General features: G+C 50.3%; 37 protein-coding genes, 2 tRNA genes and 1 riboswitch (1 of these 40 running past the window's edge). Of the genes, 19 read left to right on the forward strand and 20 right to left on the reverse strand.

The window, feature by feature from the left end; translation table 11 throughout:
- Positions 1-583 precede the first annotated feature (583 nt).
- The 5 genes from A3GK_RS0100790 to A3GK_RS0100810 form a co-directional block, all read right to left on the reverse strand.
- Positions 584-1,480 (reverse strand): O-fucosyltransferase family protein, encoded by an 897-nt coding sequence (locus A3GK_RS0100790; RefSeq protein WP_018027626.1) that lies wholly within the window; start codon positions 1,478-1,480, stop codon positions 584-586.
- Positions 1,473-2,993 (reverse strand): lipopolysaccharide biosynthesis protein, encoded by a 1,521-nt coding sequence (locus A3GK_RS0100795; RefSeq protein WP_018027627.1) that lies wholly within the window; start codon positions 2,991-2,993, stop codon positions 1,473-1,475. The genes A3GK_RS0100790 and A3GK_RS0100795 overlap by 8 nt, the downstream gene beginning before the upstream one ends.
- Before the next feature lie 32 nt (positions 2,994-3,025).
- Complete coding sequence (locus A3GK_RS0100800; protein ID WP_018027628.1) at positions 3,026-3,514, reverse strand: gliding motility lipoprotein GldH family protein; 489 nt, start codon at positions 3,512-3,514, stop codon at positions 3,026-3,028.
- Between the two features lie 28 nt (positions 3,515-3,542).
- The gene (locus tag A3GK_RS0100805; protein ID WP_018027629.1) at positions 3,543-4,871 is read right to left on the reverse strand and encodes a PSP1 domain-containing protein; all 1,329 of its coding nucleotides are present in this window, start codon (positions 4,869-4,871) and stop codon (positions 3,543-3,545) included.
- Between the two features lie 124 nt (positions 4,872-4,995).
- Positions 4,996-7,374 (reverse strand): TonB-dependent receptor, encoded by a 2,379-nt coding sequence (locus A3GK_RS0100810; protein WP_018027630.1) that lies wholly within the window; start codon positions 7,372-7,374, stop codon positions 4,996-4,998.
- A gap of 193 nt (positions 7,375-7,567) precedes the next feature.
- Here A3GK_RS0100810 and A3GK_RS0100815 point away from each other — a divergent pair, with 193 nt between their 5' ends.
- Complete coding sequence (locus A3GK_RS0100815) at positions 7,568-9,766, forward strand: heavy metal translocating P-type ATPase (protein WP_018027631.1); 2,199 nt, start codon at positions 7,568-7,570, stop codon at positions 9,764-9,766.
- On the opposite strand, the gene A3GK_RS0100820 is transcribed toward A3GK_RS0100815, so the two are convergent.
- Positions 9,763-12,123: a 4-alpha-glucanotransferase gene (locus A3GK_RS0100820; protein WP_018027632.1), complete on the reverse strand. Its 2,361-nt coding sequence runs from the start codon at positions 12,121-12,123 to the stop codon at positions 9,763-9,765. The genes A3GK_RS0100815 and A3GK_RS0100820 overlap by 4 nt on opposite strands.
- A 28-nt stretch (positions 12,124-12,151) precedes the next feature.
- A complete protein-coding gene (locus tag A3GK_RS0100825; RefSeq protein ID WP_018027633.1) occupies positions 12,152-13,231 on the reverse strand; it encodes a 6-phosphofructokinase in 1,080 nt (359 codons plus the stop codon).
- 501 nt (positions 13,232-13,732) lie between these two features.
- Here A3GK_RS0100825 and A3GK_RS0100830 point away from each other — a divergent pair.
- From A3GK_RS0100830 to A3GK_RS0100855, 6 genes are all read left to right on the forward strand, one after another.
- A complete protein-coding gene (locus A3GK_RS0100830) occupies positions 13,733-14,338 on the forward strand; it encodes an autotransporter outer membrane beta-barrel domain-containing protein (protein WP_018027634.1) in 606 nt (201 codons plus the stop codon).
- Between the two features lie 6 nt (positions 14,339-14,344).
- Complete coding sequence (gene lgt, locus A3GK_RS0100835) at positions 14,345-15,205, forward strand: prolipoprotein diacylglyceryl transferase (RefSeq protein ID WP_018027635.1); 861 nt, start codon at positions 14,345-14,347, stop codon at positions 15,203-15,205.
- A 40-nt stretch (positions 15,206-15,245) separates the two neighbouring features.
- Complete coding sequence (locus A3GK_RS0100840; protein ID WP_018027636.1) at positions 15,246-16,436, forward strand: FprA family A-type flavoprotein; 1,191 nt, start codon at positions 15,246-15,248, stop codon at positions 16,434-16,436.
- Between the two features lie 96 nt (positions 16,437-16,532).
- The gene (gene nagB, locus A3GK_RS0100845; protein WP_018027637.1) at positions 16,533-17,330 is read left to right on the forward strand and encodes a glucosamine-6-phosphate deaminase; all 798 of its coding nucleotides are present in this window, start codon (positions 16,533-16,535) and stop codon (positions 17,328-17,330) included.
- Between the two features lie 4 nt (positions 17,331-17,334).
- Entirely contained in the window at positions 17,335-18,888 is a 1,554-nt protein-coding gene (locus tag A3GK_RS0100850; RefSeq protein WP_244860708.1) for a sialidase family protein, read from the forward strand.
- A gap of 66 nt (positions 18,889-18,954) precedes the next feature.
- The gene (locus A3GK_RS0100855; protein ID WP_018027639.1) at positions 18,955-20,073 is read left to right on the forward strand and encodes a porin; all 1,119 of its coding nucleotides are present in this window, start codon (positions 18,955-18,957) and stop codon (positions 20,071-20,073) included.
- Here A3GK_RS0100855 and purN read toward each other — a convergent pair.
- Positions 20,057-20,635 carry a phosphoribosylglycinamide formyltransferase gene (gene purN / locus A3GK_RS0100860; protein ID WP_018027640.1) on the reverse strand — a complete coding sequence of 193 codons (579 nt, stop codon included), beginning with the start codon at positions 20,633-20,635 and terminating at the stop codon, positions 20,057-20,059. The genes A3GK_RS0100855 and purN overlap by 17 nt on opposite strands.
- Positions 20,636-20,795: 160 nt before the next feature.
- Between purN and A3GK_RS0100865 the strand changes: the two genes are divergently transcribed.
- The 5 genes from A3GK_RS0100865 (at position 20,796) to A3GK_RS0100885 (ending at position 27,843) form a co-directional block, all read left to right on the forward strand.
- A complete protein-coding gene (locus A3GK_RS0100865; protein ID WP_018027641.1) occupies positions 20,796-21,044 on the forward strand; it encodes an acyl carrier protein in 249 nt (82 codons plus the stop codon).
- Between the two features lie 277 nt (positions 21,045-21,321).
- The gene (gene fabF / locus A3GK_RS0100870; protein ID WP_018027642.1) at positions 21,322-22,578 is read left to right on the forward strand and encodes a beta-ketoacyl-ACP synthase II; all 1,257 of its coding nucleotides are present in this window, start codon (positions 21,322-21,324) and stop codon (positions 22,576-22,578) included.
- 37 nt (positions 22,579-22,615) lie between these two features.
- Positions 22,616-23,389 (forward strand): ribonuclease III, encoded by a 774-nt coding sequence (rnc, locus tag A3GK_RS0100875; RefSeq protein WP_018027643.1) that lies wholly within the window; start codon positions 22,616-22,618, stop codon positions 23,387-23,389.
- Positions 23,390-23,834: 445 nt separating this feature from the next.
- Positions 23,835-26,615: a TonB-dependent receptor gene (locus tag A3GK_RS0100880; protein ID WP_018027644.1), complete on the forward strand. Its 2,781-nt coding sequence runs from the start codon at positions 23,835-23,837 to the stop codon at positions 26,613-26,615.
- A gap of 46 nt (positions 26,616-26,661) precedes the next feature.
- Positions 26,662-27,843, forward strand: coding sequence for a hypothetical protein (locus A3GK_RS0100885; RefSeq protein WP_018027645.1), 1,182 nt, complete (start codon positions 26,662-26,664; stop codon positions 27,841-27,843).
- A gap of 252 nt (positions 27,844-28,095) precedes the next feature.
- On the opposite strand, the gene A3GK_RS10920 is transcribed toward A3GK_RS0100885, so the two are convergent.
- The 5 genes from A3GK_RS10920 to A3GK_RS0100910 are packed head-to-tail and all read right to left on the reverse strand — an operon-like array spanning position 28,096 to position 36,006.
- Positions 28,096-29,136 carry an Ig-like domain-containing protein gene (locus tag A3GK_RS10920; protein WP_018027646.1) on the reverse strand — a complete coding sequence of 347 codons (1,041 nt, stop codon included), beginning with the start codon at positions 29,134-29,136 and terminating at the stop codon, positions 28,096-28,098.
- Between the two features lie 37 nt (positions 29,137-29,173).
- Positions 29,174-30,565: a DUF4876 domain-containing protein gene (locus A3GK_RS0100895; protein WP_018027647.1), complete on the reverse strand. Its 1,392-nt coding sequence runs from the start codon at positions 30,563-30,565 to the stop codon at positions 29,174-29,176.
- A gap of 50 nt (positions 30,566-30,615) precedes the next feature.
- Positions 30,616-32,184, reverse strand: coding sequence for a hypothetical protein (locus A3GK_RS0100900; protein WP_018027648.1), 1,569 nt, complete (start codon positions 32,182-32,184; stop codon positions 30,616-30,618).
- Between the two features lie 27 nt (positions 32,185-32,211).
- Positions 32,212-33,624: a hypothetical protein gene (locus tag A3GK_RS10215; RefSeq protein WP_018027649.1), complete on the reverse strand. Its 1,413-nt coding sequence runs from the start codon at positions 33,622-33,624 to the stop codon at positions 32,212-32,214.
- A gap of 12 nt (positions 33,625-33,636) precedes the next feature.
- The gene (locus A3GK_RS0100910; RefSeq protein WP_018027650.1) at positions 33,637-36,006 is read right to left on the reverse strand and encodes a TonB-dependent receptor; all 2,370 of its coding nucleotides are present in this window, start codon (positions 36,004-36,006) and stop codon (positions 33,637-33,639) included.
- Positions 36,007-36,419: 413 nt separating this feature from the next.
- Here A3GK_RS0100910 and A3GK_RS0100915 point away from each other — a divergent pair.
- Both A3GK_RS0100915 and htpG read left to right on the forward strand, forming a co-directional pair.
- A tRNA-Met gene (locus A3GK_RS0100915) sits at positions 36,420-36,493 on the forward strand.
- A gap of 158 nt (positions 36,494-36,651) precedes the next feature.
- A complete protein-coding gene (gene htpG / locus A3GK_RS0100920) occupies positions 36,652-38,727 on the forward strand; it encodes a molecular chaperone HtpG (RefSeq protein WP_018027651.1) in 2,076 nt (691 codons plus the stop codon).
- A gap of 298 nt (positions 38,728-39,025) precedes the next feature.
- Here htpG and A3GK_RS0100925 read toward each other — a convergent pair whose 3' ends face one another.
- Positions 39,026-39,319, reverse strand: coding sequence for a hypothetical protein (locus A3GK_RS0100925; RefSeq protein WP_018027652.1), 294 nt, complete (start codon positions 39,317-39,319; stop codon positions 39,026-39,028).
- A 242-nt stretch (positions 39,320-39,561) separates the two neighbouring features.
- Between A3GK_RS0100925 and A3GK_RS0100930 the strand changes: the two genes are divergently transcribed.
- Together A3GK_RS0100930 and ppdK are read left to right on the forward strand one after the other, a co-directional pair.
- Complete coding sequence (locus A3GK_RS0100930) at positions 39,562-41,949, forward strand: transglycosylase domain-containing protein (RefSeq protein ID WP_018027653.1); 2,388 nt, start codon at positions 39,562-39,564, stop codon at positions 41,947-41,949.
- A gap of 63 nt (positions 41,950-42,012) precedes the next feature.
- Positions 42,013-44,742 (forward strand): pyruvate, phosphate dikinase, encoded by a 2,730-nt coding sequence (gene ppdK / locus A3GK_RS0100935; protein ID WP_018027654.1) that lies wholly within the window; start codon positions 42,013-42,015, stop codon positions 44,740-44,742.
- A 401-nt stretch (positions 44,743-45,143) separates the two neighbouring features.
- On the opposite strand, the gene A3GK_RS0100940 is transcribed toward ppdK, so the two are convergent.
- Positions 45,144-47,789, reverse strand: a complete 2,646-nt coding sequence (locus A3GK_RS0100940; RefSeq protein ID WP_026161621.1) for a carboxypeptidase-like regulatory domain-containing protein — start codon at positions 47,787-47,789, stop codon at positions 45,144-45,146.
- 260 nt (positions 47,790-48,049) lie between these two features.
- On the opposite strand from A3GK_RS0100940, the gene folP reads away from it, so the two are divergent.
- Genes folP through A3GK_RS0100955 form a run of 3 tightly spaced genes read left to right on the forward strand, consistent with a single transcriptional unit; the run spans position 48,050 to position 52,076 of the window.
- Positions 48,050-48,904: a dihydropteroate synthase gene (folP, locus tag A3GK_RS0100945; protein ID WP_018027656.1), complete on the forward strand. Its 855-nt coding sequence runs from the start codon at positions 48,050-48,052 to the stop codon at positions 48,902-48,904.
- 11 nt (positions 48,905-48,915) lie between these two features.
- Complete coding sequence (gene cdaA, locus A3GK_RS0100950) at positions 48,916-49,734, forward strand: diadenylate cyclase CdaA (protein ID WP_018027657.1); 819 nt, start codon at positions 48,916-48,918, stop codon at positions 49,732-49,734.
- Between the two features lie 14 nt (positions 49,735-49,748).
- Positions 49,749-52,076, forward strand: coding sequence for a DUF5686 family protein (locus A3GK_RS0100955; RefSeq protein WP_018027658.1), 2,328 nt, complete (start codon positions 49,749-49,751; stop codon positions 52,074-52,076).
- 106 nt (positions 52,077-52,182) lie between these two features.
- On the opposite strand, the gene nrdG is transcribed toward A3GK_RS0100955, so the two are convergent.
- The 5 genes from nrdG to A3GK_RS0100980 all read right to left on the reverse strand — a co-directional run.
- On the reverse strand, positions 52,183-52,707 hold the full coding sequence (gene nrdG / locus A3GK_RS10220) for an anaerobic ribonucleoside-triphosphate reductase activating protein (RefSeq protein ID WP_051052294.1): 525 nt from the start codon (positions 52,705-52,707) through the stop codon (positions 52,183-52,185).
- Positions 52,708-52,712: 5 nt separating this feature from the next.
- The gene (locus A3GK_RS0100965; protein WP_018027660.1) at positions 52,713-54,389 is read right to left on the reverse strand and encodes a putative transporter; all 1,677 of its coding nucleotides are present in this window, start codon (positions 54,387-54,389) and stop codon (positions 52,713-52,715) included.
- A gap of 15 nt (positions 54,390-54,404) precedes the next feature.
- A complete protein-coding gene (locus A3GK_RS0100970) occupies positions 54,405-56,804 on the reverse strand; it encodes an anaerobic ribonucleoside triphosphate reductase (protein ID WP_018027661.1) in 2,400 nt (799 codons plus the stop codon).
- A 40-nt stretch (positions 56,805-56,844) separates the two neighbouring features.
- Positions 56,845-57,048: riboswitch (cobalamin riboswitch) on the reverse strand.
- A gap of 75 nt (positions 57,049-57,123) precedes the next feature.
- Positions 57,124-57,197 (reverse strand) — tRNA-Ala (locus A3GK_RS0100975).
- A gap of 117 nt (positions 57,198-57,314) precedes the next feature.
- Positions 57,315-57,671, reverse strand: partial view of a BT_3987 domain-containing protein gene (locus A3GK_RS0100980; protein ID WP_018027662.1) — the final stretch only. It continues 837 nt past the right edge of the window; only the last 357 of its 1,194 coding nucleotides appear in the window; its start codon lies off the right edge, out of view; the stop codon is at positions 57,315-57,317.

Raw genomic sequence — 57,671 nt, forward strand, 5'->3', positions numbered from 1 at the left:
GGGATCACCTTACAATCCCCTGGCCATTGGCCTAAGAGCCGTGACTAGGGGTAGGGGTTAGTCTGTCCTCTCCGGTTTTATTCAATCTCTTGTGAGTCGGATCATCTTATTCAGGACAAAAAAAAGGTATCTCTAAGCACCTCCTTAAACCTTCCACCTATGAGGAGACTGTTGCACGAAGGCGATCTGCTGCGTTGCTTTCGGAATTCGGGCCTCGGTCACGTACGTAAGTACGCTCCCTTCGTCCTCATCCTCAGCGCCTTGCATCTCATCCCTCGTGCAAAGTCTCAGCACATTTGAAGCAAATGTGCGAGGATGGCACTTTGTGCAACATTCTCATGAGAGCAAAAACTGAGTTGCAACTAAGCATTTGCTTTGTTGCAACTCGCCATTTGCTTAGTTGCAACTCGTCGATCGCTTAGTTGCAACTCAGTTTTCGCCCTACTATATAGCAGGTGTTTCGGGGTTGGCCAATGCTGGGTGCTTTGTCGGACAGGTCGGACAGGTCGGACGCTGTGATAGATGGATGGGTGGTGACTGTGGCTGGTCACCTATCTTTTTAATTGGGAGGGGTGGGGGGTGGCTAGATATTGGCGTAGATGCTGAGGGTCTCGAGTGGGACGTTGCCGAGCTCTGAGGCGACTTGGGAGTAGTTGCTCTCTGGGGTGGTGAGGATACGGTCGCAGTGCGAAAGGGCGAGTAGCTCGCCGAGGGATTGTATTACTCCTTTCAGTGTGTCGGGGTCGGCAACGCTGTGGGGTACATAGACGCGCTCTCTAAAGATGGTGGCGAGCCGCTCACGCTCATCTTTGGAGGTGGTGGCGATGTAGAAGTTGGTCTCTCTATCGGCCTCTATCATCTCTTGCATCCGCTTGATGAATAGTTCGATGGGGCATTCGTTGAACGTGGAGCGGGAGTTGGCTCTTCGATTGATATGCACTCCTACCACGCTATTTTTCCAGCTTGCCATAATGGAGAGTACCACGTTATTGACCTCCACGGTCGATTCTAGCACATCGTACATTCCGTAATAATTGCCGAAGCTCTGGTCTGTGGCAATCAGCAGGGACTTCTCTCCATCTTTGAGAAGAGCCTCTAGCTCATCTCGGTCGCGTGAGATCATCCGTGCGAGATGACTGCCAAAGAGTACTCTATCGTACCTCAGTGATACGATGGGGTAGGAGAAGTATAGGTTATTGATCATGGGTGGCATATTTAGTAGCGTATCCCATGTTTCAGAGGCTCTCAAAGTGATCTCCTTCGTGGCTAGTCTGGGGACAAGGGTGAAAAGTCGGTCTGTGGAGACCGGCATCTCTTCGTCGGTATGCCAAATGATCTCGAGAGGGCGGTGATACTTCTCTGCCAAGTAAATCATCGAAGCCACCGTCCGTACTCTACTTGCTACTCCTCCCATGGGCACTAGTGTAATGCCCTTTGCCTGTAGCTTGCTCTCCTCTTGCTTCTCTACTACCTCACTCATCGCTTACTCTCCTTTTTTTCTTAGTCCAAAATTCCATGATTAGCTCCTTTACCTGTGCCTCGAGACCTCTAAATGTCTCTAGCCTACGCATGAGCCACCAGCCAAATATACCAATTACCAACGACCTCCACACACTATCGAGCAACGGATGCCCTGCGTGGGGGAGTAGATAATTGACCAACATCAATAGCCCAAAGAGAGCTACAATCCGCACCAGCTCTCTACTAATCGGGGTGATTTGCAGCTTTCGCCAAAGCACCAATTGCTGAAAGGTATAGCTCACCCCAAAGGTAATCATCGTAGCCACAGCGGCTCCGACCATTCCCCAGAGCTCAATCAGGTAGAGATTGAGCAGGATGGTGACTACTACCACTATTATGGTGTAGGCGAGGGTCCAGAAGTAGTACTTGGAGTACCTCAGTATGCCATTGCCGAAGCTAAAGGCGAGGTCGATTAATTTCCCCAACCCCAAAAATAGCACCACTCCTTTGCCGAGTGCATAGGTTTCGCCATTGGGAATGAGCCAAAAGAGCAGGTCGATATTGACCCAAATCGCCAGTAGTAGCAATGCCCCTACCAATAGCTGATAGCACGATACTCGGCGATAGAGCTGATTGAGCCGAGCGGTATCGCCACTGTGAATCGCCTCTGAGGCAAAGGGCGACGACATGGCACTGAGCGAGCGTGAGGGCATCTCAATTACCGCCACCACATAAAAGGCGATGGTGTAGATACCGGCTGATGCCATCCCGAGTTCGGCAGAGACCATAAAGAGGTCGAGGCGCTGCACGATGCTGCTGCCCATAGCACTCAGGAGTGTGAAGAGGGTGTAGCGTCGGAAGTCTCTCCGCACGTCGGGAGTGATGGGTTCGATAGGTGCGCTAAGTGCCTGAGGCGATATCCGTAGGCTGTAGAAGAGGGTGACACACATCATTACTCCATAGGAGAGTACAAAGGCGATCACAAAGAGGTCGAAGTCGATCCAGCCGATCCCATAAGCGATGTATGCCACGAGTAGCAGGAGCCGGAGCAGTACTTCGCGGCTCACTTTGGGCAATACTATACGCTGCCTTAGGCTACAGTAAACCTCGAGTAGGGTTTGGTAAAGGATGAAGAGCACCAGTGGCAGGACCATATAATAGTACCGCTGGAAGAGGTCTTCTTCCCCTCCTTTAGGGGAGAAGTAGGCGACCAGGGGCTCTTTGAATAGGAGGTAGGCACCGCCAAATATCAATAATCCTAGGAGTGGAATGGTGAGTAGCAGACGAAAGAAACCCCTATCTCGTCCATCATCTGTACGAAAATAGGGGTAATAGCGAATGCTGGAGCTATTGGTTGCCAAAAGGGCATAGCCCGAAACCAAAGTGGCGGCTTCGACCAACACCCTTGTGAGACCAATCTCCTCGGGGGTTAGTAGGCGGGTGATGACAAAGAAGGTGCTTAGGAAGCCGATCCCCGCACCGATTAAATTGGTGAGGGTACCTTTGAAGCTCTGCCTAAATACCACGTTCATACCGCTTGCCTATGCCTTAAGTCGCTCGTGAATTATTCTCGAGGGGTCATTGTGAGCCCTACCTCTACCACTCCTTTGACAATGGAGTCGGTGGAGAGTTGCCGGACGCTGTAGGTGTAAACCCCTTGCTCGGGGTACTGCACGCCTTCCTCTATCCGAAGGCTCTGCTCGTAGATCGCAAAACCTCCACTCCTTAGCCGAAGGTGAGATAAGGGCACATTGACCACTCGTGTGGTGAAGTGCCGAGAGGGGGTCTCGAAAGCAACCCCTATCGGTAGCTGCTGGTATCGGATGTCGCGCTTCAGGCGTAGGACGAGGTCTACATCATACAATTGTGTACTATCGAGGTCGCTTGTGCTGAAGAATATTTCCTGATCTTGTGACCACGCCTCATTGGGAAGCTGCTCAAAATAGTGGTACCGAGGTTCGTTGGGTTTACAGCCAACGCTGACCACTATCCAAAGCACTATCCATGCCACTTGGACTACAAGTTTGGCACTCGCCATACCACCACCTTTCATATCCCCTTTGGCAGCTCTGCTTACCTACTTAGTCCGATGGATTCCCGTCACGATTGTTGCGACCTCTTCGGTCCCGCCTATTTCGTGCGGTGCCCTCAGAGGCTTGAGCTTGAGGCTGGCGGTTGTTATTCCGCCTACGGCGCCGTCTGTTGCCACCCTCCTTAGCGGGGCTGGTGCTCTGTGCGTTGGGAGCTGCTTGCTTCTCTCTATTTTTCTGCCTTCGGTTATTGCCCTTGCTCCGCCTCTGTCTGCGCTCTTTTCGCTCGTCGTCAAAGCGGTTCATGCTACTCTGCAGTAGGAGGTCGTTTTGCGTTTCCTCTACGGTCGCCTTAGGTGCTAGCTCCTCATCGCCTTGGAGGTTGTAGGGTAGCTTGCCCGCTTTATTCTGTGCGATAATCTCATGGGCTCGCTCCTTGGAGATGGTGATGGGCTCAGAGACCTCTCGATGGTCACGTGCCTTTGGCACGTAGGTGAGCTGACCTGCTAGGATGTCGGCTTTCATAAATCGATAGTCGCCAACGGAGGTTCGTAGCTCTATGGAACGGTGGGGGAGCTGCTGCTGTGCCTCGAGGTAGGTGTCGGCCTCGAAATTAAGGCAACACTTGAGCTTGGCACACTGACCTGCTAGCTTTTGGGGATTGAGGGATAGATCTTGCAGACGAGCAGCATTGGTGCCTACAGATACAAAACTAGTCATCCAGCCTGAGCAACATAGCTGTCGACCACAAGGGCCCAATCCTCCGATCCTTCCCGCCTCTTGTCGAGCTCCGATCTGCTTCATCTCCACACGGATATGAAAGGCCTCTGCCAGCTTTCGGATCAATTGACGGAAGTCTACTCGCCCCTCGGCGATGTAGTAGAAGATGGCCTTTTGCCCATCTCCCTGATACTCTACATCGCCTATCTTCATCTCTAGACCAAGGGCGTCGGCGATCTGGCGACTGCGGATCATTGTCTCTTGTTCTAGGGCTTTGACCTCGTAATACCGCTCCATATCTGAGGGCTTGGCAATACGATAGATGCGGCGTGGCTCGCCATTGGGGTGGCGGTAGTTGACCTTCGCCATCTGCTTTTGTACCAACTTTCCGGTCAGCGTTACCTCTCCAATGTCGTGGCCGGGAAACGCCTCTACCGCAACCATATCCCCCTTGTGGAGGTCTAGTGCCAGGCTATTGAGGAAGTATCCCTTGCGTGTATTCTTGAATTGCACCTCTACAAACTCCTCGCTATTGCACCCCTCTGGGAGATCGCGGAGGTAGTCGGAGACGCTAAGTTTCTTTTTGCGGTTGGCAGCAAACCCTTCGGCTCTAGGCGAGGAGTAGTGTGTACCAATATTATTGATATCTTCTTGGATCATTACTTATTCGATATTATATACAATATCTACAAAGTTACCTTTTTCCAGAGATTTCTACAAGTTGAAGAAAATGCCGATCTTGGCTCTCTCAATGTATCTAGACCTTACTAGCTACATTATAAGTCTATTTGGATGGTACTCCGAAGTTGACTCGATAAGTGATCATTGGGAAGAAGGTGAAATGGTATTGTGTAACGTACCTCTGCCTATCGACATCATACATCTTGGCAGCAACGTTTTTGCGATTGGTGATATTGACAAGATCGATTCCCCACTCTTGCGTAGCCTTTGGCCCGTAGAGACGGAGCCCAAATCGAGTATCTATGCGTAGATATGCGGAGAGCTGGTGTGCCATCCACTGGTCTCTTTGGTAGATAATTTTATGCTGTGCAATAGACTTGGCTTCGTCCACTGGCGTATACCGAAGTCCCCCTGCTAGAGCCACCTGTGGAGCAGCGAATAGCGTCCATTTCTTATTGAAGGGATGTTCAATGCCACCAGTGATATTAAGGATGTACTTTCCATCAAATGCCGTGCTGAACTCCTGTTGAAGAATGGGGTCGGTGTAGAGCGAACGGTATAGCGTCCCAGAGATGAGTAAGAAGTAATTGTGGCTAAAATACTTCTCAAGAGTCAGCTCCACACCATAGTTTCGTCCTTTGCCAATATTCTTAAGTCCAGGGATCCGCTCCATATTATTCTCCCCAGCTCCATAATTAAGTAAAGAGGTGCCATAGGCATGGTCCTCTGTAGGTATCTCAAAGTGGCTTTGATAGTAGAGCTCAGACTTCAATCTCCAATCACTATTCCACTGATAGTTATAGGATAGGTTGATGTGCCAACTTTTAGAGAAGCCTAGGTTGTGGCTAGAGGGATCAAGCTCTCCCATACTATCTTTCACGAAAAAGAATGTATGGGGTGGTAGCTGAGCATACAGCCCCCCTGATAGCCCGAGTGTGTGCTGAGAGCCTATCCGGTATTCAAGTCCTGCACGGGGCTCTACTGAGTAGCTGCCATTAAGTGGTAGGTACATATTATGTAACCCTATAGTACTTGATACTCTCTCTGAAAAAAGGTGCTGATATTGTGCATACGCTCTTATGAGACCAAAGCCTGACCGCAGGTCATTGAGGGGAAAGGGGTACTCTGAGGAGAGGTTGTAAGCATTGAGGAGATAATAGTCGAGTACTAGCCCGGCGTAGATTTGGTCACGCTGTGATCTGAAACGGTGGTGTATATCGGCTGTCACTGAAAGCTTATGCTCTCGGCTTCTATCTAGGTAAATCATTTTCCAATCACTCGTTTTAGGGAGCATTACCGTATCTACCTTCATATCAACCTTATTGTAGTTCCATGAGAGTGTTGCTTTGAGGTCGGTCTGCGGGCTAAGTTGCCCTTGGTAGGTTAGCCCGACCATTGCCAGTTGGCTCCTTAGCTTTATTAGTTGGTCAAAGCTAGTCTCCTCCACCTCTACCGTCGATCCAGAGTTAAGATTACTCAATTGAATATCTATTCCGCTTGTCCCCATCAATGCGATGAGCGATAATTGATGCTCGTCATTTAGTTGCCAATGGAGTTTTGTGGTGAGGTCTTGATACTTGGGTACCGTGGGCATCTCTTTGTTAAATAGCTTCATAGCGTAGCTCATGAGTTCTGGTATCGAATACCTATATGAGGCAATGTAAGTAAGCTTCTTCTTGTCAATAGGACCTTCGCTCATCAATTCCAGACCATTGTAACCCATTTGAAAGCGCATCTGATGCTGGCGTGGGTTCCCTTTTCGAAGATTGAGATCAAAGATGGCTGCTAGGGCATTTCCCTGTAATGCTTGCCACCCACCCATAATAAAATCGGAATTGGTCACTAAGTTCATATTGAGTGCTGTTACCTGCCCTGCCGTCATACCAATACCTGCATTGAAGTGGTTGGGATTAGGGATCTCAATACCATCCATACGATATTGTACTCCCAAAGGCGAATTACCGCGAACTACTATTTCATTTCGTGAGTCATTGATAGGCATCACACCAGCAAAGCTTCGTACCATACGTGCTGGATCTCCCAACGTCCCCGCATAGCGGTCAGCCTCCTCTACGCTAAAGCTACGAGCACCAGCATAGAGCAGTGGCTGAATGGGGCGGCTTTTATCGTGGATTCGGACAATTTCTACTCCGTCTAGTGTGTAGGAGGCAGGCTCCAGAGAGAGCTCTAGGTACTCCGATCGACCCACGGTGAGGACGATCTCTATCTCTTTTGTTTCATATCCAATGCAGCTGACTCGGAGGTTATGTCGTCCTACAGGGGCAGTGATTGAAAACTTTCCATGGGCATCTGTTGTTATTCCGATAGGAGGGTTCGTCCCCACCACGAATAGAGTGGCATCTGGAATGGTCTCTTTATTTGCCGTGCTGATAATCCTCCCAGTTATGGGAACCATTTGTGCAGATGCGTAAGTGAATAGTGCTATAAGTAGCAGACCAAGTAGAGCAATTCTTCTAAACATACACCTATTATTATTCGCTAATATCTGCCTGCAAATGTACTGTACTACTATTTCAATAGGTTAATATTGACGATACAATTCTGTTAATCTATTACTGTTATTGTGTCTGTTCAATATTACGAAGTATGAGAATGCAAATGGATTGCGGGGAATTATCAGTAACTTGCAAGCGTAATCAAAAAAATAAAGAGAGATGAATATAGAGAGACAGTTTACAGTCACCGGCATGATGTGTGCGGGGTGTGTAGCTACGGTGGAGGGGGCACTCCGCAAGGCAAGTGGGGTGCAGGAGGTATCGGTCAATCTGATGGAGGGACGGACACTTGTTACTTATAACGACCAAGTGACTTCGCCCGAGGAGCTACAACGGATTGTCCGAAGCATCGGGTATGATATGCTGATAGAGGCTGAGGCGAGCGAACGGGAAGCGATCCGTGAGGAGGGGGAGAGCCGTGCGTTGAAGGCTTTGAGACGGCGGTTGATCGTTACGGTGCTGCTTGCTATCATCGCCATGGTGGTGGGTATGTATGGGGGGCATTGGGGTATCTCCTCGGCGTGGGTGCTGAGGATCAATGCGGTGATTGCCACGGTGATTCTCCTCTGGTCGGCAGGCGACTACCATCTGCGGGCATGGAAGCAACTACGGCACGCCTCCTTCACGATGGATACGCTGATCAGTATGAGTACGCTCACCGCCTATCTATTTAGCCTGGTACGCTACTTGGCACTCGGCGAGGTGGAGAGTGGCGACCTCTTTGGCAATAGTTACTTCGACGTGGTGGGGATGATCGTCTCCTTTGTGCTACTCGGTCGCTATATAGAGGAGCGGGCGAAGCAACGCACTAATACTGCCCTCCGGCAGTTGATGGCACTGGCTCCCGACTCGGCGATGGTGGAGCGAGAAGGGGTTTGGTTGGAACTTCCCCTAAGCGAACTGGTGGTGGGGGATAGGATCCGCTTGCGTCACGGAGATAGTGTGCCGGTGGATGGCCAGCTAGAGGCGGAGGGTTCCTTTGATGAAAGTAGTATCACTGGCGAACCCTTGCCTCGTACCAAAGTGGCGGGCGAAGAGGTCTACTCTGGGAGTATTTCCGTGGGTAAAGCAACCACTTTTATCGCCACAAAGGTAGGCGAAGAGACGCTCTTGAGCCGTGTGGTAGAAGCGGTTCGCCATGCCCAAGCGACCAAAGCTCCTATCCAAAGGATTGCCGATAAGGTGGCGGGCTACTTTGTCCCTACCATCCTTTTTCTTGCCTTGGTAACGCTATTGGCGTGGGGATTGGGTGGAGGTGAAACCCCGTGGTTACACGGCATCTACTTCGCCATCAGTGTGCTGGTGATCGCCTGCCCTTGTGCCTTGGGATTGGCCACCCCCACAGCCATTACCGTAGCGATGGGCAAAGCCTCTTCCCTCGGTTTGCTGGTGAAGGATGCTACCGCCCTGGAGCAATTGGGCAAGGTGACCGACGTGGTCTACGATAAAACCGGAACGCTCACCAAAGGAACCCCCACCATCGTGGCGGCTCAATGGCTGACGAGAACGCCCGAGAATGAAGCGCTCCTCGTACGTGCCGAGCAGATGAGTAGCCACCCCCTAGGCGCCGCCATCATTGCCGCCTACAGTGCAATGGGCAGCGACGCCACCCCCGAATCACTCACCGAGGTACCTGGCAATGGGCTCTTCTTTTGCCATAATGGGGAGAATTACCGCATCGGCAGTCGTGCCTTTGTCTGGTCCGATAGCTCGATGGATTCGGTCGATATTGAGGCATTGGAGCGAGACTACCCTTTCGCCACGATGGTTTATTATGCCACCGATGATCAGCTACTGGCGGTGCTGGTGATTGAGGATGAGATACGGGAAGAGGTGCCAGAAGCGATGGCTCAGCTCGCCACCCGCCATGGGGTGACGGTGCATCTGCTCTCGGGCGACCAAACAGGTCGGGTGGAGTCTTTCGCCAAGATAGCAGGCATCGAAAAGGCCCAAGGGGAGCTCTCGCCCCTCGATAAGAAAGCATACATTGAGCAATTGCAATCGGAAGGAAAGGTGGTGGCAATGGTGGGAGATGGCATCAACGACTCTCCTGCTTTGGCAACTGCCGACCTTAGCATTGCCATTGCCAGTGGTAGTGACATCGCTACCGAGGTGGCACAGCTCACCGTTGTCTCGGGTTCGCCCTTTGCCCTTGAGCAGGCGATCGCCCTCTCCAAGCGGAGCAGTCGGATCATCCACCAAAACTTCTTCTGGGCTTTCTTCTACAACATGTTGGCGGTGCCAATAGCTGCCGGCTTGTTCTACCCCGCCCTCTTTGTTAGCCCGATGATTGCTGCTGCCGCGATGGCGTTCAGCTCCGTCACCGTGGTGCTCAATAGTCTCCGCCTCAGGCGTTAATCGGTGAGGTGACCCTTGGGGAGGCGGTAGTTCCAGACGTGGTGTGGGTCTTGTGGAATATTGATCTGCTCCGCTTCGGGTGGAACCTCTGACCCAAAGCCAGTGAGGACAAACCAGTCCTGTAGCGGAAGGACAAGTAGAATGGAGCGGGGCGACTGAAGCAACGCATTCACCAACCCACGAGGCGAGATATCCTCTTCAAAGTGGTAGCTCTCAGCCAGTGCCTTCCGCTCCTTCTTTGATAGCGTATGCCACCAACCTCGTAGCGAAGGCATATCGTGCGTTGAGGTGGTGACGAGTGAAAGCTGGGGGATATCCTCAGGCTCCACAAACGTGCGACCGAGTAGCTTCGGCATCCGCAATACCTCTAGCGAAATGATTTCAAGCCCCCTCAGCACCTCATGGATACATTGGGGCAATACCCCAAGATCCTCGGCACAAAGCAATAGGTCGCTCGCCGAAAGAATGCTCGTGAGTCGCTCCAAGGCGGTAGCGGTCCACAGGGCGTCATTCTCCTTATAATAATAGTTGTAAGAGAGCCCGAGTAGCCGTTGCTGCTCCTCCTCCGAAAGGGCTTCGAAGCTCTGGCAACCTGCCGGCTCTAGTGGCGGATGATACGCTCCCCTTTCGTCCTTATTGAAGAAAGGCTCCAAGCCACGCACCTGCTCCTCGGCATACCCCTTTGCTGGCACATACCAACCTGTAGCGGCATCGCCACTCCCTACTGGAATGCTCCAAATGCGGAAGAAGCCGAGGATATGATCAATACGAAGGGCATCAAAGTGCCGTGACATGGTCTGTAACCTTTGTCGCCACCATTGATAGCCATCACGTGCCATCGCCTCCCAATGATAGGTCGGAAAGCCCCAATCCTGCCCTGTAGCCGAAAAGGCATCTGGCGGTGAGCCCGCCTCTTTATCGAGGCAAAAGAGATGCGGTGCCACCCAAACGTCCACACTATCGCGCGACACCCCAATCGGGAGATCCCCCTTGATGATAATCCCCCGCTTATGTGCTTCATCTCGTAGAGCACTCAATTGTTGATAAAGATGGTATTGGATAAATTGATACTTCTCCACCGACTGCTCCAGCTGATACCCACGATAGATTTTGTCCTTTTGCCACTCCGCCAACACCTCGTCATAGGGCGGATACTGCGATACACCTCGCTCCGGATAAAGGTCGCGTATCGCACAAAAGAGTGCGTAGGGTAGGAGTTGCGACCGCTCCTCCTCAATAAACTTCAGGTACTCCCGACTTCGCTTCTGCAGAGCCCATCGGTCAAAGAGTAGCTCGATTACCTCCTCCTTAAATCGTGACACCGCTACATAGTCTACCGCATCAAGGGCATCCAAAAGCCTTGCCCTATGCTCCCATAGAGGTCGCTCGGGTGCGGTCCGATAACCCGGTAGCCTCCGCAAATCCATATAGATAGGGTGCAACCCATAGGTAGTGATGGCACTATAGGGATAAGAGTCTCGCTCCGAATGAGTGAATGTGGTATCGTAGATCGGCAGAAGTTGCAGCACCGATTGCCCTCGTTTCTGCATCCAATCCAGCAACTCCACCGCTGCCGAAAAGTCACCTATCCCCTGCGTTGCCTTTCCTCGTAGCGAAAAGAGGGGCACCGCTGTGCCAGTTAAGGTGCGGGGCAGTGGCTCCTCCTTTGCAACGCCTTCAAAAGTAGGCTCCGGAAGCGGGCTCAGAGTAAAATGCCCCGTTTCCGAGGGGCGGTAATATCGATTATCCCCTTTCTCCCAAAGAATCTCCCCATCGGGTCGCCTCCAGACCAACTTGTACTCCGTCTCAATAGCCTTAGGGAACTGGAGTAGATAGCCGTGCCGACAAAGGGTAAGAGGCATCCCCTCCTCCACATGCCACCCCCCGATAGAAGGGTCGGCACCCACCAAAAGGAGGTCGCCATCATAAGCTCGATGGATGGGAACCAAATAGGCCTCTCGCGACGTAGTGGAGAACGAAGGCATCCGATACTTCCTCAGATTGCACTCCCTTAAGAGATGTGCCAAAGGAGCTTCTGTATAGCGATGCCATGGAGTCGCCTCCATCCAATAATCGTGCACCGTCGCCTTGCCCTCGCCATTGATAGAAAGGCGAAGAGTATGGGGCGAACTTGGAGGTTCTACTCTCTGCAAAAGTCCCTCCCGCTCAATTCGGTAGTGGTAAATCAATTCTACTGACGTCGTCTCATCAAGGTCCAGCAGTAGTCGCCACGTAGCACGACCATTGTCGGGCGTGAGAGGCTTCTCGGTGGGCACCCCATTGATCGTCCCCACCCAGTAAATCTGCACCATCGGGTCAGCCGCATAGTAAGGCAGCACAAAGCTGATCTGTGGCATATATAATATGGTATGTAAAAAAGAGAACTTACTTCTCCTCTGTGGTCAATCGTAGTTTAGAGAAGTCGACGCCAAAGGAGATGTCCATCCGACGCCCCTCCACCACTAGAGGGTCATTGGCCTGAACAAACTTCAGCCTATCCCTAACCATAGAAAGAGGTACATGCGTCACCTTCCCTGCCCGCATGCTCACCATCACACCAAAGACGCCATCGGCAATCAATTGCGAAGCGTGTCCGCCCAACTTGGTACAAAGGTTGCGGTCAAACGAAGAGGGGGCTCCGCCTCTCTGCACATATCCCAGAACCGTCTCACGGCTATCAATATCAGCCTCCTCGCGTAGCTTACGAGATAGGTAATGGCCAGCCGACTCACGCTCCGCCTCAGGCTGCTCCTTTTGCTCATCAAAGACAACCCCCTCTGCCACCACAATGATGGCATAGTTCTTTCCCTCCTCATAGCGCTTGCGGATGGCCGCCTTCACCAACTCTAGGTCGCACCCTAGCTCAGGGAGCAAGATCACATCCGCCCCACTCGCCATCCCCGAGTGGAGAGCGATCCAACCTGCCTCGTGCCCCATCACCTCCACCACAATCACCCGATTGTGGCTCTGTGCGGTGCTATGAATGCGATCAATTAGCTCCGTAGCGATACTCACTGCTGTGTCAAAGCCAAAGGTGATATCGGTGCCATAGATATCGTTATCAATCGTCTTGGGCACTCCAATCACATTAAAACCGAGTTCCGAGACCACGGCAGCTGTCTTTTGTGTGCCATTGCCACCGATGCAGACAATAGCATCGAGCCCCAGCTCCTTCCATGCCTTCTTTAGCTCCTCTACCGCTTCATCTTGCTTTAGCAGCGCCTTACGAAAAGCCTTGTCTCTACTGGAGCCCAGAATCGTCCCTCCCATACTGAGCAGACTAGAGAGGTTCATCATGTTCAGCTCAATATAATTCTTCGTGGTGATGCCGGTAAACCCGCCCATAAATCCCAGTACCTCCATGCCGTGTGCATGAATGGCTGTTTTCGCCACCGCACGTATGGTGGCATTGATTCCAGGGGCGTCGCCACCCGAGGAGAGGATCCCGATTCTCTTTGGTTTCATGGTAGTTGTTATATCTATAGTTATTTCACTTCCTTCTCCTTACAAAGATAGATAAAATATACCTATGTCGCACTAGGCGAATACCCAAATCTGGGATTACCAACGATAGTCCAACCCTACTTCTACTCAGAGCACCCCCTCGCTGGTTACCAGTGAGGGGAAGGTTGGGGGTGGTGTAGGAGGGCAAAAACTGAGATGCAACTAAGCAATCGGTGAGTTGCAACTAAGCGATTGGCGAGATGCAACAAAGCAAATGCTTAGTTGCATCTCAGTTTTTTTGCTTTTATATAGTGTTGTTTATCAGTGGGTTACAAGGCGCCTAAAATTGCCTTGAATTTACCCGCGTTGAATGATACGTAAACCCTATAAAAGACACCTAGTATGGAGGGTGGATGCGTCAGCGTTATGAAAAACGATTCTATTGAAGTGGAATGTGGTAGGAATTTAGTAGATTTGTGGTGTAAATGTTTAGATGTTTAATATCAATCACATTCATAAGTTATGAAAAAGTGGATACTTGCCCTTGCCGTTGTGGCGCTTGCCTCATTTGGTGCTACTGCACAGACCGTTAGCCTTAGCTACGATGACGGCAATAATGGCTTTAGCCTACTCACAGAGAAGCCTCACGAGGTGAAGCTCAATCTTATCACCTCTACTGTGATGCTTCACCCTGAGGTGGCTTACGACTACACTATCAATACCGACTTATCGGTGGGCGGTAGGGTCTCTTTCAATATTAAAAACGACAACGATCAGGCAGATGAAACCTTGGGCAACTTCCAGATCTCTCCTTACGTGCGTTGGCATTTCTATAAGAATACCAGTGGTAATGCCCTCAGAGGCTTTTATGTAGAGGGTAATATGGCATACACCAATTACACCTACGTCTCTAATCGTATCCTTAATGTGAATGATCCTGAGCATATAATGACCACTGAGAAGTCGAAAGCCAATCAGTTTGGTCTCGGTGTGGGTGCTGGTTACCGCTGGATCACCAAGGGTGCGTGGAGCTTTGAGCTAGGTGCTGTTGCTGGCAGAAACCTTCTCAATAATGACGCCCCAAATGTCTATTGGAATACGATTTTCTCCATCGGTAAGCGATTCTAACGAGCGATGCTTGGCGTAGTTACTTGGACGGTTGATCCGATCATCTTCCAATCGGGGGGCTTGCGTCTCGGCTGGTATGGAGTGCTCTTTGCCGTAGGACTGATCGTCTTTGGTGGGACCATTCTCTCCAAGATGTGGAAGCACGAAAACCTCACCGAGAAGTCTTTTAATCAGTTGGTCTTTTACGTGCTGATTGCGACCATTGTAGGGGCGAGGCTAGGGCATTGCCTCTTTTACGAACCTAGCTATTACCTGGCCAATCCCGTTGAGATCCTCAAGACGTGGGAGGGGGGACTGGCGAGCCATGGCGGTGTGATTGGCATCATGATCGCCATCTGGATCTACTCCAAGAAGGTGAGCCACCAGAGTATGCTTTGGACCTTTGACCGCCTCTGCGTGCCAGTGGGCTTAGTGGCGGCGATGATTCGCCTCGGCAACCTGATGAATCACGAGATCTATGGCCATGCTACCGACCTGCCATGGGGTTTCCGCTTTATTGAGAATATCCATCAGTGGCAAGCAGGAGCAGAGCCTATCTTCTCCGCCCCTTCGCACCCTACCCAGCTCTACGAAGCAGCGATCTACCTACTGGTCTTTGCGGTCTGCATGTGGCTCTACTGGAAGCGTGATGCCCAGAAGCGGGAGGGGCTGATCTTTGGCGTAGCGATGGTGATGATCTTTGTGGGGCGCTTCCTTGTGGAGTTTGTGAAGAACGATCAAGTAGGCTTTGAAGAAGGTATGACCCTCAATATGGGCCAGTGGCTCAGCATTCCCTTTGTGATTATTGGGATAGCTTCGATTGTCTATAGCTTCAAGCAGCCGATTAAGGAGTACCGCCGAGGTGGCAACAGCATATACCAAAAGTAGTTATTTACCTGCCTAGTGTAGGCAAAGTTATTTTATCTATATGAAGTATCAACTCAAAATCAATGATTCGACCTATTACTTTGGTCAAAACGATAGAACACAGACACTCTTTGAGCATCTCTACCCCCTTCCTCACGGTATGGCGTACAATAACTATCTCATCAAAGACGAGAAGAATGTACTGCTAGATACCGTAGATGTAAAGTTTTCGGAGCGTTTCTTTTCGCAGCTAGATAGTGCCTTGGATGGGGATCCACTTCACTACCTGATTGTACAGCATATGGAGCCCGACCACTCTGGTTCGATCGGTCTTCTGCTTCGTCGGCACCCCGAGGTGACTCTAGTGGGCAATAAGAAGACCAAGACCATGCTTGAGGGGTATGGCGTATGCACCGATAAGTTTATGGAGGTAGATGAAAAGACTCCGCTCAATATCGGTAGCCGTGAGCTACAGTTTGTCTTCGCTCCTATGGTGCACTGGCCAGAGGTAATGTTTACCTACGATGCCAAGGAAAAGACCCTCTTCTCGGCCGATGCCTTTGGTGCTTTTGGGGCGATTGATGGAGGCTTTTGGGATGAGCAGCATGACCTTGCTACCTATATGCCCGAGGCACACAGATACTATACGAATATTGTAGGTAAGTACGGTAGCTTTGTGCAGCGGACGCTGGATAAGGCACTGAAGCTGGATATCGAGGTGATTGCCCCTATCCACGGGGTAGTATGGCGGAAGCATATCCCTGAGATCCTGGAGCTCTACCGCCAGATGGCTACCTACGAGGCAGAGCCTGGGGTAGTGGTGATCTACGGCTCAATGTATGGCAATACGGAAGAGCTGGCCGAGGAGATCGGTCGTTCGCTAGGGGCACACGGGGTCAATCGTGTGGTGCTGCATCACATGGGCTACTCTAGTGCTTCGCAGGTGATCTCCGATGTATTCCGCTACAAGGGCGTCATCATCGGTTCACCTACCTATAATAATGGAGTGTGGCCCAATGTGCAAGATGTGCTTTACCAATTGGCAGAGCGCAATATCCCCGACCGCCTCTATTCAGTCTTTGGTTCGGGTACATGGAACCCCAATACCATCAAGCCACTAGAGGAGTGGGCTGAGGCTCGCAAGTGGACTAAGGTGGCAGACCCTATCAAGCTCTCCCAAGCTCCCTCAGCCGAGGATAAAGCAACCGCATGGGAGCTAGGTCGGGTGATGGCCGAAGCGGTGCTGAAATAATATTTTGATACAGAAGCGATGGAGAAGGGAGCGTGCCCTAGAAGGGGGTGCCGCTACACTCCATCGCTATTTTTACCATACAATAAAGAAAAGGTTATGAGAGTAATTATCCAAGAGAACAAAGAATTGCTAGCTAAGTGGGCTGCACGCCACGTGGCTGAGCGTATCAATAATGCCCATCCTACTGCCGATAAGCCCTTTGTGCTAGGACTCCCTACCGGCTCTACTCCACTCGGTATGTATCACGAGCTGATTGAGATGAACAAGGCTGGCAAGGTGAGCTTCGAGCATGTGGTTACATTCAATATGGATGAGTACATCGGTATCCCTAAGGAGCACGAGCAGAGCTACTACACCTTTATGTGGAGCAACTTCTTTAGCCATATCAATATCAAGGAGGAGAACACCAATATCCTCAACGGCAATGCCTCTGATTTGCAGGCAGAGTGCGAGCGGTATGAGGAGAAGATCAAGTCTTACGGTGGCATCGACCTCTTCATCGGTGGCATCGGCGAGGATGGGCATATTGCTTTCAATGAGCCTGGCTCTTCACTTTCGTCACGCACCCGCATCAAGACCCTCACTTCGGATACCATCGAGGTCAACTCTCGTTTCTTCGATAATGATATCAACCTAGTGCCTAAGACCGCTCTTACCGTGGGCGTAGGCACCATTATGGATGCTAATGAGGTGATGATCCTTGCCAACGGACAGAAGAAGGCAACGGCACTAAAACAAGGGATTGAGGGCGGCATCAGCCAGATGTGGACCATCTCGGCTCTACAGCTACACCCTCACGGTATCATTGTTTGCGACGAAGCAGCTTGTGGCGAACTACGTGTGGCTACCTACCGCTACTTTAAGGATATTGAGAAGGACAATCTAGCGCTATAAGTATATGATGACGAAGAAGGGACTCCTATTCGCCACCTTACTACTCCTTTCTACCTGCCTACTCTCTGCTCAAGAGGGGGGCATCAAGGTCTATCCCTCTCGCCACGGAGTGGAGGCGGGAGCACAGCACAAGACGCTCCTAGCCATTGAGCTAGAGGAGCCTCTCAAGCGTAGCGATCAGCTACAGCTCCGTTTCGCCATTCCTACTGAGAGCCAACGACTGATAGAGAGTCTGGAGATTCTGAGCTCCGATTCTCTTGCGGTGCGTGACTTGGATGATTACAAGGGGCGAGTGAAGTATGCCACTCACCCACTCAATAGTTGGTGCGAAGCAACGCTAACAGGAAAGGCGTACGAAGGGGCCAAGGTACTCTACCTCTCCGCCAACCTAGCTACACCTGAGCACTATTCGCCACACCACATCTTACGCTGTAGGATGAAGGAGCTGTCGCTCAATGGACAGACTGTGGAGGCAAAGCAGGTGGGCGATGAGACGTTCCGCCGTTTCTTCAGATCGTACAAGCCACTATTTGTGCCTGGTGATGGAGGTAGTCGCAACTACCGTATCCCTGTGATTCACAAGACTCAGAGTGGAGTGCTTCTTGCTTTTGCCGACCGACGGAAGTTCAATCAGACCGATATCCCCGAGGACATAGACATTATTCAGCGTCGCAGCTTTGATAATGGTAAGACTTGGAGTGAGCCTGAGATCCTAATCCGTGGCACTGGCTACGGCAAAGGGTATGGCGATGTGGCAATTGTGCAGGCGAAGAGTGGTAAGCTGGTGATGCTCTTTATTGGTGGGCAAGGGCTTTGGCACGGTCGCCCCGATACCCCGATGCCTACCTATATGATGACCAGTGACGACGATGGTGCCACCTGGAGCCCCGCACGCGACATCACCCACTTTATCTACGGCTCGGAATGTACCGACCCGCAGAGGAGCCAATTCTGGAGTGCCTTCTGTGCTTCGGGTCAAGGGACCGTGACGGAGAGTGGTCGTATCATGTTTGTCACTGCTATTCGCCCCGATGCCAATTACCGATTGGATAACTACCTCGTCTACTCCGACGATGAGGGGGAGACGTGGCAGGTTTCGGAAAGAGCCTATGCTGGTGGCGATGAATCAAAGGTGATCGTGATGCCCGATGGAGCGGTGCTGATGAGCATCCGTAACCCCCACAAGGGCGACCGTATCTTTAGGGTCAGTTACGATGAGGGAAAGACGTGGCAACCTACTCAGGACTATGCCGGTCTGCACGACCCCGCCTGTAACGGTGCCCCGCTTCTGATGGAGCAAAATGGACTGAAGATGCTACTCCACTCGCTTCCGTATGGACCTAATAAGCGGTGGGACGGCGCCCTCTACGGCTATGACCCCTATCGCCAGCAGTGGAGCGATGCAGTGGTGATCAACCCTGGCATGAGTGCCTATAGCGATATGGTGGACCTCGGCGATGGCTTGATTGGCTACTTTGTAGAGGAAGATGATGAGATGTCAATGGTCTTCATCACCTTTACCCTCGAGGATCTCCAAGCGATGCAGAGAGAGCACTGAATGAGGTAATTCGCTTCTTTGTATTTCTTGTGAGCTTTGTCTCTTAATACGAATGATGTAAGATTTATGTTGGGAAGAGTTTTTAGAAGAGCTTGGTTAGTTGGGCTCTGCCTAATTTCATTGACTGTGAAGGGAAATGCTCAGGAGAGTGGGCGCCACTTCAATCTGGAGGTACACACCCGAGGCGGGTATCGAGTAGAGGGTGTGGAGCCATTTAAGGAGACGACGGGCGGTCGCTTCGCTTTTGACCACTTGATGGTGGGTGTAGAGGGACGGTTTACCCCGAAACTCTCCTATCGGTATGTGCAGCGTTTTAATAAGGATGCTACAATCTATCGGCTCGAAAACCTAAGCAATGCGATCGATTACGCCTTCTTGAAGTATCAGGCGAGTGACCGAGTGGCGGTGACGGTGGGTCGGCATGCTAAGCTGGTGGGGGGATTTGAGTTTCAGGAGTACCCCATCGATGTCTACGACTTTAGCTGGTATGGCAATCAAATCACCTGCTACCTCACTGGGGTGAGTAGCTCTTTTCAGCTCTCACCAACCCAGGAGCTGGCTCTGCAGGTTACCAATAGCCGCACTCGGGAGCAGAGGGAGGCCTTTGGACACGATGATATTGTGGCACTACGCTTCCCCCTCATGGGAGCGATGGCGTGGAATAGTAGCTACTTCGACCGCCAACTTCAGCTAAGGTATGCGGTCGCTTTTGCCCCCTTGGCAAAGGGAAAGAAGATGTTTACCATCGGGACGGGACAAAAACTGGACTTTGGTCGCTTTAATATCTATCTCGACCTCCTCTACTACCACTCCGACCTCGATTACCTAGGCGTGCTGAGGGGGCATGGCATTCCAGCAAAGGCGATAGAGCGGTGCGACAACCTCAGCACCGTACTAGAGGCTCGCTACAGCTTCTCTCCTCAGTGGCAACTGCAACTCAAAGGGATCTACGACACGGCTCGCGCCAAGATCTACGACCAAGCGGAGCGAAGTCAGCTCAATAGACAGCTCTACCAAGCAGCACTGCAGTACTATCCGATGGAGGGACAGCACTGCTACTTCTTTCTAAGTGGTACCTACCAAACCTTTGGTCACAGCGGGGCATTGACCGTAGGTACTCCCGACCAATTCAGGTGTGCTCTGGGGCTAGTGGCCCGTCTTTCGCTCTTTAGCAAAGCGTGGTAAGCCACTTCGCAATAGTTGGGGCAAAGTAACGATGCTCCAGCACCTGCACCTTCTGCTGAATCTCCTCTGCCGTATCGGTGGAGGAGATTTCTGTTGTGGCTTGGAAGAGGGTAGTGCCACGGTCGTACTCCTCATCGATCACATGGATAGTAATCCCCGAGGTGGTCTCGCCTGCTGCTTTTACCGCCCTATGTACATTCATCCCATGCATCCCTTTGCCCCCATACTTGGGAAGTAGAGCGGGGTGGATATTGACGATCCTATCGGGGTAGGCACTGAGGAGAAAAGACGGAATCAGTCGCAAGTAGCCAGCTAGCACAATAGCATCCACATGATACCCCTCTAGCAAGGGCAAAAGGGTGCTACTAGAGCCCAGCTCCTCACGGGTCAGATAATGAGAGGGGATGCCAAAGGCCTTCGCTCGCTCCTGTACATACGCCTCTTTTTGGTCGGTGATCACGCAGGCAATCTGTAGCTCTAGCTCGGGGTGAGCTTGGAAATATTCGGCTATTTTCTGCATGTTGCTACCACTCCCTGAGGCAAATATTGCAATAGTTTTCATATGAAATAACGTTAAAAATGCACATCAATATACCCATTGTGCAGAATATGTGTATATTTGCGGAGTAATTGATGAGTTATCATTGTCAAAGATAACTACATTTGCGGAGAATATATACAACTAGAGATATTGACAACAACTAAATTACAAAAGATTTGCCATGACAAGACAAGAAATTGCAGACAAGGTAATAGAGATCATCGTAGATAAGCTCAACGTAGACGCGAGCGAGGTAACTGAGGCAGCTAGCTTCACCAATGATCTTGGTGCCGACTCTCTCGATACTGTAGAGCTTATTATGGAGTTTGAAAAGGTTTTTGACATCAACATCGAGGATGAGGTGTCTCAAAACATCCAGACCGTTGGCGACGCTATTAGTCACATCCAAGCTGCTATCGAACAAAAGTAATAGGAAGTTGCAGAATGGCGACCTGCGGTGTTGCTTTCGGGATTCGGGCTTGGTCAAGTACGCTAGTACGCTCCCTTCGCCCTCACCCTCAGCGCCTTGCATATCATCCATTCTGCTGCCTTCCATAAAGGCTGGTGTTTCAGTCTTTATGAGAGGAAATAAAAGGGGCTGAAGTGTTCTGCATGGGGTAGCACCCTTTGGGGGCACTTCGGCTCTTTTTTGATATTGGAGTTGTCAGTAAGTTGTTCAACATATAAATATTCACACACTATATATTATGGAGCTAAAGAGAGTAGTAGTCACTGGACTTGGTGCCATCTCCCCACTTGGGAGCGACCTCGCCTCTACTTGGGAGGGAATGAAAGCGGGACGCAGTGGAGCGGCCCCCATCACACTTTGGGATGCAAGTAAGCACAAGACACAATTTGCATGTGAAGTCAAGGGCTTTGACCCGGCCGAGCATTTCGACCGAAAAGAGGCGAGAAAGTTCGACCGCTACACCATGTTTGCCCTCGTCAGTGCCGAGGAGGCGCTGAAAGATAGTGGACTCGACCTAGAGAGTGCCGATAAAAACCGCATCGGCGTGATCTTTACCAGTGGTGTTGGTGGCATCAAGACCTTTGAGGATGAGATGCTCGATTACAATCCTGAGAGAGGTCCCCGCTTCAACCCCTTCTTTATCCCCAAGATGATTGCCGATATGGCGGCAGGGCATATCAGCATGGCGTACGGTTTTCACGGCCCCAACTACGCCACCGTATCCGCCTGTGCATCGGGCACCAATGCCCTCATTGATGCCTTCGACCTCATTCGCCTCGGCAAGGCCGATATGATCGTGACTGGAGGTGCCGAAGCCGCCATCACCGTAGCAGGGGTAGGGGGCTTCAATGCCATGAACGCTCTCTCTACACGCAATGATAGCCCCGAGACCGCCTCACGCCCCTTCAGTGGCAGTAGAGACGGCTTTGTGATGGGCGAAGGAAGTGCCACACTTATCCTAGAGGAGTATGAGCATGCCAAGGCACGAGGAGCCCGCATCTATGCCGAGGTAGTGGGCGGTGGACTCTCTGCCGATGCTTACCACCTCACCGCCTCACACCCAGAGGGGCTAGGGGCCAAGCTGGTGATGCAAAATGCCCTTGATGATGCCGGACTAAAACCCGAAGATGTAGACTATATCAACGTCCACGGCACCTCCACTCCAGTGGGAGATATCAGCGAGGCAAAGGCCATCAAAGAGGTATTTAAGGAGCACGCCTACAAGCTCAATATCAGCAGTACCAAGTCGATGACCGGCCACCTACTAGGGGCGGCAGGAGCGATTGAGGCACTTGCCTGTGTGATGGCGATTTACGAAGGTGTCATTCCTCCTACCATCAACCATGCTGAGGAGGATCAAGACCCCGAAATTGACTATAACCTCAATTTTACCTTCAATCATAAGCAAGAGCGACCCATCAGAGTAGCCCTCTCCAATACCTTTGGTTTTGGCGGGCACAATGCTTCGGTGATCTTCAAGAAATACGAGGAGTAATCCCTCCCCCTAGAGCGTGGGTTCTCACCTGATAAATATGAAGAAGTACCGTAGCCTTGTAGCAGAAATCCTGCGATTCCTACACCTCAATAAGCTGGGGAAGCAACCAGTGGCTCACAAATCGGAGCGACAATTGATTCTCGAACAATTGGTAGGAGCCGAACTGGGCAACCCCCAGCTCTACGAGCAGGCCCTTACCCACAGATCTTATGAAAATGTGGGCAATCTCGGGAGCAATGAGCGACTAGAGTTTCTTGGCGATAGTGTGGTCAACCTTGCGGTAGGGGATACCCTCTTCGCACTCTATCCAGAAGAGTCGGAGGGTGTGCTCACCAATATCCGATCCTTTTTGGTGAGCCGAACCAATATGAATGCCACTGCCGAGAAGCTAGGCCTAGAGCCCCTTATCTATGCTGATAGCGGGCTACAGATCAAGGGGTCCGACCTCCTCGGCAATACCCTTGAGGCACTCGTGGGGGCGATCTACCTTGATAAAGGGTACCCTTTCGCAGCACAATTTGTCCGCAGTCACCTCATTGTCTCTAAGAAAAATGTGAAGGTGGTGGCGAAAAAAGAGGAGGACTACAAGACGGAGCTGATCATCATGATGCAGCGAGAAAAGGTGCCCTACCAATTTCTCCACCTCGATACCAAGTACGATAAAGCTCAGGGCTTTATCCACCGCTGTCAGCTACAAATCGACTTCCCCGACCACCCAATGGAGACCATCGGCGTAGGAAGTACCAAAAAGAAAGCACACCAAAACGCGGCCAAAGAGGCCCTCCGACGGATCGAAAAGAGTCGGAAGTAGCCACCATTCAGATGGCCCCGAACCAACGAGGGGATAAAGAAACGGGTAAGGACCTCTGCGGAGCTCCTTATTAATAGTTGCTACGAAGAATCCACATGGTAAGCCCCCTGTTTTTCAATCCATCTTCCATCGTAAAATCACCTCTTTGAGCAAGGCAAAAACTTAGTTGCAACTAAGCGATCGGCGAGTTGCAACTAAGCAATCGCCGAGATGCAACAAAGCAAATGCTTAGTTGCAACTAAACTTTTGCTTTTATAGGGGTTTGTATATCAGTGACTTATAAACCGGCTTCAAGAGACCTTCGGGAACGCTCCCATGAGCTTCCTGAAGGTCTTTTATTTGTCACCTAAACTTCTGATGCAGTTAACGTCAGTGTAACATACAAGTGCCACCTTTGCACTGTGAAAAAAGAAATAGAAGTTTTTATCTAACTCACAAGCACTGTATGCCGAAGAAACTAATTAGAATTTTCATAGCTCTCCTACTGCTCACCCCCATTTTTGCCAATGCGTCTGAGCCCGACGGGGATAAAGGGGGTGCCATTAAAGGTACCGTAGTAGACCGTAGCAATAAAGAGCCCCTTATCGGAGCCAAAGTAGTGGTTCAGGGGCAAACCAAAGGTGGCGTCACCGACCTCGACGGTCACTTTCAGATCGAAGGGGTTGAAGCGGGCGCAGTCACCCTCGTGATCAGTTATATTTCCTATAATACCCTCAAAGTAGAGGAGCTCGTAATCCGACCCAATGAAATCACTACTATTGAGGTTGCTCTTGACGCCAGCACAGAGCAGCTACAAGAGTTTATCGTCACCGCCAAGGCCAATCGGGAGTCCGAAAACCTCCTTCTCCTTGAGCAAAAGCAATCGCTCCTCGCCGTGAAAGCCCTCGGTGCTATGGAGCTTTCGCGTAAAGGTATCAGCAATGCCGAGGCCGCCGTCGCTCAGATCTCAGGAGTCAGTAAGCAAGAAGGGGTGAAGAATGTATTTGTGCGTGGATTGGGCGACCGCTACAATGCCACCTACCTCAATGGCTTCCCCATCCCCTCCGACGACCCAGAGTACAAGAATATTGCACTCGATATGTTTGAAACCGATATGATACAAAATATATCGGTGCAGAAAGCCTTTAGTGCCACCCACGGAGGTGATGTTGGAGGTGCCGTGATCGACATTTCCTCCAAAGAGTTATTCGGAGAAAAGCTACTAGATATCAGCCTCTCCGGCGGGGTCAATACCTCCGTGATGGGAAATACCTTCTACCGCCAAGATGGCACTAATTACTTTGGCATTTCCCGTACACAAGAGCCCGCCGACGGCACCTATAGTGCCTTCACTAAGCTCCCTGCCGGCACCCCTTATCAGTTTCAAAATAAGCTACAGCCCAAGCCCTACAACCGCCCTATCGACCACGGATTTGGACTCTCCGCCGGCAAGCTCTTCAACTTTAGTGAAAATGCCCTCTCACTCCTCCTAGTCGCCAATCACAGCATTGACCACTCACATACCGAGCAACTCAATCGCACCCTAGCTCCTATTGGAGGCTTTTCAGTGGATCTAAAGGGACCCAACTCCGAGATCACCACTCGACAGATGGCACTCCTCAATGCCACTCTCGACCTGCGTAAAAAGCATCAGCTAGAGTACAACCTCCTCACCATCCACTCCAATAACCAGTACGTAGCTCAGCTAAAAGGTAATGATTACGTTGCCAATGAAAATGATGGCCTCGTACGTATGTACCGCCAGCAAGCCAATGACAACCTCCTCATCGTCAACCAGCTAGATACCGATTGGAGTCTCACCGATAAGCTGCACCTCAATCTCGGCACCTCGCTCAATCTGATGCGTGCCAAAGAGCCCGACCGTCGCCTCTTCTATCTCTCTGGCGAGGGCCAAGGCGACGATACCAAGTGGGTCACCATGGCGAGCAACACCAACCGCCGATTCTACTCCTCCCTCACCGAAAACGACTACAATGCCAAGGCGGCACTTGAGTGGAGCTTTAATAAGGAGAGCTACCTGCGGTTAGGCTACATTGGCCGGTACGTCGACCACCACTTCACCTCTCGAGAGTATAATCACGACCCTGTCTCAGGCAAGTCGGTTATGGAGAGCAATATCGACCAATTCGATTGGGATAGAGACTTCTACAATAGTCAGAACCTCCGCACCGAGGCCAATCCTAGCGGTTTTACCTTAGTGCAGGGCGAGGAGTTTTGGTATCATTCAGAGAAGCAGATACACGGGGCTTATCTCGAGGGAACCTTTCCGCTACTAGAGAAGCTAATGCTACAAGCCAGTCTCCGTGCCGATTGGGTAGACCTCACCGTGAAATTCGGCCAAGCAGATAAGGAGAAGCAAGATAGCCAAATCCATAAATTCTACCTCCTCCCCTCCCTCAACCTTAAGTACGACCTCACCGATAAGCAGGCACTCCGACTCAGTCTCTCCAAGAGCTACACACTCCCTCAGGTAAAGGAGATTTCCCTCTACCAGTACGTCAATATAGGTTACGTAAGCATCGGTAACCCCGATATCAAGCCCTCCGACCTCTGGAATATCGACCTCAAGTGGGATTACTACCTCTCCCCTACAGAGATACTCACCGTCACCGGTTTTTATAAGCACCTCAAGAACCCCATGGCACGCGTCGACCGCTACATTAGCTCAGGGGCTCAAGAGTATGCCAATCCGGCGCCAAAGGTAGACCTCGCCGGTATCGAGCTCGAGTTCAAAAAGAACCTTTGGCAAAAGACTGCCCTTCTCTCTGCTTCCAAGCACTCTCTCGACTTAGGTCTCAGTGGCTCCTACATCTGGTCCCATATTCCACTCGAGAATGTAGAGGAGACTAGCCGCAATGCCACCCTCGAAGGCTCCTCCCCTTGGCTACTCAATACCGACCTCACCTACGCCTATACCAAGGGATGGCGCCACTACACCCTCGCCATGGTGCTCAGCTACTTCAGCGACCGCATCCACACTTATGGCTCTAGAGGCATCACTCGTGGTGGACTGCAATACGATATTATGGAGCAAGGGAGAGCCAACCTCAACCTCGTCGGCTCGGCCAAACTGAGCCACCAACTCTCCCTGAAGCTCAAAGCCAATAACCTACTCAATAGCCCCTACACCCGAAAACAACAACCCAATGATGGCTCCGAAGCCCAAGTGGTGAGCGAGTATCGAAAGGGCGTTAGTTTTAGTGTGGGACTATCCTACAACTTTTGAATGAATCAAGATTACATAACTATCAAGTAAAAAGAAAAAAGTAATTATGAAGATCAATTTGAAGACCTTACTCTTGGCTGCCATCATGCTGTCAGTAGCACTAGTTGCATGCGATGGCGACGAGCCAACGCCAACCCCAACCCCAACTCCAAAGCCCGACCCCACTCCCGAGGTGCAAGTGAAGCCACTCAAAGGGGATATTACCAACGCAATGGTACTCGATGCTCAAAGCTATATCCTTTCTGGCACCGTAAGAGTAAAGGCTGGGGCTAGCCTCACCATTCCTGCCGGTACAGTGATCAAGGCGGAGAAGGGCTTTGACCAGTATATTCTCGTGGAGCAAGGCGGTAAGATCTATATCAATGGTACCGCTGAGAAGCCAGTTGTGATGACCGCCAATAGCGATAAGGCCGACTCAGGCTACTGGGGTGGTCTCATCATCAATGGCTACGCCCCCATCACCAATGGTGGTACCAATAAGACCGAGATCGACCCTTCCAAGCCTTACGGTGGCGATAAGGCCGATGACAATTCAGGCGTCATCACCTACCTTATCCTCGACTATACCGGAGCCAAAAACGATGCCAATACCGAGCACAATGGTCTTACCCTCAATGCCGTAGGTAATGGCACCAAGATCGACAATGTACTTGTGCGTGAGAGTGCCGATGATGCCATCGAGTTCTTTGGTGGTACGGTCAATGTTACCAACTTCATCTCGGTCAATGCCGATGACGATATGTTCGACTTCACCGAGGGTTACAGCGGTACCCTCCAAAATGCCTACGGTCTATGGAGCGAAAACCACTCCAGTACTGAGAAGGATCCACGTGGTATAGAGGCCGATGGTAATCACGATGGCAATTCCCCTGAGGGCACCCCACAGTCCAACTTCACCGTGAAGGATGTTACCTTTGTGTTCAATGCCAAGCCCTCTACAGATGCTACCCTTATGTGCGACGATGTGATCAAGATACGCCGTGGTGCCATCGCTACTATCCAAAATGCCCTGATTAAGGGACAAGGACAGGTAAAAAATGTCCTTGACTTCACGGATAAAAAGGGTGGTGCCGACCCCCGCACCAAGGTGGAGTACACCTCCCTACTTACCACAGCCCCTGCTGATGCAGAGGTGAAGGGAACGCTCAACGACGGAAATATCCAGAAGAAGGAAGGCCTCACTGGTGCCGATACCACCAAGCTGGCGTGGACAAAGCTCAAGTTCTAATCCCTCCCCACCTCACCCCATAACCTATGGAGGTAACAACCATAATAACAACTAAAAATAGAGCTTTTACAATTCCATTAGTTTTCTAGGAACGGGTGTACGCTCACCGCTGAGAGGCAGTGGGCGTACCTTTTTTATCCTACCCTCCCCACCTTCTCCGCAGAGGGTAATACCTTGGAAGTAAAGAAAAAGGGAGCTGTGCAGGTATCTCTCCTGTACAGCTCCTCTGTAGTTAAAGTATTTGGGGAAGGGTTACTTCACGGTTACGGTGATTTGGCCAGTGTAATCGGTATTCTTCTTGAAGGTTACCTTCACGGTGCCTGTTCCCTTGATGCCACTTGGTTTCCATCCGTCGAAGCCGACATTGATGAGGTTTTGCTCATTGCCATTAGCATCCTTCACCTTTGGGATCTCGAGCTCAAAGTCGTCTTGTTCTAGTCCTTCGATGTCGAGCTTTTGGTTATTGGCATCAACGAAGACAATGGTAACCCACTTTGCTGAGTCCCATTCGCTGAAATTGAGCTCTGTAATCAGCTCATCATCGTACTCAAATGCAATCTTTGCTCCGGCTGGGACCTCGAATTTTGTTTCGATCACCTCCACTTCGCACTCCACTGCTTCAGCCCCTTCGAGCTCGGCCTTGACCTTGCACTTACCTAGGTTCATGCCATCTACCTTACCGTTGATGGAAACAAGCGCACGTACTTCTTCTCCTTGGCCCTCTACCATTACTTTGCCTCCGGAGTAGGTGACTTTGGCCTGTATGCCCTCGGGTAGCTCGTTATTGCCGATAGCGGTGACAATCGCCTTGACCTGTATGGACTTGCCCTTCTCTACAGTATAAGATGCTGGCTCAAATTGGAGCTTGTAGATGATGTTTTTATCATCGCCCTTACCTGGTTGATCCCCACTGCCTGGCTTACTAGGATCGGGGGTTGGCGTTGGTGCTGGTGCCTCCTTAGGGGTTACCTTTACCTTGCAAGTGGCAGAGTTGCCATTAGCTAGCTTGGCGGTGATGGTCGCCTCTCCAGCCTTGATCGCCTTTACTAGCCCCTTTGTCACGGTGGCTACTTGGCTGTCGGAGCTCTCCCAGGTAACCTCCTCCTTGGCTTCCTGTGGGGTGAGGATAGCAGAGAGCAGTAGGGTGGTCCCCTCCTTCAGCTCAGCGGTGGCTTTGCTCAGCTTGATGGTTGTCTTTACGGTAGGGGTGTCATCGGGCTTTTCTTTGCAGGCTCCGAATGCTAGCATGGTGAGCAGTATCCCTAATGGGAGTAATAAGCTTTTTAGTTTCATAAGTCTTAATCTTTTTGTTTTGTTGATATAATGTTTGTTAGTTCTCTTTTACTGTCACGGTACAATGGTCGTTGGCACCATTGGGGAGGGTGGCGATGATTTCGGTCTCTCCCACCGCTACTGGAGTTACTCGTCCCTTGTCATCAACCGTGGCAATTGTTTCATCGAGCGAGCTCCATTGTGCCTTGCGGTTTTTGGATCGGCGTGGCCGTACCTCCCACTTGAGCTGATAGGGCTCCTGCCCTAGGGTGAGGGTGATGCTCTTGGTCTTTAGGGTGATGTTGGGGAATAGGAGTGGTTCGGGCTTCTCGGTCAGAAGTGATGCAGGTTGCTTCTCGAAGTCGATGGTGGAATTATCATTATCCACAAAACCCTCGCCATCGTGGCGGCGGTGGAGGGCGTAGCCGTAGTAGGAGGACTTGGGGTCATTGTCACTCTGCCGTACGCTGGTGTAGCCTCCGTCGATGCTATCGGCCAGTCGCTGTCGCTTATAATCCTTTTGGTCGCAGATGGTCACTGCATCGATGATCCAGTCATTGGGTACTCGGATGGCGTGTGCATCGCCCTTTTGGTGTGCCTTGTGGTAGGGGAGCTCCTGTGAGTGCATGGGGCTGGGGTGCCCTGTCTCATAATCCCACCAGTACTTTTGCTGGTCTAGCTCCTCGGGTGCTGCCCCTAGCTTTAGGAGTAGGATGGAGCGATTGGTAGGAATGCCAAAGGGGGCACTGCTGAGGAACTCTTGATCCAGGTAGCCAAAGGAACCGAAGAGGGGGATCATATTGGGGACACTATTTTCATCCACCAACTGGTACTTGTAGAGGATTTGCTGTGGGGAGAGCCACTCAAAGTCGGCCCCCTCGAGGTTGCATGCTTTGCGCGAGCTCTGCTTGGCGTACTTCACGCCGTTGCCGAGGTCAATATTAGTGCCAAAGGTTCCGTCGCCATTGTCGTAGCTGAGGGAGCATTGAAACTTGTATCGCTCGTATAGCTCCTCTACATTTAAGGTGTGATTGATCGCTACCGAGGTGAGGGTCTTGTACTCTCCTGGCTTGATAGGATAATCTTGGCCACTACCGGGGAACATGCAGAGGTTATCTACCGCCACGTGGGTAGAGGCAAAGTTTTCATCGCCCTTGAGGTCGATGGCTACGTCGTTTTGGAAGGCGGAGCGTGCCAGGCAAAGACCATCGAGGTAGAGGGTCTTATTGGTGGGATTGTAGATACGTATATAGGTATCGTGGCTGTAGGAGGTCCAGCCCTTTAATCCACTTGGCCACACGACTTCGTCCTCGGTGCCGATGTAGAAGACCTCCTGAATGATCAGGTTTTTCTCTTTCATGGCGATCTCCTCCTTCTTGAGCCCTAAGCAACTGGTGAGTAGGACTGCTATGAGGAAGGGGAGGGTGAAATGAGTTATTCGCTTATTCATAGATGCTAATCTTTTTTGCTTTCTGATAAAATAGTACTTAAAGGGGGGGGTTATAGGAACCATGCTCCATACCCATTGCCACCAGTGCCGGCAGCGCCGTGTGTCTTGAGGTTGGCAACCGCTTGGAAGGCCTCTGCTGGGGTAAGGCCTATCTCTCTCCCTAGGTGTAGGTAGTAGGGCTCTTGCTCATTGGTATTGGCAGGGTCGCTATCGAAGCCCGAGGTGTAGACCTTGATCGGGATATTGAAGCGGACCACCTCTTGCCAGCCCGATGCCTCCATCTTGGGGTTGTCGAACTCTTGGCAGATGTACCCTGTGCGTGGGGGCTTATTATTGATTGAGTAGCTTTCGTCACGGCTAGGGAGCACCAATTTGCGTCCCTTCTCGCACTTCATCACCCTCACTGCCAAGTAAAACTGTGGTAGCAGGTTGGTGGAGCCACCGATACGGGTATACTCTTCGGCAGGGAGGAGCTGGGGCTTGCCATTTTCGTCGAGGATCTCTTTGCCCTCGTTGTCGGTCTTGTGTCGTGGTGCGAGGAGGAGTGGCCACTTCCTTTGGTCTACCGCCTCATCGTGCTTGTAGGCATTGTGTAGCAATCCATCGAAGTCTTCGATCATTGGTTCTCTATCATCGAGTACCTTTTCGATGCCTCCGCGGTAGTCGAATTCGAGGTGTCCCTTTAGTCCCACATTGTCTTGGTCCTGTGGGCAAGAGGCTAGGAAGTACTCGCTGCGGAGCGTAGGGGGGAGTAGGCGGATATTGTAGAGGGTGCGAACCCCATCGGCCATATCATCCTGAGTCCAGGTATCTCGATAGGTGTAGCGGAATACTGTACGCGATACCTCTCTCCGCTCCTCAAAGGTCTTGCGGTTTTGGAAATACTCCGAGGGGATAGGCTTCTCATTCTTATAGGCCTCCATATTGAGTGGCATCGGCTTGTAATTTTGGTTTCTATAATTTTCATCGCTCACTCCATTGCGGAAGCGTACGTCCATTACGTCGTAGGGCTGTCCCTTATCATCTAGGTCGCTGATGGAGAAAAAGATCTGATATTGGTCGGAGTGCTCGTAGATATTGTCGTTGATGAGCTTGCCATCCTTATTATAGAAGTAGAAGCAAAGGCCCCAGAGGCGCTTTTGCCCACCCACTACACGGAGGTAATCGGGACCAACGCCTTGCTTCTCTTGGAGCTCTTTATTGGCTGTAGCCTCGAGAAAGGTGGCGGTGGAGCGTCTATCGACCTCTACGGTGATTCCAGAGGTGGTGTTGCGAATCACTGCAAATTGCTCTTGCTTCCAAGGGGCATTGGGGTAGACGTAGTTGCCGTGTAGCTTGCCCTGTCCGTGGTCGTGCCCCTCCTTGATCATCACTAGGCAGGTGGCCCAATTATCGAGGGCACCACCTTCATCGAGGTTAGGGCCTGGCTGCCGATTTTTATCAATCAGTAGGCGGGTGGTCTCATTGAAGTAGACATCGGCCTCGGTGGTAGGTACCTTGGAGATGAGCAAGGGGTTGCGGTCCTCAGGTACTGAGACATCAAAGAATACAAACTTCTGGCACCCAGATAGAAGAAGTGCTGCTAGAAGTGTGGTGAGTAGGATTGCTTTATATTTCATAGAGTTATTGATCTGCTCAAAAGGTGATTAGAATATCAAACTGGCTTTGCGATTGAAGAAGCTAGCGGTGTCGTCGAAAAACATTCGGCGAAGCTGGCTCTCATCGGCATTGGGGTAGACCGCCTTGATGTCGTGCACAAAGGTGCTTTGGTCACCCGTAGCATCGGCAATGACGCGGAAGGGGATAGGGAAGCTGATATCGTAGCTGCTCCACTCGCGATCGATCTCATTGTACTTATTGGGGGCCATGGCTTGTAGCCCAGAGCCCTCGGCATTGAGGTCTTGATGATACTTACCAAAGGGGAAGCGGTAATTCTTTTTATTCGCCTCATTATCATTGATAATGTGTGCGATACGGATGCCCATCTGGAATTGCATGTGTGCCTCGTGGAAGTTGAGGATGCCCTTAAATCCAAGCGCTTCTTTTTGGAAGAGGTCGCCCGCTTCATTGATTTTTCGGCGGAACCTAAGTAGTCCCACGATATGGCCAGTTCGGATACGTCCGAGGTCGTCTTGGTCCTCTAGCTCGGTGCCGAGATACTCCTCTACAGGGTCGGTGTCACGGTATTCGTAGCTAAAGATCTGTGGCACTATCTTCCACGACATATCGTAGCTATCGAGCGTCTGATAGAGTCGGTAGCTTTGTGAGGAGCCTTGTGGGGTGTAGGGCTCCAATACCTTGTTGGTGGCATAGAGCTTGGCCGCCTCTTGCGACATAGCGTAGCTGTATCGGAGAGGTTCCTCCTCTTTCCCTACGGGCACGAAGATATTGTTGGTAGAGGTGCGTGAGGCGGGCACCAGTTCTTTTCCCGACCGCTTGAAGGTAAACTTGCCGATGAAGAGGCTATCCTGCGAGCTATCTGTGGGGTTGAAGGTCATGGGGAAAAGGTTGGGCATGCCATAGAGTGAGTAGTTATCTACCGTAAAGAAGTGCTGGTGCACGAGTAGGGTAGAATTGGGGTCGTCGATTCCACCGGCATCATTCTGCTGAGTCCCCTTGAGGGGGTACCAGCGTGAGAATTGGTGATTGATCAGCTTGTTATTGATGTCGTAGTACTTTAGCTCGAGTGCGTAGCAAAACTTGTCGCTCTTCACCACATCGAAGTGCTCTCGCTCACTGGTAATGGTGAGGCTCCCCTCGTCGTTTTTGCGAATCTCTATCTCCTGATAGACGGGGTAGGGGTACTCCTCGGAATCATCTAGGTCGTAAGCCCGATAGTAGTAGGGCTCGAAGCTGATGTCGTTATCGGGGTCTTCCTGTCGCTGTGCTAGTCGGAGGATGGCTTGGATAGAGTAGATCTGCTCGTGCCCCTCCACGATATTCTCAATATAAGGCTCGGGCGACTTGACTAGCTCCTCCATCAATCTTTGGCAGCTACTGAGTACCAGCACTGCTCCGGTGAATAGGAGGAAGGGGAGTAGGTTTATCTTTTGATTCATATAGTTTGGTCTTTAAAATTCAATGATGGTACGAACGGTGTACTTAGCTCCCATTGCGTGAGCGAAGAAGCGGAAGCGATCGGTATACTCTTTGTAGAGGGCGTTGAAGATGTTGTCGCCCATAAGCATTAGTTTAACGGACCTTCCCTTGGGGAGGGCATAGGAGATTTCGGCATTGGCATTGGCGATAAAGTAGGCTGGTGGGGAGTCGGGGGCGAGGTCTTTATCGGGGTCGAACCGCTTTTGCTTGGTCACGTAGCTACTATCAAAGGCGATACTTGCGTGCCACTTTTGGTCTTTTCCAAAGTCGCGCTCGTAGCTGAGCCCTAGCCCATATCGGTCGGAGGGCATAAAGGGTAGCCAGCTATCGTGGGTGATGTTTCGGGCATTGATCCACTCCCCTTTGAGCATAATATTAAAGCCCTCGAAGGGTCGGATGGTGGTGAGGATATCCCCTCCGAAGAGGCGGGCATCATCCTGCTCGTAGATAAATCGTGGGTACTTACCACTGGGGTGGTTTTGGTAGCGGTCGAGCCCTTGGCCGATATTATCGTATATATAATTGTGTACGTGCTGGAAGAAGGCACTGGGCTCTACGATGATCCAATCATTGCGGTAGGTGGCTCCGATCACCGGCTTAATGCCGATCTCGGGGAGTAGATCCCTATTTCCTACCACCCAGTAGGTGCCGTGGTGAAGCCCGGTGGCGTAGAGCTCATTGATATCTGGTGGTCTCCATGCAAGCCCCACATTGGCACGTGCGGTCCAGTGGTCGTTGAACTGATAGTGTGCGGCGAGGCTACCGGTGACGCTGGCGTAGAGCTTAAACTCGTGGTACTTCTTGAAGCTATTGACACTAGTGTAGCCGTAGACGTCGAGGGCACGGTAGTCGTACCGCAGTCCGGCTGAAGTTTGGAGCTTGCCAAAGGTGGCTTTGTGGATACCAAAGATGCCCATGGTGAGGCTGGCATAGTTGGGGATAAAGGCTGGTTGCTTGGTGCCAGGCTTATTGTAATTGGTCTGGTACATCACCGACACGCCTGCCTGGGAGCTGTGGTTTTCGTTCCACGTGCCACTCCATGCGGCATCGGAGGCGTAGGTGGTGAGTACGAGGTCTTGCATTGGTAGCCAGGAGAGGTCGTCGCGCTTACGGTTTTCAAACTCCTGTCGGAGGTTGTTTTGGTAGGATACCTTTACCTCGAGGTTGTGCTTCTCGGCGATATCCCAGTCCACCTCAGCTTTGGCAGTGAAGTGCTGTGACTGCTGGAAGGGTGGCTCTATGGTATAGGAGAAGGGCTTGAGGGTGCTCTCCTCGGGACGCCCCATCTCGAAGCGATTGAGCAGCTGCTGGATATCGGAGATGGCACTGAGGTAGTAGATACCACTTCGGGAAGTGTAGAGGGAGGCAAAGAGGGTGGCGGTGAGGCGATCTCTTTTATATCCTGCATAGCCAGAGAAGCTGATGTTGTTGAAGCCGGTATTATTGAGCAGATACTCGGCAGTGGAGTAGTCGCCCGACTTCTGATACATCCCATGCAGACGAAGGCCCCAATTCTTATACCCCATCTCTAAAGAGCCGGCTCCATCGTAGGCGCGACCATTTGTAGCATAACCTAAGTTGGTCTTGCACTTGATATAAAAGCGATCGTGGCCAAAGGGAAGGGGCGCTTGATTGAAAAGGGCTACCCCGCCAATGGCTCCATGCCCATACCGCACGCTCTCTGCCCCTTTGATCACCTCTACGATGCTGGCACCGGTGTGATCAATCTCGGGAGCGTGATCTGTACCCCAGCTTTGGCTCTCTAGGCGTACACCATTATTAATAAGTACTATTCGACTGCTGTGCATCCCTTGGATCACTGGCTTGGAGATGCTACTCCCGGCACTGATGGTGCTCACTCCTGGTATCTGCTCTAGCATCTTGCCGAGCGAGATGGAGGTGCTTTTGTCAAGTGACTTAGTGTCAATGGCGACGGCCTGCTGTAGTACGGAAGTGTATCGCTTTTGTCCGGTGACGATCACATCGTCGAGCACCTCATTATCGGGGGTGAGGACAATGGTGATGGTCTCTGAATGGAAGGGGACTACCTCCTCAAAGGTCTTATAGCCCATGAAGCTTACCTTGAACTTAGCTCGGCTTACAGCCGTGGTGAAGGTGAGGGTACACTCGCCGTCAATACCGGTAACTCGTGGGGTGGTGGCTCCCTCGGCACGGACCACAGCCCCTATAACTGGCTCTTTGGTGCCCTGCTCTACCACCACGACGGTGACCGACTTGCGTGGACTACTCTGCTCGGAGGCAGCCTCGAGGGTAAGGGGCGCAAGAAGGAGAAATAACCCTAGCATCACACGGAGGTGGTGCTTGAATTTTTGATTGATCATGTAGTTGAACTCTTTTATAAATGATTTGTCTATTGTTTTCTTTAAATTGCAAAGTTACGGGCAATCCAAATCTACTTCTATAGCCTTTAATGGGTATATTTTGCACCCTTTTTGGGCTGGTGAAAGTGGCTGATATGGTACGTTGCCCTTTGAAAATTGGATGTTTTAAAGCTTTTCTTTGTAGTCAGTGAATTTTATCTACTTTTCTAGCTTTATTGCTTTGCGGTGTGGTGGCCATTTGTGGCTACTTAGTTGTAGGTATCAAGAAACTTCGGAGTTCTCAGAATGGGGAGGGTAGGTGGTTTTTCTGCTACTATTTGAGCTAAAATAATGGGTAACCCCTGGGAAAAATAATGGGCCGGGGTTTGGCACATTGGATATTTTATGTATCTTTGCCATTGCAAATTTGGAATGGCGAGATAGCTCAGTTGGTTAGAGCGCAGGATTCATAATCCTGAGGTCCCGGGATCGTACCCCGGTCTCGCTACGATTTTTTCAAAACTTTGTCGAGGCGAGCCGTACCGTGATGGTATGGTTCGCTTATTTTTTTACCCAAATTGTCAGTTGCTCCCCTTATGGCCCCCTATTGGCACTAAGTTTGCATATTATGGGGTAGTGTAACATCAATTCAATACAATATATAATATGAGCGAACAGGTAAAAAATGGAAAGATAGGGGTGCAGAGTGATAATATGTTCCCTATCATCAAGAAGTTTCTTTATAGCGACAATGAGATATTCCTTCGGGAGATTGTCTCCAATGCAGTGGATGCTACGCAAAAGCTAAAGACGCTCGCCAATAAAGGGGAATACGAGGGTAGCCTTGAGAACCTGAAGGTGGAGGTGAAGATCGATGGCAATCAACTGATCATCAGTGACCACGGTGTGGGGATGACTGCGGAGGAGATTGAGAAGTATATCAATCAGATCGCCATCAGTGGTGCGGAGGAGTTTGTGGAGAAGTACAAGGACGATGCCGCCAATATCATTGGACACTTCGGGCTGGGCTTCTACTCGAGCTTTATGGTCTCGGACAAGGTGGAGATCTATACTCAGAGCTACAAAGAGGAAGAGGAGAGTATCCGCTGGAGCTGTGAGGGCAACCCTGAGTTTCAGATGGAGGTGGCGGAGAAGCGCCCACGTGGTACCGACATTATCCTACATATCGATGAGGAGAGTAAGGAATTTTTGGATCCTACGCGTATCCGTCAGCTACTGGAGAAGTATGCTAAGTTCTTGCCTGTGCCCATTGTCTTTGGTAAGAAAAAGGAGTGGAAGGATGGTAAGGAGGTGGAGACCGATGAAGATCTGGTGATCAATGAGACGGCTCCGCTTTGGACGAAGGCGCCTTCGGAGCTGGAGGATAAGGATTATGAGGCGTTTTATGAGACGCTTTTCCCAATGAGTGAGAAGCCACTCTTTTGGATACACCTCAATATCGACTACCCATTCAATCTGACTGGTATCCTCTACTTCCCTAGGGTGAAGAGCAATATGGATCTGCAGAAGAATAAGATCCAACTCTACAGCAATCAGGTCTTTGTCACCGATTCGGTAGAGGGGATTGTGCCAGACTTCTTGATGCTACTGCATGGGGTGATTGATTCGCCAGATATTCCACTAAATGTATCGAGGAGTTATTTGCAGGCGGATCACAATGTGAAGAAGATATCGGCCTACATCACTCGTAAGGTGGCGGATAAACTGACCGAGCTCTTTAAGGAGGACCGCAAGAACTTTGAGGAGAAGTGGGAGGTGCTGGACCTCTTCGTGAAGTATGGCATGCTCACGCAAGAGAAGTTTTATGAAAAGGCGGAGAAGTTTGCCCTACTCAAGAATACGGAGAAGAAGTACTTTACGCTCGAGGAGTATCGGGAGCTGATCTCTGCTAACCAGACCGATAAGGAGGGGCATGTAGTCTATCTATATGCGGTGGATACGGAGCAGCAATATAGCTACATCAAGGAGGCCAATGCCCATGGGTATGATGTACTTCTGATGGATGGGCAGCTGGATATTCACCTGATTAGTATGCTAGAGCAGAAGCTGGCACAGTCGCACTTCGTGAGGGTGGATAGCGATACGCTGGATAACTTGATCCAGAAGGCGGATGATGAAAAGAAGGAGAGTGACGTCTCTGAGGAGGATCAAGAGCTTCTACGTCAGCTCTTTGAGGCACAGCTCCCTAAGGAGGATAAGGTGATGATCTCGGTGCAGACGGGTCATCAGGGCAGTGATGCCAAGCCTATCCTACTGGTGCAAGGGGAGTATATGCGTAGGATGAAGGAGATGGCGGCAATGCAGCAAGGGATGAACTTCTATGGCGAGATGCCGGATAGCTATGTGCTGAACCTCAATCTCGACCACCCTCTGGTGCAGGGAATCGCTTTGGTATTCAATGAGACGGATCACCCCGACTACTCGGCTCTGCTAGCCGATAAGCGTGGACAAGAGGCACGTGTCTCGGCCATTCAACAGCAGTTGGGCGATGAGAAGCTGAGTGATGAGGAGAAGAAGACCCTTCGGGACGACCTCTCATCTACCAACTCAAAGATTGAGGAGATAGAGGGAAAGCTCAAGGAGATCTACAGTTCCTTTGGCGAGGAGCACAAGATCATCTCGCAGCTGATTGACCTCGGCTTGCTTTCTAGTGGCCTACTCAAGGGTAAGGCACTGGATAGCTTCGTGACCCGCTCAATGGAGTTACTGAGCCGTAAGTAACAATTTTGAGGCCTTGCACGAATGCGATCTGCGGCGTTGCTTTCGGGATTCGGGCTCGGTCACGTACGCTAGTACGCTTCCGTCGCCCTCACCCTCAGCGCCTTGCATCTCATCATTCGTGCAAAGTCTCATTTTGTAATGATAAACCCGAATGGGGTGGCTTTTCTAGGCCACCCCATTTTTAATTGAAAAAACTACAATAAATTGTATCTCATTTGGTGCAACGGCGAAAGCACCCTGCCGGGTGCTTTTCGGCTATTTTCGATGAGATAATATGGTGTCTAGGTAGCCAAAGTCATTACAATGTGGTCAGTATAGTGAAAGCTAAGAAACCAATCAGTGCAATCAGTTCGACGGCTTTTTCCTGTCTCTTAAACTTTTTGGATAGTACGAAATAGGTGGAAAGTGCCACGGTCAGTAGCGCTTGTAGGACGATGAGAATGATGGCGGTGGTGGTTTCTCCGTCCCGCATAGAATAACGTGCCACTATCCCGAGCACAAAACAAATGCTCACAGGGATAAAGACCCATCGGCGATCCTTTAGTACCTGTTTTGAATCAAGGTATTGCTCTTGTTTTTCAATACTGCTCATAACTCATAAGTTTATAGTCGGTTCTTTTAATTGGTTTGCTGTAAAGGTACGCATAATTCCAATACTTTGCCCCCTCAATGACTGCCTTTTCTCTAGGTGTTGCTACTTTGTCGCTTAAATATTCTTTGAAATCTAAATCTGGGCTTGAATAGCTAAGCGATTTCACCTAAAATTGGTATCTTTGTAAGGTATAATAAATTATGACAAGATGAGAGCGTGAAGCGATACAGCTTTGACAATATATGAAGAGAGGGATCTGGTATTATATCCGTTGTTTTGCGATTTATTTTGGGGTGATGGTTATCGGCGTCGCATCGCTTTTTCTGCTGATTGCTAGCGGTGCGATTGGCTATATGCCACCGATAGAGGACCTACAAAACCCTATAGATAAGTATGCCACTCAGCTCATCTCGGAGGATGGTGTGGTGATGGGCTCTTATGCATTGAAGGGCAATAACCGTATCTATACCACCTATGATGAGCTCTCTCCCGAATTGGTGGAGGCACTGATTGCGACTGAGGATAAGCGCTTCGAAGACCACTCGGGAATTGATGCATGGGGTCTCTTTCGTGTCTTTTTCAAGACGGTGATCTTGCGACAGAAGAGTTCAGGCGGAGGTAGTACCCTGAGCCAGCAATTGGCAAAGCAGCTCTATTCGCCTAATGCCAAGAACTTCATGGAGCGGGCGATGCAGAAGCCTATTGAGTGGGTGATCGCTGCTAAGCTAGAGCGTTACTACTCTAAGGAAGAGATCATCACGCTTTACCTCAATAAGTTTGACTTCCTCTACCAAGCAGTGGGTATTGACTCTGCTGCCAAGACCTACTTCAATAAACTGCCTAGTGAGCTGACAACCGAAGAGTCAGCCACTCTAGTGGGTATGTGTAAGAACCCCTCTTACTACAACCCCGTGAGGTACCCGGAGCGTGCTAAAGGACGCCGTGATGTGGTGCTTGGACAGATGAAAAAGGCCAATTATATCACGAAGGAGGAGATGACCGAGCTACAGGCTCTGCCCCTCACCCTTGTCTTTAAGCGACAAAACCACAGAGCTGGTATCGCTCCCTATTTCCGGGAGTATCTGCGTAGGATTATGATGGCTGAGAAGCCTGATAAAAAGGACTACCGCGGTTGGCAAGAGGAAGATTACAAGCGCGATGTAGCTCAGTGGGAGAGTAACCCTCTCTACGGTTGGTGCCATAAGAATAAGAAGTCGGACGGCTCTTCGTACAATATCTACACTGATGGACTAAAGGTCTACACCACCATCAACTCCCGTATGCAGGAGTATGCCGAGGATGTGATGCTGCAGCACCTGGCTGGGGATATTCAGATTGCCTTTGACCGTGAAAAGAAGGGGCGTAGCCATGCACCCTTCTCTAGCAGTATCTCAGCAGAGGATCGGGAGAAGATCATCCATCGCTCTATTAAGAATAGCGACCGTTATCGCTTCCTCAAAGCCGATGGGCTGAGCGAGCAGGAGATCCTCAAGACCTTTGATGAGCCGACGGAGATGACGGTATTCGACTATGCCAAGGAGGGAGGTAAGTATGTTACTATCTACCGTGATACGGTGATGACGCCTCGCGACTCTATCCTCTATCTCAAGAAATTCCTACAGTCGGGCTTTATGGCCATGGATAGCAGCACGGGCCATGTCCGTGCCTACGTGGGCGGAGTGGACTTCGGTACCTTCCAGTACGATATGGCGACCAAGGGGCGTCGGCAGGTGGGCTCGGTGATGAAGCCTTACCTCTTTGCCATGGCAATGAGCGAGGGCTTTACCCCTTGTACCACGATGGTGCACGAGCCACAGCACATCCGTCTCGCTACAGGGCAGATCTGGTCGCCTAAGAATGCCGGTGCTAGCAGAGTGGGGGAGGTGGTGACCATCAATTGGGGATTGCAAAACTCCTCCAACTGGGTAACCGCTTGGCTGATGAGCCAGATGTCGCCCGTCACCTTTGTTGATCTGCTCTACTCCTTTGGAGTGACTGGAGACCTCGATCCTACGCCAGCGATTTGCCTCGGTAGCCCAGATATCTCGGTGGAAGAGATGGTGTCGGGCTTTAGCACCTTTGCCAATGCCGGTATGAGGGCAGTGCCTATCTATGTCACCCGGATTGAGGACCAGTACGGCAATGTAGTCGGCGAGTTTGCTCCCGATATTCGCGAGGTATTGCCCCCCGATGCTGCCTACAAGACCCTCCACATGCTTCGCAATGTGATGAACGGAGGTACCGGTAGCCGTACCCGATTTAAGTATGGCGTGCAAGCCGATATGGGCGGTAAGACAGGTACGAGCCAAAACCACTCCGATGCGTGGTTTATGGGCTTCACTCCTAGGATCAGTGCTGGTTGCTGGGTAGGAGGCGAGGATCGCTCCATCCACTTCGATGGTATCCGACTAGGTCAGGGTGCCAATATGTCGTTGCCGATTGTGGCGATGTTTTTTAAGCGAGTGTTTAATGATAAAGAGCTTCAGAAGCGCAAAGCTGAGCTGGGCATCGACCCCGAGGCTAAGTTTGTGATACCAGAGGAGTATGCCGACCCTTGTAAGTCGAAGGATGGAAGGGTGATTGCTACCTTTGAGCCTATTGAGGAGGGAATCGACCCGCTCTTTGAGTAAGCGACTTTTGGAGGCTATATAGATGTATTTATTTTAATCAACCAATTAATATTTAATTCAAAGATGTCAAAGAAGAGAATTTACTCCTTCGGCAATGGAGCCGCAGAGGGAAAGGCAGACATGAGGATGCTACTTGGCGGAAAGGGAGCCAACCTAGCAGAGATGAATCTAATCGGAGTGCCAGTGCCTCCAGGATTCACCATCACTACTGACGTTTGTCACGAGTATTACGACCTCGGTGAGGAGGCACTTCGCAAGGAGATGACCGACGAGCTGGAGAAGAATATCAAGCAGGTAGAGGAGATCATGGGTGCTAAGTTTGGTAGCAATGAAAACCCACTACTTGTCTCTGTACGCTCCGGTGCTCCTGCATCTATGCCAGGTATGATGGATACCATCCTCAACCTTGGTCTGAATGACGAGGCTGTAGAGGGACTTGCTAAGAAGAGTGGCAACGAGCGCTTCGCTTGGGACTCTTACCGTCGTTTCATCCAGATGTATGGCGACGTAGTGCTTGGTATGAAGCCAGCCGATAAGAAGGAGATTGACCCCTTTGAGAGAATCATCGAGGAGGTAAAGCAAGAGAAGGGTGTAAAGCTTGATAATGAGCTAGAGGTAGCAGACCTTAAGGAGCTTGTAACTCGCTTCCGTGAGGCAGTGAAGGCACAGACTGGTAAGGACTTCCCAACCGATGCTCGTGAGCAGCTTTGGGGTGCTATCGGTGCCGTGTTTGGCTCTTGGATGAATGAGCGTGCTATCATCTACCGTCGTATGGAGAGCATCCCAGAGGAGTGGGGTACCGCTGTCAACGTACAGGCGATGGTATTCGGTAACATGGGCGATAATTCAGCAACTGGTGTTTGCTTCACACGTAACTCTGCAACGGGCGAAAACCTATTCAATGGTGAGTACCTAATCAATGCACAGGGTGAGGACGTAGTGGCAGGTATCCGTACCCCACAAGAGATCACCAAGGAGGGCTCTCTCCGTTGGGCAAAGCTAGCTAACGTTACTGAGGAGTATCGTGCTAATGAGATGCCATCTCTCGAGGAGTCTATGCCAAAGATGTACAAGGAGCTAGTGGATATTGAGCGTAAGCTCGAGGACCACTACCACGATATGCAGGATATGGAGTTCACCATCCAGGATGGTAAGCTTTGGATCCTCCAGACTCGTAACGGAAAGCGTACCGGTAAGGCAATGGTGAAGATCGCTATGGACTTACTTCGCGAGGGTTCACTCACCGAAGAGCAGGCTCTGATGCGTATTGATCCTAATAAGCTTGATGAGCTACTTCACCCAGTTTTCGACAAGGCTGCAGAGGCAAAGGCAGTAGAGATTTCTCGTGGTCTACCAGCTTCTCCAGGTGCTGCTTCAGGTAAGATCTGCTTCTTCGCTGAGGATGCTGCACGTATGCACAATGAGCACGGCGATAGTGTGATCCTAGTGCGCAACGAGACCTCTCCTGAGGACCTCGCAGGTATGCAGGTAGCAGAGGGTATCCTTACCGCTAAGGGTGGTATGACTAGCCACGCTGCGGTGGTAGCTCGTGGTATGGGTAAGTGCTGTGTATCAGGTGCAGGTAGCCTAGAGATCGATTACAAGGCCGGTACCGTGAGCGTAGATGGTAGAGTATACAAGGAGGGCGACTACATCTCTCTCAATGGTTCTACCGGTGTGATCTACGAGGGGCAAGTACCTACCAAGGCTGCTGAGCTCGATCCAGACTTCCAATACCTAATGGAGCTATCTGATAAGCATGCACGCCTCAAGGTACGTACCAATGCCGATACTCCACACGATGCAGAGGTAGCTCTCAACTTCGGTGCTACTGGTATCGGTCTTTGCCGTACAGAGCACATGTTTTTCGAGGGCACTAAGATCAAGGCGATGCGTAAGATGATCCTCTCTTCTGATACCGAGGGTCGTGTAGCAGCGTTGAAGGATCTATTGCCACTACAGAAGCAAGACTTCCTAGGTATCTTCCGCGTGATGGACGGTCACCCAGTGACTGTACGTCTGCTCGATCCACCTCTACACGAGTTCCTACCACAGGATGAGAAGGGTGTGAAGGAGATGGCCGATGAGCTTGGTCTTTCACTTGCTCAGGTACAGGCACGTATCAACAACCTCCACGAGGTGAACCCAATGCTCGGTCACCGTGGTTGCCGTCTAGGTAATACTTACCCAGAGATCACCGTGATGCAAACCCGTGCTATCCTTGGTGCAGCTATCGAGCTTCAGAAGGAGGGCATCAGTGTAATGCCAGAGATTATGGTGCCACTAGTAGGTACCGTGAAGGAGCTGGAACTACAGCGCCAAACCATCGACGAGACGGCAGAGAAGCTCTTCGCCGAGGAANGTGCAAAGGTAGAATACAAGGTAGGTACCATGATTGAGATCCCACGTGCTACCTTGATTGCCGATAAGATTGCTGAGCACGCTCAGTTCTTCAGCTTCGGTACTAACGACCTTACCCAGATGACCTTCGGTTACTCACGTGACGATATCAATGGCTTCCTACCAGATTATCTTGCAAAGAAGATTCTCCCAGTCGACCCATTCCAGGTACTCGATCAGGAGGGTGTAGGACAGCTCGTTCAGCACGGTACCAAGCTCGGTCGTAGCACCAATGCCAACCTTAAGGTAGGTATCTGCGGTGAGCATGGTGGTGAGCCAAGTAGCGTGAAGTTCTGCCACAGAGTAGGCCTCAACTACGTATCTTGCTCTCCATTCCGTGTGCCAATCGCACGTGTAGCAGCAGCTCAAGCAGCTATCGAGGAAAAGAAGTAATTCACTCCTCCCCATACAATACCAGAGGGTGTGCTAGCCTAGTCGCTAGTACACCCTCTCTTCTTTGTGGCTTATCGGACGGGTACCTTATCGGATCGGGTACCTTATCGGACAAGTCGGACAGGGCAGACAGGTCAGACAGGTCAGACGAGTCAGACAGGTCAGACAGATCAGACAAGTCAGACGGTGGCGTTGTTTGTCCGACCTATCCGATAATGATTTCTTCTATAAAGTCACCCGATGGGAGAGCACCCTGTCGGGTGCTCTAGGGGCTTATCCCTAGATCTGGTCGCCTGATTCAAGATTGGCACTTCTTGCAGCATTCTCAATATGATAAAGGGCGTACAAGTCAATACTTGTATGCCCTTTATCATATTGTATGCAATTAATTTGTCTAGTAACTAAAATTCATAAGTTACACTTGCATTGAAAGTTGTGCCAGGACCATAGTAAAGTCCATAGTTGTCTAAGCTAGCTACATAGCGCTTGTTGAGCACGTTGTACACATTTGCACGGATAAGGATACCTTGCTTTCCTGTAAGTGCAAAACGGTATGAAGCACCCATGTCAAGTAGTCCATAGTTATCTAGCTTCTGAGATTTGTACTCTTTCCCCTTGACCGTTGCTTCAGCCAACTTCTTAATGTCTACATCACCATATAGGTTGAGATAATGATTGTAGTCTGCAAAAATTACAAATCCCTTAGCTTTGTACTCAGCACCGAATCCTAAAGTGCTCTGTGGTGCACTTCCGACCTTAGTACCAGCCAACTCAATTTCAAACTTATCAGCTACAGAGTTTCCAGAATCATTGTCAATCACCTCAACAGGAGTCTTTCCTGAATACTTCCAATCGCCATAGGTAAAGTGACCACGAAGCATCAGCCCTGTCAATGGGTGAGTGCGTATATCAAGCTCTACACCCTTGTGAATTTGCGTTACATTGGAAAGCCTAAACCCAGCACTCTGTAGCAGTTTATGAGTATTGGGTGTGGTATAATCGTCCATGCCAAAGGCGAGGAATCTATTTGCCCAAGAGGTATAGTATACATTGAGATTGATTGTAGTGTACCCTGGAAGCTTTGCTGAATAGCCTGCTTCAAGACCTAGGATATTTTCATTCTCTACCTTTTGCTCTCTAGGGCGAATGGTGGAGTACTCAAAAATGTTGTCCTTAAATGGCTGGCGAGAATAATACCCTGCATTTGCGAAGAACTTGTGATTTTTACCAGCTAGAATAGACGCACCACCCTTGATGTTAAATCCAAAGCGATTGATTACGTCGGACTTCTCATTGAGCAATAAGAAGTTTTCGGATGCTCTATAGCTTTGATTGGAGAAAGCAGCTTGTAAGAAAGAGGAGAATAAATCGTTATGGTACTCTACTTGACCGAATAGGCCTTGGTAGTTGATCCACTCGCTACTATTGTATCCAATGCGGTCTTCGGTAGGTGCATAGTTGAAGAGTGAAGCCCATGGGTCGGCTTTATAAGTGTTGGTAATTAAATATGCACCATTTGCATCTAGTAATGATTTGTTACGCCCCTTGGCGTCGTTCCAACCCTTGAGACCAAATAGCTCTGTAAGCTGACGGAAGTGGTCTCCCTTATAAAAACGGAGATCCGCTCCAACATTTACAGATAGATTCTCGTGGTTGTCATAGGAGTAGTTGGATACTAGTCCAAACCAGTGGTGGTTATTAACTGAGGAGCGAATGGCAGTACCATTATATCCTTTGCCGTATCCACCAGCAATTGATTTATTGCATTCGTTTTCGATAAAGTCCCAACGGATTTGGCCATCAGCATCACGTCCAACTTTTTTTCCATTGGCATCTTTAATGTAATCAGGACCATTTCCGTAGGCTCCCGTTCCACCGCCACGACCAAATGATGCATACAGCACGGTGGATAGAGATTGTTTCTTACTGATGTTCCAGTCCCAGTTGAGGTTCATTACTGGCTTGTGATAGTAGTTTTTGCGCTCGCTCAGGACTTTTCCATTGTAGTAACCCCAGTTCTTATTGTACTTGTATCCGTACTGGTCATATAGCTCTTGCTTAAGAGAGAAATGCTGGTTGTGCCACTGAGGAGCCCCAAAAATAAGGAAGTTAAACATGTGGTCTCCAGCTTTCTTACCTATAGAGAGGAAATAGTTTTGACCACTTCCTTGTGTGCCATCATTCCATTTGCGCTCACCTTGCCAATGGTCAATAAGTACTGAGACACCCCAGCCATTGCTTAGCAAACCTGTGTTGTATGCTGCTGTGCCTTTGAAATACTTACCATAACCACCGATGAAACGAACAAATCCGCCTCTTTCAAGGTCGGTAGCCTTAGTAACGATATTGATCGTACCACCGACTGAGGAAATAGCTAGTTTTGAAGACCCTAAGCCACGTTGTACATCAATGGCATTGGCAATATCCGAGATGCCAGCCCAATTGGACCAGTACATTTTGCCATCCTCCATGCCGTTGATGGGCTGTCCATTCAAAAGGAATGCGGTGTTGGACTGATCAAATCCACGCATAAACATCTTGCTGTCTCCAAAGCCACCAGCTTGGTTGGCTACATAGACGTTTGGCGTGTTTTTTAGAGCTTCAGGGAACTCTACATTACCTACCGCTTTCATCTGAATTTCAGAAGCCTTGACGATAGTTGATGCGATAGGTGTTACACGATTAGCCACATCAATCACTCCTTTACCCACAACTAGTACTTCCCCTAGCTGAGTATTGTCTTGGAAGATTGAAATAGTGCCTAACGAGCTCTTCCCAGAGGCACTGTACTTAACAGTTGTACTCAAGTAGCCTAGGTAGCTTACTTCCAGTGTGCCATTTCCTGTAAGGGAGATAGTGAATTTACCATCCATGTTGGTGGTGGTACCTTTAGACGAATCCTTGCTGTCTACCACCACTGCACCAATAAGAGGCTCATGTGTATCACCATCCACTACTACGCCTGTATAGGTCTTCTGTGCCCAAGAGGATGCACAGGTAAAGCCTAGTAAAAGCGAAAGCATTATAAGCCTATAAAACTGTTTCATAAGTTTGCTTTTTAGTTTATAAATTGTTGTCTCAAATAATAATCTACAATGGTCAATCTAATTCAATTGCAAAGTTACCTAAAACAATGTAGATTGGTGATATTGTAAATTAAGATTTCGTTACATATCTCAGAAAAGGCTGTTATTGCCCATACGTTGAAGGAGTAGACAGATAACACTTGCTATTCGGTAGCTTGGTGGAGTAGTTAGTTTTATTTACTTTTGTAGGTAGATATTAATTAGTGGAAAGGAGTGAAGCTATGCCAGATGTAGTGATGACCTTTAAGGGTCGGCCATATAACCTTACGGAGGAGCCTATGATTATAGGTATCCTCAATCACACACCCGATTCATTTTATGCCGGAAGTCGCATTGAGGGTGAACGAAATATACACCAACGGATTGAGGAGATCATTGCCCAAGGGGGTAAGATGATTGATGTGGGGGGGTACAGCTCTAGGCCTGATGCTGCGGAGGTCTCTGAGGAGGAGGAGTGGCGACGGGTGAAGGAGGTATTGGATATCCTGAAGAAGGAGTACCCTGAGCTGCCGGTGAGTGTCGATACCTTTACCGCTTCGGTGGCACGTAAGTCGATAGAAGAGGGTGGGGCAGATGTGATTAATGATGTTTCGGGTGGGCGTATTGACCCACTGATGCTCAAGACGGTGGCGGAGCTACAGGTACCTTATGTGCTGATGCATATGCGGGGTACGCCCAAGACGATGCAGAGCCTCTGTGAGTACAAGGGGCGTGTGGCCGATGGGGTGATTGAGGAGCTACTGGTGACGATCGAGAAGCTGAGGGAGCTGGGGCTTCGGAAGGAGCATATCATCCTCGACCCTGGCTTTGGCTTTAGCAAAACGACGGAGCAGAATTATGAGCTGATGAGTGACCTCGATAAGTTTAGGGTGCTCGACTATCCTCTCTATGTGGGGATTAGCCGTAAGAGTATGATCTATAGATACTTTGGCACTACCCCAGCTGAGGCACTCAATGGTACCACGGTGCTAAATACCTATGCCCTTCTTCATGGGGCGCACTTTATCCGTGTGCACGACGTGCGGGAGGCGTGGGAAGCGATGAAGATGGTACAGGAGATTAAGCGACTAAACTAAGCAATAGGGGTATGGAGTGGTTGGCGTTTTCCTTTAAGGATTTTATGGATATCCTACTAGTGGGGCTATTGCTCTACTATGTCTATGATGTGCTCCGAAAGAGTGGTAGTGCCACGATCTTTGGGGGAATTATCTCGCTGATCCTCATTTGGATTGTCACCTCTCAGATTCTCCGCATGAGGGTGCTTGGGGGGATATTGGATGCTCTCTTTAGTGTGGGGATTGTGGTGATCGTCATTATATTTCAGGATGAGATAAAGGGCTTCCTTACCCTGCTAGGTAGCACGCAGAGGTGGCGATTTATCCGCCGAATCTTTAAGCCTGAGAAAAATGTGGAGGTGAGTCGGGAGCAGAGCTTTATCGGAATGATCTCTTTTGCCTGTGCCAATATGGCAAAGAAAAAGACCGGTGCCCTCATTGTGATTGAGCAGGGCACTAGTCTGGAGCAGTATATCCATACGGGGGAGATTATCAATGCGCAGGTCAATTCGCGGTTGATAGAGAATATATTCTTTAAGAATGCTCCGCTACATGATGGGGCGATGATTATCCGTGACTATACCATCGTGGCGGCGGCTTGTATTCTGCCTGTAGCACAGGGGCAAGAGCTACCGAAGGAGATGGGGCTAAGGCACCGCTCGGGACTAGGGATGTCGCAAGCAACGGATGCGAAGGTAATCATCATCAGTGAGGAGCGTGGGGAGATATCGATTGCACACAATGGGGAGATGATCGCTGATGTGACGACAGATCAGCTGCAACAATTTATCAGCAATGACTTTACCGACCTCGGGAAGATAGGTACGCTTGTCACAGCTCACGCCGTATAGAGAGGAGGTGGACTATGCGTGGAGGGCTTCGCTACATACTTCTACTCTTTTCGCTACTTTCCGCACTGATCGTAGAAGCACAGGAGTTGGCTCCTGTAGTGATGCCTGAGTTGCTGGTCTTGGGTAGCCACACTAAGTATGAGGAGGATAATGATGCGGTAGCCCTGATTGAGCGGACTGCTGCGAGGGAGCGTGCTGATAGAGCTACATGGCAGTTGGATTATAGCTTTCAGCAGTCGGAGCAATTGCTTCTGGCGCTTGGTCGGGTGGATAAGTGGCGGGGTGCACTGCGTAAGGTGGTGCCTTTCTTTGATCGCTACTTGATTCATTCGCATATTGATGGCACGCCGGTCTTACCGCTTTCGGAGTACCAAAAGGTCTATCTCAAGGGGTACAATCATACGACGCAGCAGCTCAATGAAGCGATCCTATATAGTCAGCATAATGGGTTGGACCAAAATATCAGTGATGGCTCTCAGAGTGTGCGACTGGAGGAGCTATTCTCCAAGGTGGACCTCTTTGAGAAGCATGTGAAGATACTAGATACCAAGCTCCCTGCGCCCCTTTCGGAGCAGGCAAGACACCACTACAAATATTATCTCACAGATACCATTATATCGGCTGGGTACGTGGCTCAGGTGGTGGACTTTATCCCACGTCAGCCCCATGCCCCTTCTTTTTCGGGACGGTTGCTGATTGTGGAGGATCATGGCCCGCGATTGCTCAATGCTTACCTTATCTTTCCGAAGCAAATCGATATTAACTTCGTGGAGGATCTTCGTCTGCAGCAACAATTTGTGAAGACCTCGGTGGGGTGGCACCTCAAGGAGGAGCGTCTGGTGGGTAATCTGAAGCTATTTATCAATCTACTCTCTCTCTATGTGGAGCAATCAAGACACTACGATGAGTATGGCGAGCAATCGCCTGACTCCGAGATTATCGCTCTGAAGCAACCTTTTAATGACTGGCAGGATAGGGAGTTAGCAAAGCCAGTTATCTCTTCTGCCATTGCCCGAAACCTACTGACCACCAGCGATGGCCTGCGGAGGTTTATGGACCAATTCAAACAGCTAGGGTGGCAGCGTGTGGTACTGGAGTTGGTGGATATGGTGAGCCTTAATTACATTCGTACGAAGTGGGACTACAGTAAGATTTACGGGGGAAGCCTCTTTGACCTCGGACCGGTGAATGAGCTGGTCAATGCCAATCATACGGAGGGGCTACGTATCAAGGTTGGAGGAAGGACTACCGGTTATCTCTCGCACCATCACTTCTTTAATGGGTATCTTGCCTATGGATTTAAGGACCGACGCCCTAAGTATGGCGTTGGCTACGCCTATTCTTTTAGACCGAAGCGCTACTTTAGGGAGGAGTTTCCTCAGCACGAGCTATCGCTGAGCTACCAGCACGATATCTATATACCAGGTCTTGAGGTACAGAATAACGACCGAGATAATATCCTCTATGATGTAGGGGTATCGTATCTGGCAACTACCTCTTATCGAAATCTCTTAACTCTGGAGTATCTAAAGGACTTCAATGCAAGTCTTTCTCTCCGGCTTTATGCCAATTATAGGGAGGATAGGGCGAGTGGGCCGCTTGATTTTGTGCGGGTTAATCACGACCACTCTCTGCAGAAGTTGCCTAAGATCACCGATGTTTATTCGGGCGTGGAGCTACGGTGGGCGATCGGTGAGCGCATCGTTGATGGCTCTATGCAAAGACACCGGCACTACGCGAATGTATATCGCGAGGTACCGGTGCTAAAGCTTCGCCACGAGTGGGCGGATAAATGGTTGGGGGGTGACTTCCGTAGGCAACGAACGGAGCTATCGGCTGAGCAGAGACTCTGGATGGGGGTCTTTGGTCGTCTGGACTATCAAGTGACGGTGGGGAAGCTATGGAGCTCGGTGCCCTTCCCTGTCTTGTATACGCCACCGACTAATATCGGAATTATGCATAAGCACAATACGTTCCAATTGCTCAACCCTTTGGAGTTCGTTGCGGATGAGTGGCTGACGGCCTTTATGGAATACCATATGCGTGGCGTGGTCTTTGACCGTATCCCATTGATCAATAAGTTGCGACTTCGGGGTGTGCTGACGGCCAACTTCCTCTATGGTAACCTCACTGCTAAGAACCGACAAGCTACGGGTAATGAACTATTCGTACTCCCTGTGCATACTACTGAGATGCAGGACCAAGTCTATGCTGAGGTGGGCTTTGGGCTGGAGAATATACTCAAGGTGGTGCGCATTGATGTCTATCGCCGTCTCTCTCCGCTGAAGCCTCACTCCAAAGGTCCGTGGGGGATGAAGCTAGATTTATCGCTTAGTTTTTAGAGAATGTAGCACGAAGTGCCATTCTCGCACATTTGATGCAAATGTGCTGAGACTTTGAACGAAGGATGAGATGCAAGGCGCTGAGGATGAGGGCGCTGGGAACGTACTAGTGTACGTGACCGAGCCCGGATTCCGAAAGCAACGCCGCAGATCGCCTTCGTGCAACAGTCTCTTTTAGGTGGATAATTCGTTGGTTGCTACTACCTCTGAAGGAGAGGGTAGGGTCGTACAATTGCTTCTCAAAGGGGCCATCGACCAGTACATCAATCCACTCTAGTAGTGGTGCTCGCTCTGGATCCTCTAGTAGTTCTTCGTAAAGGTAGCCAGTGTAGCACCAGATGCTTAGCCCCGTCTCCTCTCGCACTCTTCTGAGTAGCGGGCCGAAGTCGGTGGGGTTATAGAAGGGGTCTCCACCACTAAAGGTGACGCCATCGAGTAGGAAGTTGCCCTTAATCTCCTCTATTATGTTGCCTATCCGCTCCTCCGTCAGTGGCTCTCCTGCCTGTGGCGACCAGCTGAGCGGGTTGTGGCAACCAGGGCAGGCGTGCCGACACCCTGCCAAGTAGATGCTATACCTTATCCCATCGCCATCGAGGATGGTCTCTGAAATTACCTTGAGCAGATTGAGCATACCATCTAGGTGAGTAGCAAGATCATCCACTGTGCCGCCATCACTCGTAGGAAGAGGGTGACTGGATAGACGGTAGCATAGACCACCGATGGGATATTGTTTTTAGTGGCATCTGGGGTAAGCGATAGGGCTGGGGCAAAGGTCATATTTCCAGCCACATACCCTAAGAGGGTGAAGTAATCTAGTTTGAGCCAAAGGCGTCCAATCACGAGGGTGATCCAAAGCGGAATCAACATCATCAGTGCTGCATAGCCCATCCAGACAAAGCCACCGCTCATGAGCTTCTCCACAAAGCTGCCCCCGACACTCAGTCCCACGCAGGCTAGGAAGAGGGTAATCCCTATCTCCCGTATCATCATATTGGCACTCTCGGTATTGTGAGTGTTGAGCCTAAACTTTGTGCCGAAGTTGCTCAGTAATATGGCTACAATCAGTGTGCCGCCTGAAAAGCCGAGCTTCACCGGCATACTCATTCCGGAAAGCTGTATCTCCAAGCTCCCAACAAGTACACCTAGCAGTAGTGCCAAGAAGAGCACCAGCAGATTGGGTCGCCTTAGGTTGGTAGCTGAATTGCCAAGTATCTTCTCCACATGTTTTACGTCCTCCTCTTGTCCTACAATCACTACCGTATCACCTACTTGTAGGCGGAGGTCGGGCTTAGCGATCAGGTGGACGCCAGCACGGTAAAGGCGTGAGACATTGACATTGTAGAGTGTCCTAAACTTGAGTTGCTCAATGCTTTTGCCGGTGATATTGGGGTGCGTCACTAGCACACGGTGAGATACCAAGGTATTATCGAGCTTAAACCAAGTGGCATCGCTCATCTCGAGCCGACGACCTACGAAGGCGGCGATGGTCTCCACCTCGTCTTGCTCCGAGATAACCAAGAGCTTATCGCCCTCATAGATTTTTGAATTGGAGCTAGCCATCTCCACCTCGCCAGTGCCTTCGTGCAAGATACGCGAGATGACTACCTCGTACTTCTCTAATAGCATCTTTACGTGGTAGATATCCATCCCGAAGAGGGCTGGATTGGTCACTTCTAGAGAGTAGACTAGGGCTTCTCGTTTCTTCGCCTGCTCCCTCTCCTCCAATTCCTTCTCCTCACGTGCCACATCAATCTTAAAGATCCACTTGATGATTGAAAGGGTGACCACCATCCCAACAATGGCAACTGGATAACCAAGGGCATAACCTATGCCGATATCTTGTGGCGTACTTCCCGAGAGCATTCGTGCTGTCTCCTGTGCCGATGCAAGCGAAGGGGTGTTGGTCACCGCACCCCCTAGGATACCCATTAAAGTCGCTATCTGTTCGCTTGAAAAGCGGTAGATGAGGTAGGTGACGACTAGTGAGAAAAAGACTGATGCGATAGAGAGTAGATTCAGAGATACGCCTCCTTGCTTGAAGGTGGCAAAGAATCCTGGCCCTACGATCATACCAATACCAAAGATAAAGAGAATCATCCCACTCTCCTTCACAAAGGAGAGCACGTGAGGATCCATTGATAGGCCTAAGTGGCCCATCAATATCCCCACAAAGAGTACCCAGGTGACCCCGAGAGAAAACCCTCGTACCTTTACCTTGCTTAGTGCAGTGCCCACTGTCACCACTAAAGCGAGTACAAACATTGAAGAAGCGATATCCCCACCTAGGAGTAGTTGCTTCAGTACATCCATCATCTTTAATTAGCTTAGTTAATGATGCTTAACACGGTCCCGCTCTTCGGCACGCTTGGCAGAGTTCCACGAGGCGAGGTCACCAGTGAGATAGCCCGTGATCCTCCTCATGCGTTGGATATCCTCGCTCCCACAGATTGGGCAGCGGTCATAGATCACTCCCTTATAGTGGCAGCTCCTACAGGTGTCAATTGGGTGGTTGATAGAGCCGTAGCCAATCTGATTGTCCTTCATCAGCTTCACGATCTTTACGATCGCACGAATGTTTTTCTTCGCTTCACCATCCAGCTCTATATAGGTAATATGCCCACCAAGAGTGAGTGCGTGGAATGGAGCCTCTAGCCTGATCTTATCGGCAATGCGTACCTCCTCCTTTACATCGATATGAAATGAATTGATATAGTACTCCCGGTCATTGACCCCAGGTATCTTGCCGTACCGCTTCACATCAAGCTTTGTAAAGCGACCCGAAAGCCCCTCGGCAGGAGTGGCGAGTACCGAGTAGTTGAGGTGATACTTCGCCTTCATCTCGCCTGCCACCTCATTCAGTACCACTAGGCACTCCCGCAAAGTCTCCCACGCAGCGGAGCTCTCGCCGTGTCCCATACCATAAAGTGCATACATCGCATTGTGACCGCCGATAAATCCAATTCCCAGCGTACCGCTATCCAATACCGAGCCTACCTTGTCATTGGGTTTCAAAGCACCGCCTCCCTTCCATACATCGTTGCCCATCATAAATGGGAACTGACGAGCCAGTGCACTCCGTTGGTAGAGATATCGCTCATGCAATTGTTCGCCAACTAGTAGTGCCATCTCTCGTAGCGACTCCTTTAGCTTTTGGATAGATACACTCAAGATACGACCAGAGTCGGCAACCGAACCGCACTCTCGCTCCGCAGCACGACGAGCCTCAATCGCTAGCCTTGGTAGATTGATAGTGGTAAAGGAGAGATTGCCCCTTCCCACTGAACTCTGTACCCCATTGATATTCTCAAAGACACGGGTGCGGCAACCCATCGTTGCAATCTCATACAGATAACGATTAGGATCATCGGCACGCCAAAGTTTATTTTGATTGAAGGGGGTGTCGAGGAATAGGAAGTTGGGGAAGAGTGCCCTTGCTGTGGTCTTGCACGCTTTTAGGAATAGATAGAAGTTGGGTGCTTCAAACTCTAGCTCGCCCCTCATCGCAGCATCAAAGTCGGTAATTGCCAATTCATAGTCACGCTCTGAATAAGAGACCCCTTCCTTCACCTTAAATATCTGAATGGGGAAGACTGGCACCTCACCTCCAGCTCCTAGTCCCTCCATAGTCGCCTCCATCAGCTCCTCGATCACCATCTGCCCCTCGGCACTGGTATCGGTGCCGTAGTTAATCGAGCTAAAGACCACCTGGTTGCCGCCTCTGGAGTGCATCGTATTGAGATTGTGGATAAATCCCTCCATTGCCTGGTGCGTATCTCGCCTGGTTAGTTCGCGAGCCTCCGCCACCATCATCTCCAGATCTTCGTAGGCGATAGCATCGTTAGTCACCTTGGAGAGCTCATCATATAGCCCGCGAATCTCCCCCGCACTCGGCATGATGTTGCCTACAGCGTCGGTAATCATCGTTCGCAGTGCCTTCCTCTCAAGGTTCCCCTCACCACTTCTAGCCTTTACCATAAAGGGAATCAGCTCTGCCAAGTGCTTCACAAACGACTTGTATACCCCAGGTGCCATAAAGTAGTCAAAGGCGGGGATTGCCTGCCCTCCGTGCTGCTCATTTTGATTGGTTTGGAAAATGATCGTTGCAAGAGTGGCGTAGCTCTGGATGCTCTGAGGAGTACGGATACTCCCATTCTTTGTGTGGAAACCCCGTTCGTAGAGATCCTTCAGATCGTACTGTACACAAGTAGTGGTCTTGGTGGGGTAGTAGTCGAGGTCGTGTATGTGGATATCCCCACGCCTGTGTGCTTCGGCAAATTCGGGGGAGAGTAGATAGCGGTAAGCATAGTCCTTGGAGACCTCACTCGCGAAGGTCATCATCTGACCAGCTGGAGTGTGGCTACTCATATTGGCATTGCTCAGATTGATATCATTTTCATCGATCCGTACAATCCCATCAAAAGACTTCTTGAGGTCGGTGCGATTGTGCCGCTGCGTATTGCGCCACTCCCTATAGATAATGTAGCGCTTCGCCACATCGGGGCGCACCTTCATCAGCTCGCCCTCTACAATATCTTGTACCTCCTCTACCGAAATGGTAGTCTGCTCTATGCGCGACAATACTTGGCGAGTTACCTGCTGCACCTCACCATAATTATCTCCGTTGCCACTCGCTACGTAGGCCTTGAGAATAGCGTTTTCAATCTTAGAGGGGGTAAATGGCTCCTGCACGCCATCCCTCTTAATGATGTAAAGAACTGGATTATTCATATTACTTTAACTCCCGAAAGTTGATTAAATAGGTTTTATAATACGGTAAAATGCATCTGTCGGTCTTCTGACTTATCTCATACACCTCCGTACCTTCCCGCCCACATGGGCAGTGGCAAACGATCGGGGTGCTGTCAAGGCTTCTCAGCCCATCAAGACTTACAGCAGCGGGTACTGTACTGGACTCACACCAGTTTCCCAAGAGGTGAACTCTATCACCTCCACAAATGCACTACAAAGATACCTATTTTTATAGACCTGATAGCATAATATTGAGAAACAAAAAACCCCGGCAGTAACGCCGAGGATATAAAGAAAGTGGAGAATACCGGACTCGAACCGGTCACCTCTACAATGCCATTGTAGCGCTCTAGCCAGATGAGCTAATTCCCCATACTCCCCACAAAGATAACAATAATTAATGATGATAACAATTTATGTCCTGAAAAAGCAGATAAGCCGAAGAATGAGCTTATCCTTCGGCTTATCTATTACTGTTCAGTTAAGTATTTATGGAATAGGGAAGATAAAAGGTTCGCTACCGTTATTTACGAACTTTGCACCACTAGGCATGCTTAGGTGCTTTTGGCTCTTACTCCAATCCCATAGCATAGACTCGTCCTCTGTGATTTCACCTGTTTCTACATTTCTCTTTTTACCATTGAGAGGGTAGTATAGAAGTAGGTTATCATCATTGGCATCTACTAGCTTCCAGGTGTTGTCGAGGATCTCCTTGTCGGTACGTGCCGACTTCCAGAAGCGTACCTCACGAATCAGCTCATTGCTACCGCCAATCCAGAAACCAGTTAGGCCATAAGCTCCAGTACGGATCTCGCGCTCTATGACTTTCACACCATTGACATATAC

It is taken from the genome of Porphyromonas somerae DSM 23386 (assembly GCF_000372405.1).
Taxonomy (GTDB): domain Bacteria; phylum Bacteroidota; class Bacteroidia; order Bacteroidales; family Porphyromonadaceae; genus Porphyromonas_A; species Porphyromonas_A somerae.

Coding starts and splice junctions, on each gene's coding strand:
- A3GK_RS0100790 (WP_018027626.1), bottom strand. CDS start 1,480: ATGAGTGAGGTAGTAGAGAAGCAAGAGGAGAGCAAGCTACAGGCAAAG.
- A3GK_RS0100795 (WP_018027627.1), bottom strand. CDS start 2,993: ATGAACGTGGTATTTAGGCAGAGCTTCAAAGGTACCCTCACCAATTTA.
- A3GK_RS0100800 (WP_018027628.1), bottom strand. CDS start 3,514: ATGAAAGGTGGTGGTATGGCGAGTGCCAAACTTGTAGTCCAAGTGGCA.
- A3GK_RS0100805 (WP_018027629.1), bottom strand. CDS start 4,871: ATGATCCAAGAAGATATCAATAATATTGGTACACACTACTCCTCGCCT.
- A3GK_RS0100810 (WP_018027630.1), bottom strand. CDS start 7,374: ATGTTTAGAAGAATTGCTCTACTTGGTCTGCTACTTATAGCACTATTC.
- A3GK_RS0100815 (WP_018027631.1), top strand. CDS start 7,568: ATGAATATAGAGAGACAGTTTACAGTCACCGGCATGATGTGTGCGGGG.
- A3GK_RS0100820 (WP_018027632.1), bottom strand. CDS start 12,123: ATGCCACAGATCAGCTTTGTGCTGCCTTACTATGCGGCTGACCCGATG.
- A3GK_RS0100825 (WP_018027633.1), bottom strand. CDS start 13,231: ATGAAACCAAAGAGAATCGGGATCCTCTCCTCGGGTGGCGACGCCCCT.
- A3GK_RS0100830 (WP_018027634.1), top strand. CDS start 13,733: ATGAAAAAGTGGATACTTGCCCTTGCCGTTGTGGCGCTTGCCTCATTT.
- lgt (WP_018027635.1), top strand. CDS start 14,345: ATGCTTGGCGTAGTTACTTGGACGGTTGATCCGATCATCTTCCAATCG.
- A3GK_RS0100840 (WP_018027636.1), top strand. CDS start 15,246: ATGAAGTATCAACTCAAAATCAATGATTCGACCTATTACTTTGGTCAA.
- nagB (WP_018027637.1), top strand. CDS start 16,533: ATGAGAGTAATTATCCAAGAGAACAAAGAATTGCTAGCTAAGTGGGCT.
- A3GK_RS0100850 (WP_244860708.1), top strand. CDS start 17,335: ATGATGACGAAGAAGGGACTCCTATTCGCCACCTTACTACTCCTTTCT.
- A3GK_RS0100855 (WP_018027639.1), top strand. CDS start 18,955: ATGTTGGGAAGAGTTTTTAGAAGAGCTTGGTTAGTTGGGCTCTGCCTA.
- purN (WP_018027640.1), bottom strand. CDS start 20,635: ATGAAAACTATTGCAATATTTGCCTCAGGGAGTGGTAGCAACATGCAG.
- A3GK_RS0100865 (WP_018027641.1), top strand. CDS start 20,796: ATGACAAGACAAGAAATTGCAGACAAGGTAATAGAGATCATCGTAGAT.
- fabF (WP_018027642.1), top strand. CDS start 21,322: ATGGAGCTAAAGAGAGTAGTAGTCACTGGACTTGGTGCCATCTCCCCA.
- rnc (WP_018027643.1), top strand. CDS start 22,616: ATGAAGAAGTACCGTAGCCTTGTAGCAGAAATCCTGCGATTCCTACAC.
- A3GK_RS0100880 (WP_018027644.1), top strand. CDS start 23,835: ATGCCGAAGAAACTAATTAGAATTTTCATAGCTCTCCTACTGCTCACC.
- A3GK_RS0100885 (WP_018027645.1), top strand. CDS start 26,662: ATGAAGATCAATTTGAAGACCTTACTCTTGGCTGCCATCATGCTGTCA.
- A3GK_RS10920 (WP_018027646.1), bottom strand. CDS start 29,136: ATGAAACTAAAAAGCTTATTACTCCCATTAGGGATACTGCTCACCATG.
- A3GK_RS0100895 (WP_018027647.1), bottom strand. CDS start 30,565: ATGAATAAGCGAATAACTCATTTCACCCTCCCCTTCCTCATAGCAGTC.
- A3GK_RS0100900 (WP_018027648.1), bottom strand. CDS start 32,184: ATGAAATATAAAGCAATCCTACTCACCACACTTCTAGCAGCACTTCTT.
- A3GK_RS10215 (WP_018027649.1), bottom strand. CDS start 33,624: ATGAATCAAAAGATAAACCTACTCCCCTTCCTCCTATTCACCGGAGCA.
- A3GK_RS0100910 (WP_018027650.1), bottom strand. CDS start 36,006: ATGATCAATCAAAAATTCAAGCACCACCTCCGTGTGATGCTAGGGTTA.
- htpG (WP_018027651.1), top strand. CDS start 36,652: ATGAGCGAACAGGTAAAAAATGGAAAGATAGGGGTGCAGAGTGATAAT.
- A3GK_RS0100925 (WP_018027652.1), bottom strand. CDS start 39,319: ATGAGCAGTATTGAAAAACAAGAGCAATACCTTGATTCAAAACAGGTA.
- A3GK_RS0100930 (WP_018027653.1), top strand. CDS start 39,562: ATGAAGAGAGGGATCTGGTATTATATCCGTTGTTTTGCGATTTATTTT.
- A3GK_RS0100940 (WP_026161621.1), bottom strand. CDS start 47,789: ATGAAACAGTTTTATAGGCTTATAATGCTTTCGCTTTTACTAGGCTTT.
- folP (WP_018027656.1), top strand. CDS start 48,050: ATGCCAGATGTAGTGATGACCTTTAAGGGTCGGCCATATAACCTTACG.
- cdaA (WP_018027657.1), top strand. CDS start 48,916: ATGGAGTGGTTGGCGTTTTCCTTTAAGGATTTTATGGATATCCTACTA.
- A3GK_RS0100955 (WP_018027658.1), top strand. CDS start 49,749: ATGCGTGGAGGGCTTCGCTACATACTTCTACTCTTTTCGCTACTTTCC.
- nrdG (WP_051052294.1), bottom strand. CDS start 52,707: ATGCTCAATCTGCTCAAGGTAATTTCAGAGACCATCCTCGATGGCGAT.
- A3GK_RS0100965 (WP_018027660.1), bottom strand. CDS start 54,389: ATGATGGATGTACTGAAGCAACTACTCCTAGGTGGGGATATCGCTTCT.
- A3GK_RS0100970 (WP_018027661.1), bottom strand. CDS start 56,804: ATGAATAATCCAGTTCTTTACATCATTAAGAGGGATGGCGTGCAGGAG.